Raw genomic sequence first — 55,976 nt, forward strand, 5'->3', positions numbered from 1 at the left:
CGCACGAACGGTACGCTGGCAGCATGGCCCGCACCGACCTCGACCCGCTCGCCCTCGACCGACAGCTCTGCTTCGCGCTCGCGGCGACCAGCCGCAGCGTCATCGGGCTGTACCGCGACCTGCTCGAGCCGATGGGCCTGACGCACCCGCAGTACCTCGTGATGCTCGCACTCTGGGAGCACGACCCGCGCTCGGTCCGCGAGATCGCCAGCGAGCTGCGGCTGGACTCGGCGACGCTCAGCCCGCTGCTCAAGCGACTGGAAGCCTCCGGGTACGTGCGGCGGACGCGCAGCACCGCCGACGAACGGCAGCTCGAGGTGACGCTCACGACGGCAGGACGTGCCCTCCGGGACCGCGCCCGCACGGTGCCGGTGACGATCGCCGAGCGCCTCGGGTGGCCGCTGTCGCGCCTCGAGGCCCTGAAGGACGAGCTCACCGCGCTGCTGGAACTCGTCGACACGGTGTGACTCGTTCGTGCGACAATGGTGAGTGCACGAACGAAAAGGAGAACCGTGGGACGCTTCAGCCGGTGGTACGAGCGGTGGAACACGACGCTGATCGAGAAGATGGGGCCGTCGCAGATCGGTGCCGGGCACGCCGAGGGCCTCGACGACCGCACGGTCGACCGCGGTTGCCCGATCTGCCACCGGCCGCTGTCGCTGCACCAGGTGATCCGACCCGAGGGACAGGTGCGCTCCTCGACGCTGGTCTGCCCGCGCGACTGACCGGTCTCCGCACACACGGAATTGCACGCCGCAACGGTGCGTTCGCCCTGAGGTGAAGCTCTTCGAACCCACCTCCCTCGGCGCCCTGCAGCTGTCGAACCGCATCGTCATGGCCCCGCTCACCCGCACCCGCGCCGGCGAGCACGGCATCCCGAACGACCTGCTCGTCGAGCACTACCGCCAGCGCGCGGGGCTCGGCATGATCATCACCGAGGGCACCTGGCCCGTCCAGGAAGGCCGCTCCTACCCCGGCCAGCCCGGCATCGAGACGGACGAACAGATCGCCGGCTGGCGCCGCGTCGCCGACGCCGTGCACGCCGAGGGCGGCACCATCGTCATGCAGCTCATGCACGGTGGCCGCGTGTCGCACACGTCGATCTCCGCCACCCCGCGCATCGTCGGCCCGAGCGCCGTCGCCGCACCGGGACAGACCCACCTGGCCGATGGCTCGAAGGCGGACATGCCGGTCCCCCACGAGCTGACCACGGACGAGGTCGCCGAGGTCGTCCAGCAGTTCGCGCAGTCCGCACGCAACGCGATCGCCGCCGGGCTCGACGGGGTCGAGGTCCACGGTGCCAACGGGTACCTGGTACACGAGTTCATGTCCCCGGTGTCGAACACCCGCACCGACCAGTACGGCGGCTCCCCCGAGGCCCGCGCGCGCTTCGCCATCGAGGTCACGACCGCGGTCGCCGAGGCCGTCGGCGCGGACCGCACCGGCATCCGCCTGTCGCCGGAGCACGGCATCCAGGGCGTCATCGAGGACGACGCCGCAGACGTCCGCGCCACCTACACTGCCGTCGCCGAGGGTCTGGCACCGCTCGGCCTGGCGTTCATCGACGTCCTGCACGCCGAGCCGACCGGTGACCTCGTCCAGCACATCCGCCGCACCGCGGGCGCCCCGTTCGTCGTCAACTCGGGCTTCTCGTCGCTGACCACCCGCGACGAGGCCATCGCCCTGGTCGACGCCGACCAGGCGGACGCCGTGGCCGTCGGCCGGATGGCGATCGCCAACCCGGACCTCGCACACCGCTGGGAGCGCGACACGGAGCTCAACGAGCCCCGGCCGGAGCTGTTCTACGGGGCGAGCGCCGAGGGCTACACGGACTACCCGACGCTGGCCGAGGTGCGCGCGACAGCCTAGGACCACCGCCCACACGAGCGGGAGGCGCGATGCCGGCTGGCACCGCGCCTCCTGTCTGTCTGTCCGTCTCCTGCCCGCGGCCGACACCGCCCCTGACCGTCGCGGTGCCTGACCGTCGCGGTGCCCGACCGTCGCGGCGGGAACGCGAAAGGCCCCGATGCGGTGTGCATCGGGGCCTTCAGCGGTTCGGTGTCAGTCCGTCGTCCTGAATCGACGGTACTGTGCGCTCGAAGGGACTCGAACCCCCAACCTTCTGATCCGTAGTCAGATGCTCTATCCATTGAGCTACGAGCGCATGGCTGCCGAAGCGGCCGTGGAAGACTCTACAACAGGTGCAGCACGGAGCGCCAATCGAGCCGGGGTCGACGCCGCGGTCGGCGTGTCGCCCGGCTCGACGGGCGGTCAGACGGTGGCGAGCTCCTCGCCGAACACCTCGGCGAGGAACACCTCGAGCGCCTGCCACGAGCGGCGGTCGGCCCGGGCCTGGTACTGCGCGCCGTGGTCGGGTGCGTCCGTCTCCGGCACCGCGAAGGCGTGCATCGCCCCGGCGTACGTCACGACCTGCCAGTCGAGGTCGGGGACGGCGCGCATCTCGTCCTCCCACGCCTGGACCGCGTCATCGGGCACGACCGGGTCGACGGCACCGGTCATCACGAGCAGCTTCGCCCGGATCGCCGACGCGTCGGACGGGTCGTGGGCGATCAGCCCGCCGTGGAAGGACACCGCCCCGGCGAGGTCGGCACCGGTCCGGGCGAGTTCGAGCGCCGCGGAGCCGCCGAAGCAGTAGCCCATCACCACGATCCGGGAGTGGTCGACGTCGGGGTCGGCGCGGAGCCGGTCGAGGCCCGCCTGCACCCGGGCACGCATGAGCGGCAGGTCCTGGTAGTACGAGCCGGCGACCTGGCCGGCGGTGTCGTCGCCAGGTCGGACGCCCTCGCCGTACACGTCGGCGCCGAACGCCACGTACCCCAGGCGCGCGAGCATCGTCACGCGGGCCTCGACGTGCTCGTTCACGCCGTGCCAGTCGTGGATGACGAGCACGCCGGGCCGCGGACCCGACACGGCGGCGTCCTTGGCGAGGACCCCGAGGAGCGCGGTCCCGTCGTGGTCGTAGCGGACGGGCTCGACACGGATGTCGGCTCCGGCGGGTTCGGGGACGGTCTGCAGGACGTCGTCGATCGTGGTCATGTCCCGGACGCTACGCCCGCCGCCCCGGCCGTTGCCGGGGACGACGGGCCGGTGGCTCCGCAGGCACTCAGCAGTCGATGTTGTCCCAGCCGTCGGGCCCCTCGGACCCGGCGGCGTAGTCGTCCAGGTCGACCTTGCCGGCCTTCCACGCGGTCAGGAACGGCTCGACGACCTTCCAGCCCTGCACGGCGCTGTCCCCGCGGACCGAGAGCGTGGCGTCGCCTTCGAGCACGCCGGCCAGGACCTCGCCGTACGCGCTGAGCCGGCCGGGGTTGAACGTGGTCTCGAGCACGGTGTGGTCGATCGTGTAGGGGTCGCCCGGGCCGTTGACGTTGAGCTCGAGGTCCATCTTGTCCGGCGCGATCCAGATCCGGAGCCGGTCGGGACGCTGCACGCCGGTGAGCCCGTCGGGCACGTGCGGCGAGTCCTTGAACGTGATGACGATCTCGCGCCGCTGGGCACCGAGGGCCTTGCCGGACCGCAGCGTGAACGGCACGCCCGCCCAGCGCCAGTTCGCGATCTCGAGCTGGATCTGCGCCAGGGTCTCGGTGCCGATCGACGGGTCGACCCCGTCCTCGTCGACGTAGGAGGGCATCGAGCGGTCACCGACCGTGCCGGCGGTGTAGCGCGCACGCTTGCCGGCGGTGAGCGGGTCGCCGCCCCACGGCCGCACGGCGCGGAGCACGAGTTCCTTCTGGGTGCGCAGGTCGTCGGCGTCGATCGACGCGGGAGCTTCCATGGCGACGACGGCCATCACCTGCAGCAGGTGGCTCTGGATCATGTCGACCAGGGCGCCGGCCTTGTCGTAGTAGCGCGCACGGCCCTCGAGCCCGAGGGTCTCGTCGTAGACGATGTCGACGCGCTCGACGTGCGCGGACGACAGCAGCGGCTCGATGATGCGGTTCGCGAAGCGCAGCCCGAGCAGGTTGAGGACGGTGGCGCGGCCGAGGAAGTGGTCGACGCGGTGGATGCGCTCCTCGGGCAGGAACGACAGGAGCAGGGCGTTGAGGTGCTCGGCGCTGGCGACGTCGGTGCCGAAGGGCTTCTCGAGCGCCAGGCGGGTGCCGGTCGGCAGGTCCAGGTCCTTGAGGACGGCGCAGCTCTTCTCGGTGACGGCGGGCGGCAGCGCGAAGTACACGGCGGGGTCGTGGTGGCAGTCGGCCAGGAGTGCCCGCAGGTCGTCGGCGCTCGTGACGTCGGCCTTGCGGTACGACGAGGCGTCGATGACGTCCTGCAGGCGCTTCGGCAGCGGCTTCGACCCGGAGGCACCCTCGTCCTCTTCGTTCTTGGAGGCCTGTGCGTTCTCGAACGAGTCGTGAACCAGTTGCTTCCAGTCGGCGTCCGAGATGTCCTCGACGCCGGCACCGACGAGCTGGATGTCCCAGTCCTCCTTCACCTCCAGCAGGGTCGCGAGGCCCGGCAGCAGCAGGCGCTTGGAGAGGTCGCCGCTGGCGCCGAGGATGAGCAGGGTGGTCTGGAGGCTCGCCATGCCCCCGACCGTACCCACCGGTTCCGGTGCACGGACGGGTGGTTCCAATACTGTGGAGACCTGCACCGGCGCGAGGGAGCACCATGGCGACTGAGGACACCGGACGACGACTGCGCGTGGTCGTGGTCGGCACGGGGATGATCGCGGCCGTGCACGTGCGCGCCGCGAAGGCGGCCGGGGCCGATGTGCTCGGGGTGCTCGGCCGGAACGCGGCGCGCTCGACCCAGGTCGCCGCGCAGCTCGACGTCCCGCGTGGCTACGCCTCGCTGGACGAGGTCATCGCCGACGCGCCGGACGTCGTGCACGTCTGCACGCCGAACGACCAGCACCACCCGCAGGCGCTCGCCGTCATCCGCGCGGGCATCAACGTGGTGTGCGAGAAGCCCCTCGCGGTGTCGAGCGCACAGGCCCTCGAGCTCGAGCGCGCCGCCGCGGAGGCCGGTGTCGTCGCGACCGTGCCGTTCGTCTACCGCTTCCACCCGATGGTGCGCGAGGTCCGCGCGAAGATCGCCGACGGCGACCTCGGTCGGGTCCTCGCGGTCCACGGCCACTACCTGCAGGACTGGATGCTCGACGAGGACTCGTCGTCCTGGCGGGTCGACGCCGGCTCCGGCGGACTGTCCCGCGCCTTCGCGGACATCGGGTCGCACTGGTGCGACCTGGTCGAGTTCGTCACCGGCGAGCGCTTCGCGACCGTCAGTGCTGCGACCGACATCGTCTACCCGACACGACCAGCAGCATCGGGTCCGTCGTTCTCCGGGTCGCCGGACCCGGACCCGATCGCCGACGCAGGCACCCGCGCCGAGGTGACGACCGAGGACACCGCGGTCGCGACCTTCCGCACCGGGAGCGGTCGCATCGGCAACGTCGTCATCTCGCAGGTCGCCGCGGGTCGCAAGAACCGGCTGTGGTTCGAGGTCGACGGCACACGGGGGTCCGCCGCGTTCGACCAGGAGCAGCCCGAGTCCGCGTGGTTCGGCACCGAGACCGGGGCGCAGATCCTGGTCCGCGACCCGTCGCAGGGCTCCCCCGACCAGCGCCGCCTGGCGATCGTGCCGTCCGGGCACCCACAGGGGTACCTCGACGCCTTCGCGGCCTTCGTCGCCGACACCTACACCGCGGTCCGGACCGGGGTGGCGCCCGACGGCCTGCCGACCTTCGCCGACGGCGCCCGCTCCGCGCAGGTGATCGACGCCGTCGTCGCCAGCGCGGCCGACGGCCGCTGGGGCGCGATCGGCTGACACCGGTGTCACGGCCGGCGGTGGGCACCAGCCAGGAGGCCCGGCTCGGGTGACCGACGTCGGTCACGTCTGCCGGGCCTCCAGTCCGGACATGTGAACAGCGTGTGACGTTCGCCCCGCGAGCCTGGCGGGTTGTCTGTGGATCCTCGTAGGTTCGACGCCGATGAACACGAAACCGACCTCCCGACGGCGCGGCATCGCAGCCGGTACAGCCCTGGCCACCGCCGGCGTCCTCGTCGCCCTGTCCGTCCCCTCCGCCGCCGTCGCGGCCCCGGGCGACACGACGATCGACATCTACGACGTCAACGACTTCCACGGGCGCATCGCCCAGTCCCTCAGCACGCCGACGCCGCGCGCCGGGGACGCCGCGGGCGCAGCGGTGCTCGCCGGGGCGCTCGACCAACTGCGCGGTGACGACCCCTCGACCTCGGCGTTCGTCAGCGCCGGCGACAACATCGGCGCCTCGACGTTCGAGTCCTTCATCCAGCAGGACCAGCCCACGATCGACGTCCTCAACCAGATGGACCTGTCCGTCAGCGCGATCGGCAACCACGAGCTCGACCGCGGCCGCGCCGACCTGCAGGACCGGGTGATCGGGCCGGACGACGCCCGCAACGCGCAGTGGGACTACGTCTCCGCCAACGTCATCGACGCGACGACGGGCCAGCCCGCGTTCGACCCGTACTCGATCCAGCAGATCAGCGGCAAGCGCGTCGGCTTCATCGGCGCGACGGTGGACCTGACCGGGCTCGTCAGCCCCGACGGCATCTCCACGCTCCGCATGGCGGACATCACCACCTCGGTCAACGCGGTCGCCGCGGACCTGCAGGACGGGGACGAGTCGAACGGCGAGGCCGACGTGCTCGTGCTGCTCGTGCACGACGGCGCCGAGACCTCGGCCCCGAGTGACCTCGACAACGACACCGCGTTCGCGAAGGCCGTGCACGGGGTGACCCCGAAGGTGTCCGCGATCCTGTCCGGCCACACCCACCAGACCTACGTGCACAACGTCGTTCCCGATGGTGGCACGGTCCCCCGCCCGGTGGTCCAGACCGGGTCGTACGGCTTCAACCTCGGTCACCTGCAGCTCACGGTGGCAGCGGACGGCACGGTCGGCGCGACCGCCGAGAACATCTCGCTGGTCGACGGCACCTTCGCGCCGGACGCCCAGGTCGCCGCGACGGTCTCCGCCGCGGTCGCCGAGGCCGACGTGCGCGGAGCGAAGGTGATCGGCGAGACCGACGTCGACATGCGCCGCGCGGTGCAGACCGACGGCAGCGAGAACCGCGGTGGCGAGTCCACGCTCGGCAACTTCGTCGCCGAGGTGCAGCGCAGCGCGACCGAGGAGCGCCAGGGTGCGCAGATCGCGTTCATGAACCCGGGCGGTCTGCGTGCGGACCTGGCCGGCGGCGACGTGACCTACAAGGAAGCCGCGGTCGTCCAGCCCTTCGCCAACACCCTGGTCGTGCTCGACCTGACCGGGGCCCAGGTCAAGCAGGCGCTCGAGCAGCAGTGGCAGCCGTCCACGGCGAGCCGGCCGTTCCTGAAGCTCGGCGTCTCCGAGGGCTTCTCGTACGCCTACGACCCGGAGGCCGCTGCCGGTTCGCGGATCACGTCCATGACGCTCGACGGCACCCCGATCGACCCCGGCACGACGTACAAGGTCACCGTCAACTCCTTCCTGGCGTCGGGCGGCGACAACTTCACCGCGTTCGCCGGTGCGGCAGCCAAGCAGGACAGCGGCAAGGTCGACCTCGAGGCCCAGGTCGAGTACTTCGAGGCGAACCCGGACGTCACCGTCGCCGACGACCAGCGCTCGATCGGCGTCACGGTCACGCCCACGCCCGAGGGCGGCTTCCAGCCCAGCGACGACGTCGCCCTGCAGCTGTCGTCGCTCGTCTTCAGCAGCGCACCCGACCAGCCCACCACGGTGTCGGTCAGCGCCGGCGACCAGGTGCTCGCCACGGGGGACATCGACCCGACGGTCGTCGACACGACCGACGAACAGGGCACGGCCTCGCTGGCGTTCACCGTCCCCACCGCCGCGGACGCTCCGACGAGCCGTGCGGCGACCACCGACGAGCCCCTCGTCATCACCGTGGGCGCGACGCGGATCGTCCTCCCCGTGACCGTCCCGCTCGCCGCGGCGGTCGACCCGGGCACCGACCCGACGGACCCGTCCGACCCCGGCACCGACCCGGGCACCGATCCCGTCGCGGGTGACGGCGGCACCGGAACGGGCTCAGGCACCGGCAGCGTCGTCGGCGCGGGCACGGGCGGCTCGGCCGTCCGCGGCTCCGGCGACCTGGCGTACACGGGTGCCGAACTGGCTGCTCCGGCCGTCATCGCCGGGCTGCTCCTGCTCGCCGGGATCACGGCGATGGTGGCGGCTCGTCGCAGGCGCACGCGGGCCTGACGGCCTGATCCGCGCGCCGGACGCCCCCGAGTCATGCGGCACGGGGGCGTCCGTCATGTCCGGGAACCTGGACGTCCGCTCCGGGCGTAGCCAGTCGGCGTCGATCGCCTGTCGTTCCCCGGGAACGGCGGGTAACCTCAGGCCTGTCGCCCCGCGACGCGCCACGCTGGGTCGCCTCTCTTCGCGAGCGGTGGTTCCGTTTCGCGTGACTCCGTGGCGCGGGTGTCCTCCGTCTCCAGGGAAACGGCGGAGGACACCCACCTCAGGGCCCTGCTCGAGCATGCCCCGCCCGAGAACCCTGCCCCGCCCGAGGTTCCGAAATTCTGGCATCTCGAGCGTCTACTCCGGTGAACTGCGGTACCTCGACGAACCTGAGCGGACTGTCGCGCAACCAGGGCGGAGCCGTGCAGTACAGCTTTCCGGACGTCCGCCGCCGGCACGGAGGCCGCGGGCACGACCTGCACCGAGCCTCCAGTCCGCCCTGCATCCAGCCACGACCCCTCACAGGTGACCCACCTGAGTCTTCGGAGTTCCGTAATTCCGGCATCTGACGGCTGCGGACCGGACGCTCGCCGCAGCTCGACGAACCTGAGCGGCGAGTTGTGCGACCTCGACGCACCGGTCGACGCCGACACTGCGCCGGTCGCCGCAGGCTCGTCGCCGATCGGCGCCAGCACGTTGCCGATCGCCCGGTCGCCCGCGCGGAGCGCCCCGCCAGCGCGCTACCGGAAGAGCTGCTCGCCGATGTAGGAGCCCGCGCGGGGCGCCGGCGGCACGGCGAACACCGCCGACCCGATGTGGGCGATGTACTCGTTGAGCCGGTCGACCGCACCCAGGCGCCGCTGGATCCGGGTGAAGTGCTCCGGGTCGGTCATGTACGCGGCGAAGAACAGCCCCGCGTCGAGCTGCCCGTACTGGTTCAGCCCGTCCGTGTAGTTGTACCCGCGCCGCAGGATCTTCACGCCGCCGTTGTTCTCGTGCGCGGCGAGGGCCACGTGCGAGCGCGCGTCGATCGCCGTGCCGCCGTCCGACTCCCCGGAACCTGCCGCCGCGCGGGCGTGGAAGTCGGGCGTCGTGTGCTCCGACCCGCCGGAGAGCGGCGCGCCCTCGACCTTCGTCCGGCCGAACACCCGCTGCTGGTCGCTAACGACGTCGGCGTCCCAGATCTCGATGTTCATCTGGACCTTCCGCACCACCTGGTACGTCCCGCCGGCCATCCACCCGGCGTCGTCCCCGAGCCAGACGAACCGGTCGTAGTCCTCGTCCGTCGTGATGTTGCGCGTGCCGTCCTTGAAGCCCATCAGGTTGCGCGGTGTCGTCTGCGACGGGCCGGCCGACGCCCGGCCGAACCCGAGCACGGTCCACCGCACGGTCGCGGTGCCCCGGGCGATGCGGGCCAGGTCGCGCACCGCGTGGTACGCCACCTGGGGGTCGTCGGCGCACGCCTGCAGGGACAGGTCCCCGCCGGTCAGGCCGTCCTGCAGCCGGTCACTCGGCAGCGCGGGGATGTCCTGCAGCTGCGCCGGTCGGTGCGCAGCCAGGCCGAAGCGCTCGTCGAACACCCCGGGGCCGAGGCCGACCGTGACGGTGAGCGAGGCCGGGCCGAGGTCGAGCGCCTCGCCGGTGTCCGCACCGACGCCGTTGCCGTGCGCGGGTTCGACGGAACCGACGGTCTTGCCGGCCTGCAGCTGTGCGATCGACGCCGACCACCGCGCGAGCAGCACCTGCAGGTCGCTCGTCACCGAGGACGACAGGTCGAAGGTCATGAACACGCAGTACCGCTGCGGCTCGGTGCGGATCCCGCCCTGCGGCTGCCGTGCGGCGGTCGCGTAGAACGGGTGGCTCAGCGACAGGTCGATGGACTCGTCGCCGTTGGCAGCGGCGGTGAACGGGTCGACCCCGGTGGCCGCGGTGGCTCCGGCGACGCCCGCGACCGCGCCGACGCCGGCACCGGCCGCCGCGAGCCCTGCGCCGAGCAGACCGCGCCTGGAGACCCCGGTCACGCGGTCGCGACCTTCTCGGCCAGGCGCGACAGCGGGTCCTGCAGTGCCTGCACGCGCTGGGAGATCTCGTTGGCGTGCGCGGACTTGGTGGCGTCGGTCCAGCTGTCGAAGCCGCCCAGGTCGCTGGCGTTCCGGAAGCCGTCCATCATCGTGTTCGTCTGGTCGAACTGCGTGCTGATCTGCTTCGTCAGGGTCGGGTCGAGCTTCGTCAGGCCCGGCTTGAGGTAGGCGAAGGCCTGGCGGGCGCCCTCGACGTTCGCGGCCAGGTCGACCAGGTCGATGTGGCTGTAGGCCTCTTCCTCGCCCGAGATCTTGTTCGACTGCACCTCTTCGAGCAGCCCGGCGGCGCCGTTCGCCAGGTCCTCGGGCTGGTAGTCGAGCGTCGGGACGAGCTTCGCGAGCAGCTCCACGTTCGTCGTCAGGTCCGAGGCGGTCTTCTTCGTGTCGTCCGTGATCGCCCCGTTGGCGAACAGGTCCCGCTCGACGGCGTGGAACCCGCTCCACCCGACGGCCGGGTCGAGGTTCGACGCGCGCATGTCGATCAGGTAGTCGAGGTTGCCGGCGTTGTCCGTTGCCTTGTGGCCCTTCTTGACGAACCCGTCGACGTCGCTCTCGACGTGCTCGTAGTAGGGGCGGGCCTCGGCGTAGTCCTGCTTCGCCGCGTCGAGGTCCCCCGCCTCGACGTGGGTCTGCAGCTGCTTGACCGCGGTCACCATGTCGCTGACCTGGGCGTCGACGTAGTCCGCGTACCCGGTGGCGCCCTGCTTCAGGAGGGTCGCGGCGCTGCTGTTCGCGGTCGAGGCGACCTTGCCGGTCACGGTGAAGTCGGTGAGCTCGGTGTCGGCGCCGGGGCAGTACACCTGGTACTTGCCGCCGCCGAGGGTGCTGGTGAACGAGACCGCGGCCAGGCCCGGTGCGAGGTTCTCCTTCTCGCCGAAGATCCGCTGGTCCTGCAGCAGCTCGACCTCGGTGATCGCGGTCGAGGACTCGTTCTTGACCGTGAAGGTGACGGGGCCGGCCGGGACCTTCGTGGTGGACACGGCGCACTTGTCCGAGCCGTCGTTCGTCAGCGTGATCGCGACGCGGGCGACCTTGCCCGAGGCCGACGGGTCGTCCGTCGCCGAGGACGGGTTCGCGGCGCAGCCGGTCAGGGCCAGCGCGGTCACGACGCCGATCGCGCCCAGGATGGTGAGGGGTCGGACGGTCTGCTCAACGAACGGCATGGGCGGTGCTCCTTGTCGGGTCCCCGGCGGGTGGTCCGCGGGCGGGGACGGGTACGGGGTCGTGGTGCGCGGGTGCCGCCAGACGGCGACGGTCGCGCAGGGCGAGGCCGAGCTGCGCCGCTGCAGCGACACCCAGGGCGATCGGCAGCCAGGCGCTCCAGAGCGCGAGTTCGGCGGAGCGGGTCTCGGCTGCGGCCACCGCGGTGGCCGTGCGCTGCACGCGGGCGGTTGGCACCGCGAAGGCGGTGCGGTCGATCGACGTGGTGCGTGCGGACGGGAGGCCCCCACCACGCAGCGTCAGCACCGAGCGCTGGGTGCTGGTCGCGTCCAGGACCCCGCCATCGACCGACCAGAGGGTGGTGGTCGTCGAGACGGACCAGGTGGCCCGGAACGGGCCGGGGTTCGTGGAGGGCGAGATGCCGACGGGCACGCGGCCGAAGACCCCGACCAGGTCGTCGAGCGTCAGCGAGGCTGGCTGGCCGTCGGCCCCGTCGTCGGTGGTGGACCGCCACCGGTCCGCGGTGACCCCGGCGCGCGTGACGGACCGGTGGGTCGACGCCGGGAAGTCGACACGGGCCTCCCGTCCGTGTCCGCGGGTGCGGAGGATCGCAGCCTGCCCGTGCACCTCGGCCGACACCGAGGTCTGGTCACCGGTCGCCGACACGGTCGACGGGACGTGGACGCCGCCTGTCGGGACGGCGAGCGCCAGCACGGCTGCTGCGACGGCGAGGACGGCTGCGATGCTCCCGCGGACCACGGGGACGCGTGCCGGAGCCGGTCGCCAGGCTCGGGGCCAGAGCGAGATCGCCAGGACGGGCACGACGTAGAGGACCCAGCCGAGGACCTCGATCACGCGGGGGTCCGGCGGGATGCCGAGCACGCCGGTGACCAGGGCGCCCTGCACCGAGCCGTTCGGGGCGAGCCAGCTCAGGTCGACGGTGCGCTGCTGGCCGATGACGACCCAGCCGGCCTCGTGGGCGCGGCGGAGGACGGTCAGGACCAGGCCGCCGGCGACGAAGACCAGGAAGACGCCGGTCCCGGTGAAGAACTTCGCCAGGTTCATCCGCACGCCACCGGTGTAGATGCCGTACCCGACGGCGACCGCGGCGGCGATGCCCACGACGGCGCCGAGGGCCGCGAGCCCGGTGTCGCTCGACGCCTGGAACGTGGCGAGCAGGAAGACCGAGGTCTCGAAGCCCTCCTTGAGCACCGCCAGGAACGCCATCCCCGCCAGGGCCCAGGCGGTCCCGCGGCCGAGCGCCTCGGTCGCACTCGCCTCGAGCTCCTTCGTCAGGTGCCGCGCGTGCGTGCGCATCCAGACGATCATGCCCGTGACGAAGACGACCGCGACGATGCCGATGACCGCCTCCATGCCCTCCTGCTGCGCCTGGGGCAGGGCCTGTTCGACGACCTGCAGGCCGAAGCCGACCGCGATGCTCAGCGCGACCGCGATGCCGACCCCGAGCCACATCGGCGCGAGCGGGACACGGTTGCGGCGCAGGAACGCGGCGATGATGCCGACGATGAGCGTGGCTTCAAGGCCTTCACGGAGACCGATGACGAGGGTGGCGAGCATGACGTAGGCAAGGCTAGCCTTACTTCCGGGCTCCCGTCGAGCACGGCGGCGTGGGGTTTGATGGTTCTCATGAACCTGCTCTCGGCGGACGGACTCGCCGCCGTCACGAACGTGCTCGATCTGGCCGGGGTCTTCGCGTCCGCGCTGCTCGGGGGCGCCGTGGCTCGGTCGATGGACTTCGACCTCTTCGGGTTCCTGGTCGTCGGGTTCGTCTCGGGGCTCGGCGGCGGGATGCTCCGCGACGTGCTGCTGCAGAACGGGCCGCCCGTCGCGCTGACCGATCCGCTGTACGTACCGGTCGCGGTCGCGGGAGCGCTCATCGCCTTCCTCGTGTCGTTCTCCGAGCGCGGCTGGGACCGCCTGTTCACGTTCCTCGACGCCGCCGTCATCGGGTTCTGGGCGGTGGTCGGGGTCCAGCGCACCTTCGACGCCGGGCTCGAGTGGCCCGCGGCGATCATCATGGGGACGATCACGGCCGTGGGCGGGGGTGTCGGCCGTGACCTGCTGCTCCGACGCGTCCCGGCGGTGTTCGGCGGCAACGCGCTCTACGCGTCGGTGGCCGTGGCCGCCTCGGCGGTGATGGTCATCGCATCCGCGCTCGGTTCGCCCACGATCGGGATCGTCGCCGCGGTGGTGCTCTCGCTCCTGCTGCGCTGGGGTGCCGTGCGGTGGGGCTGGGGCCTCCCGAACGGCCGCGAGTGGCAGCCGCAGTCGACGCTCGCCTCGCTGCTGCGACGGGGACGGGGACTGCGTCCGGACCCCGTCCGGCTGCTCCGACGCCCCGGACGTCGGCCCGGCACCCGCAGCGTGCACACCGACGACGACCACTGACGCGCCCGGACATTGTCCCGATCGCGTCGACCGGCTTCCCCGGGTCGGACGCGACGCCTATCATCGAGACCGCCGGGTATCGAGTACCCGGCGAACCTCATCCCGGCGTTGTCCCGCACGGCGTGTTCCGCACTCCGTGGGCCCGGCGCGACACCGACGCGACCCGAATGCGGCGGTACCGGTCGGAGCGACGCGGGATGTGCAGCCACCGGGGGCTCCACCGCTCCGCGCGGGGTCAGACGCGCGGTGCGGCAGGCCCCCGGGCCGCACCGCACTGACGACGAGTGGGACCAGCGCCCACCACACCTGCCCCACCGCTCGGCGGGGCACTCATCTGAACCAGGACCAGATGCGCGACGCCGATGTCCCCGACGACTGCCCGATGACCGAGGCGGACCCGTCCGGTGCGGGCTCGTCCGGTGCGGGCTCGTCCGGTGCGGGCTCGTCCGGTGCGGGCTCGGCCCCGTCCGGGTCGACTGTGACGGGCCCCACCCGGACGCCGCGTGCCGAGGTCCGGGAGCGGCTGCTGAGCGCTGGCGCCGCGGTCTTCGCCGAACACGGTGTGCACGAGGCCCGCCTCGACGACGTCGCCGCGCACGCGGGCTTCAGCAAGGGTGCGGTCTACTCGAACTTCTCGTCGAAGGAGGACCTCCTCGCGCAGGTCATGCAGCGCGCGACGAACCTGGTGCTCGGCTCGCTCGACGACCTGGTCAGCGAGGACGTCGCCGCGACCGAGATCGGTGACGTCGTCCGCACGGCGTTCGGGCGGCACGACCAGAGCGAGCAGTTCGCCCTGCTGTCCGAGTTCCGCGGGTACGCCATCCGGCACCCGGAGTTCCTGCCCGAGTTCGTCCGGCAGCGTCGCGTGCTGCAAGACGGCGTCGCGCGGCTCGTGCACCTGTGGTTCGGCGCGCACCCCGAGGTCGATCCGGGCATGCCGCTCGACGTGCTCTCGGAGGCGCTCATCGCTGCGAACGTCGGTCTCGTGTTCGATGCGCCCGCGCTCGACGGGACGGACCCGGGCGAGGTCGTCGCCACCCTGGTCGAGGCGGTCATCCGCCGACGCTGACGCGCGGGCGCTGCCGCTGCGGGCGCTGGCGCCGCGGGCGCTCGGTGCGAGGTTGACCGCCCCGTGAGGGGCATCAGCCTCGCACCACCCGGTCAGCGGCGCACGGACGTGCTCCCTCGCACGGTGCTCCCTCGCACCGTGCTTGCCCGACGCGCTACGACCGCGCGGGACGGCGGCGGCCCTCGTGGGACCACGCCGACGACGGCGTCAGACTCGGCGGCAGCAGCCGGGAACGCAGGCGCACCGGCAGGGCGACGGACGCGTCGAGCGCGGCCCGGGCGTCGCGCAGGACCACCACCAGCCGATCACCGTCGACGGAACCCACCGCGGCGTAGCGCTCCTGGTCGATCGCGTCGACGACGGCCTCGAGGTGCCCGATCACCGTCGGGGGCACCGACACCCGGAGCCGCCCGAGGACGGCCCGTGCCGTCCGGGCCACCGCAGCCGCGTCACCCGGTGGTGCGAGTCCCGGCGCGTACCCGTGGTCGGCCACGTCGTCGAGCAGCTCCCGCCACGCGGTGACCGCCGGCGAGCGACCCGCCGCGACGGCCGTCAGTCGTGCCCGGCGTCGGACGGCCCGCACGAGCCCGGGGGCGAGGAGCACCCCGATCGCGACGAGGATCCCGACGAGCAGCCCCCACGGGCCGTTGCCACCACCGGTCGTCGTCGCCGCGCCGGCCTCGGCGGATGCCGACGGGGTCGGGGTGGCCGTGGTCGAGGGGGTGGCCTGGTCCGGGGCGGGCAGGGGCGTCTCGGGATCGGCGGCGGACGGGCTCGCCGACGTCTGCGGCTCCGTGGTCGCGGCCTCGTCCGAGTCCGGCGTCGGCTCGAACGCCACCCAGCCGGCGCCCTTGATGTAGAGCTCCGGCCACGAGTGCAGCTGCCGGTTCGACACGGTGTACTCGCCGTCCTCGGCGGTGCCGCCGGCGCGGTACCCGACGGCGATCCGGGAGGGGATGCCGAGCGTACGGGCCATCACGGCCATGGCGGACGAGAAGTGCACGCAGTACCCCTCGCGCACCTGCAGGAACTTGGCGACGACGTCCATGCTGTCCCCGTCGTAGCCCTGCTCCACCGGCGCCGTCTCGGAGTACGTGAACAGGTCGCTGCGGAACCACTGCTCGAGCGAGCGGGCCTGCTCGTACTCGGTCGCCGCGCTGCCGGCGACCCGCTGTGCCGTGGCCGCGATGCTCTTCGGCAGGTCCTTCGGCAGCTGTCGGTCGGTCCGGAGCTCGGCTGTGGAGGGGGTCGGGTAGCCGCGGCCGTCGAAGTCCGCGAGGCGGCCGGACGCGTCGACGGCGTCGAGGTACGCGTTCGCGAAGGTCGACGCGCCGTACACCTGGTACGTGGCGCCCCGGCGGGTGGCGGGTCCGGTGGAGCGCACGGTGTTCGAGTTGGCCATCCACCGCCACTGGTCGAGCTCGAGGTTCGTCGACTGGGACTCGATCGACACCGCTCCCGCGGGCACCGGCAGGTAGTTGCTCGACAGTCCGGTGATGCGGATCGTCACGTCGCCGCGGCTGGCCAGGCGCGGGTTGATCCCGACCGCCCACTGCTGCTGGTCAGCCGTCGGGGCGTTGCTGGCATCCGTGACGGTCGGGACCCAGTCGCCGGAACCGAAGTCGTCGAGATCGGCGAGCTTCAGGTACTCGGGCTGCCCGTCGGACGTGCGGTAGCGGAACACCTCGAGCTCGTTCGGCCGGCGGAGGTCCTGGCCGAGGTTGAGCAGCGTGCCAGGACGACCGGGCTGGATGGGCGACTGGATGGCACCGGTCACCCCGGAGAGCCAGCTCGCGTTCAACGGCACGATCGACGGCAGTCCCACGGCGACGACCAGCGCGACGGCGCCGACGACCGTCGCCGGCAGGGCGCGTTGCACGGGTCTGACCGACAGCCAGAGGATCGCGAGGAAGGCCAGGCCGGTGACGACCACGAGCCCCGTGCTCGCCGGGGTTCCGGTGACGACGCCCGGGACGATGAGGATCACGAGCGCCGGGGCCGCGGCGAGCGCTGCGGCCGGGGCGACCGTCGCCAGGAAGATCGACGCCGCGGCGACCCAGGCGATCGCGACCGTCACGACCAGTCGGATCGCGTCGGTCTGCGGCAGCGGGGCGGGGTTCAGCCGGATCGCGGCGATCGTCTGCCCGAGTGCCCCGTCCCCGTCGATCCACCCGAGCGGCTGGATGTCGTTGACGAGTGCCGCGGCGCACGAGCTGGCGATGAGCGTCGCGACGAGGGCGATGAAACGGACGCCCGGTGGTCGCTGGCGGACGGCCAGCACGACGCCGACCAGCACGACGACGATCGCGACCGCCGAGGTCCACCAGGCGATGCCCTGCACGAGGGGGCGGAACGCGAGCGCCGCGATGAGCACGGGAACCGGGGCGAGTGCCACGACCCAGGCGGACGGGCCGCGGACGGGTTCGTCGCGCTCGAGGATCTCGCGCACGTCCGCCCGACGACGGTCACCTCCGGCGCGGGCCGACGGCCCGCCGGCCGCGCCACCGCGCCTGCCGGCCGCGCCACCGCGCCCGCCAGCCCCGCCACCGCGTCCGCCGCCGGCACCACCGCGCCCCGTGTCCTGCGTGGTCATCGTGTCGCTCCGGTCCCGGCGACGGGGACCACGAGGGTGCGCCAGCCGCCGCGGTCGAGGATCCCGCGCACCACGGGGTCCGGCGGCACGATCGTGGCCAGGATCCCGCGGCTGGAACCGTTGGTCGAGGAGACGAGCGCTGCGGCCTGTTCCGCCGTGCAGTTGCCCGTGACGACGGCGGTCATGCCGTGCACGTCCCGCCCCCGCACGTCGGGCAGGACGTCGGTGACGACGCGGGCGTCGCTGCGCAGGTGCACCTCGGCCAGCCCGACCAGCACGTCGGTCAGGCCGCCGGCGTCACCCGTGTGCCGCGTGGCGCCGTCGGCGTCGTCCGTGACCAGCACCACGCGCGACGTCCGTGCCGCCAGTGCCCGTGCGACGCTCGCGGCGACCACGACGGCGTGCTCGAACGCCGCGTCGCCGCCGAGGTCGCTCAGCTCGGCGAGGTCGTCCCGACCCAGCTGCTGGTACGACTCGCGCCGCACGTCGAGCGCGATGACGGCCTCGGGCGGCTGCGCCTGGGTCGTCTGCCGGACGTGCAGCTCACCGCGGCGGGCGCTCTGCGCCCAGTGCACGCGACGGATCGGATCCCCCGGTCGGTAGGGACGGAGTTCGCTGTCGTCGGCGGAGCCACCCTGCCCGACGCGGCCTTCGTCGGCGGAGACCGCCCCGGCGAGCGCGCCCGTGTCCACCGCCGACAGCGGGGTCGAGGACGGCACGACCACGACCTCGTCCGGCGCGACGACGGGGCGGTCGATGCGGAGCAGCCCGAAGGGGTCCTCGACGCGGATGGTCACCGGGCCGACGGTCGCGCGCCCGCGGTGCATCGCCAGGGCCTCGACGTCGAACACGGCCGGCGGCACGGACGGGCCGACCTCGACGTACGCCTCGGCCTCGGCCACGCTGGCGAACGCGTCGTCGAGCTGTTCCCGCACGAGCAGGGTCGACCGCGGTCCGAGCGCCATCGTGGCACCACGCAGCGTGACCCGTTCGCGGTAGACCTCACCCACCTGCACCATCGCCCGCGGAGCGACACGGGACCCGCGCAGCGGCGCCGCGACGAGGAACGCCATCACGAACCCCAGGACGACGAGCACCAGGAGCAGCAGTCCGGCCGACACGGCGACGCTCGTGGTGGCGACCAACCCGCCGCCGACCAGGCCGATGCCGACCGCGATGACGGTCCAGCCGCGGGCCGTCGGCCGCGGGAACGGCGTCCGTCGCAGTGCCGCGGTCCCCCGGCGGGTCCACCGCGACAGCGCCGAGCGGGCGGCACCCGCTCGGCGCAGCAACGGCGGGGCCACCGGCGACCGGGCCATCAGGAGCGGACGGGCGCGGCGGTGAAGGGCACGGCCGTCTCGGCGACGACGCGCACGACGATCTCGCGCGCCGTGTCCTCGGCGGAACCACCGAGCCCACGGGCGACCGGCACCAGGCGGTGCGCCAGGACGATCGGCGCCAGTTCGGCGACGTCGTCCGGCGTGACGAAGGGCCGACCGAGCAACGCCGCGTGCGCCCGGGTCGCCTGGGCGAGGTGCAGGGTGGCGCGCGGGCTGGCGCCCAGCAGCAGGTCCGGGTGGGTGCGCGTGGCGCGGACGATCGCGATGACGTAGGCCTCGACGTCGGGCGCGATGTGGACCTGGTGGACGGCCTGCATCATCGCCCGGAGCGTCTGGACGTCGACGACCGGGCGGACGGACTCGAGCGGGTCGCGGGTGCCGCGGGCCGTGAGCATGCGGCGCTCGGCCTCGACGCTCGGGTACCCCATGGCGATGCGGGCCATGAAGCGGTCGCGCTGTGCCTCGGGCAGCGGGTACGTGCCCTCCATGTCGACCGGGTTCTGCGTCGCGACGATCATGAACGGCTGCTCGAGCGGCCGGGTGACGCCGTCCACGGTGACCTGCGACTCGGCCATCGCCTCGAGCAGCGCGGACTGGGTCTTCGGGCTGGTGCGGTTGATCTCGTCGCCGATGACGACGTTCGCGAAGACCGGGCCGGGCGAGAACCGGAAGGTGCCCGAGGACTGGTCGAAGATGTTCACGCCGGTGACGTCGGACGGCAGCATGTCCGAGGTGAACTGGATGCGGTTCACCGACCCGCCCACCGAGGCACCGAGGGCCTTCGCCAGCACGGTCTTGCCGACGCCGGGCACGTCCTCGACGAGCAGGTGCCCCTCGGCGAGCATCACCGTCAGCGCCGTGCGGATGGCGTCGGTCTTGCCGTCCACCACCGTCGCGACTGCGGACATGATCGCCGCACCGGCGTCACGGACCCGGTCGATGGGGAAGGCGAAGTCGGGGGCTTCCGGCACGCAGGTCTCCTCGGTTCGATGTCCGCGCATGCTACATCGGGCCGGTGACAGCACCCGGAGGATGTGTCACCGATGTGCCGTCGGCACCACGGCAGTGGACGGGAGGCGCGGTGCAGGTGCGCAGATCGGCTCACCGGCACCGGGCCTCCCGTCCGTGTCTGGTGGCGGGACCGCGCGTCAGACGCGCCCGCCGTGCGGTGCCAGGGCCGCGTCCGCGGCCAGCAGCACGCGCGCAGCCACGGCGACGCCCTCGTCGCGGCCGAGCTCGGTGTCCTCGTGCTCGATGTTCACCCACATGTCGGGGTCGACCTCGTGCAGGGTCCGCAGGAACTCGGTCCAGTACGCCTGGTCGTGGCCCTTGCCGAGCGCGACGAAGTCCCAGGCGGACGGCTTCGGCCACGCGTTGGCCCACTCGTCGCCGCCCAGGTTCGTCCGCGGCTCGTCCGGCGACAGCCGCCGGAACCCGTTGTCGAGCACGCCGTTGATCGCGGCGTGCGGGTTGATCCGGACGTCCTTCGCGGCGGCGTGGACGACGAGCGGACCGAGGTCACGGACGACGGCCACCGGGTCCATCTGCTGCCAGAACAGGTGCGACGCGTCCAGCTCGACCCCGACGTTGGTCAGTCCGCCGCGCGACACGAGCTCGCGGACCGTGGCCGGGTTGAACACCAGGTTCTGGGGGTGCAGTTCGAGTGCGACCTTGACGTCGTGCTCGCGGGCGAGGGCGTCGATCTCCTGCCAGAACGGCACGGCGATGCTCCACTGGTGCTCGAGCACGTCGAGGGCCGCGGAGTTCCAGGCGTTGACGACCCAGTTCGGCCGGGTACCGCCGGGCTCCCCCGCCGGCAGGCCCGACATCGTCACGACGCGGTCCTGTCCCAGTCGCGCGGCCAGACGGATGCTGCGTCGGACGTCCTCGGCGTGCGCGGGGCCGATCGCGGGGTCCGGGTGCAGCGGGTTGCCGTTGCAGTTGAGGCCCGCGACGGCGACCCCCGTCCCGTCGAACTGCGCCAGGAAGGCGTCCCGTGCTGCGTCGTCCGTGAGGACCGCGTCCATGTCCGGCACGTGCACCGCGGGCAGGAAGCCGCCCGTGTTCAGCTCGATGCCGATGAGGCCGTTGTCCCGGACGGCACGGATCGCGTCGGCGAGGGGGCGGTCGTGGAAGACCGCGTCGTAGAGGCCGAGCTTCATGCGTGCTGCTCCTGTCCCGTGCTCGTGCTCGTGCTCGTGCTCGTGCTCGTGTCGATGGTCTGGGTCGCTCCCCCGGCTGCGGCGGACCGCGCGACCGCGTCGAGGACCTCCATGTTGTGGACGCCCTCCGCGAAGGTGGCGTTGGGCGGCAGCGCGTCATCGGCACCCACGACCTCGTCGAGGAACGCCCGTGCCTGCACCTCGAACATCTGGTTCTGCCCCCAGCCCACCCCGGGTGCGTCCATGGCCATGCCACCGGCGACGTACGGGTGGTCCGGTCCGAGCACCACCTGCCGGTACCCGCCGAGCCGCGAGCCGTCCGACTGCAGGGCGAGGCCGATCTCCGACGGACGCTCCTGGTCCCAGCGGGCGGCACCGTGTTCGCAGAAGACCTCGACGACCAGGCCGTTCGGGTGACCGCACGCCACGCGGGACACCTCGAGCGAGCCGACCGCCGAGCCGTCACCGAAGCGCGCCCCGAACGTGGCGTAGTCGTCGTTCTCGACGGGCGCGGTCTCGCCCGTGACCTGGGCCTGCTGCCCGCGCAGGACGTGTCCCGCGGCGACGGGTCGCTCGGTGATCGTGGTGCTGAAGAGCCCGCCGCGCACGCTCCGGACGTCCCCGGCGAGGAACTCGGCGACGTACGTCAGGTGGGACCCGACGTCGGCGAGCGCCCCCGTGCCCGGTGCCCCGGCGAAGCGCCACGAGAACGGGACGTCCGGCGACGAGCCGTAGTCCGTCCAGTACCGTCCGGACACGTGCAGGACCCGGCCGAGGGTGCCGTCCTCGACGAGCTGTCGGATCGCGGCGAGCCCCGGTGCCCGGCGGTACGTGAAGCCGAGTCGTGCGACCTGGCCTCGCCCGGCAGCAGCGTCCGCGGCCACGACCATGGCGCGGGCGTCCTCGAGCGAGTCCGCCAACGGCTTCTCGCACAGCACGTGCTTGCCGGCGGCCAGCAGCCCCTCGACGATCTCGCGGTGCAACCGGTTGGCGACGACGACGCTCACCACGTCGACGTCGTCGGCCGCGGCGATCGCGCGCCAGTCGGTGTCGTGTCGGGCGTACCCGAAGCGTGCCGCCGTCTCGGCGGCGAGCGGCTCGAAGACGTCGCCGACGGACACCAGCCGCACGGGCGGCAGCGTGGAGCCGAACAGGGACGGGGCGTTCCGCCAGGCTGCCATGTGGGCCTTGCCCGCCATGCCGGCGCCGATGACGGCCACGCCGATGGGGTCGTTGTCGTTGGTGCGCACGAGTGCTCCGTTCACGTCGTCGTGCCGTTGTGCTCTGGAACGTTCCAGAGCATGTGACAGACTGTAGCTCCCAGCCCCCATGTCCTGTCAAGGAGCACGCGTGACGAACCGCAGACCGCCGACGATCATCGACGTCGCCGCGCAGGCCGGGGTCTCGAAGTCGCTGGTCTCGATGGTCATGCGCGACGACCCGGGGGTCTCCGAGCCCCGACGTGCCGCGGTCCTCGCCGCCGCTGCGGACCTGGGGTACCGGCCGAACCGCGCCGCCGCGATCCTGGCCGGCACCCGCACCAGGACGATCGGGGTGGTCATCGACGACTTCCGCAACCCCTGGTACGTGCCGATGCTCGACGGCATCCGCGGCGCGCTCGAACCGCACGGGTTGCGACTGACCCTGGCGGACACGACGGCCAACGCCCACCTGCCGTCCTCGCCGTTCGACGACCTGGTGTCGCTGCGGGTCGACGGCGTGGTGCTCGCCGCCGAGAGCTCCCCCGACCTCGAGGTCCCCGCCGACACCCCGGTCGTCGTCGCCGGCGTCCGGGCGCTGGCGCCCGCCGACGTCGACGTGGTCGCCTCCGACGAGGCCGCCGGCGCCCGCCTGGCGACGGACCACCTGGTCACGCTGGGCCACCGGTCGATCGCGCACCTGAGCGGGACGGGAGGCTCCGCGGCCGCCCGCCGCACGGCCACCGTCGAGCGGATGGTGGCGTCCGGCATCGCGCCGGTGGTCGTCGGCGACGGTGCCACCTCCGAGCAGGCCGGCTACCAGGCGGCACGCTCGGCGCTGACTGAGCACCCCGGGCTGACCGCGGTGTTCGCGGCGAACGACGTCATGGCGATGGGCGCGATGGCGGCGGCGCGCTCCATGGGCCTCCGGGTGCCGGAGGACCTGTCGGTCGTCGGGCACGACGAGACCCCGTTCGCGGGCTCCGGACTGGTCGACCTGACGACGGTGGACCCGCACAACGCCGAGGTCGGTCGGCTCGCCGCCGAACGGCTCGTCGCGCTGATCGGCACGGGCGCCCACCCGACGCCGGACACGACCCTGGTGCCGCCCACGCTCGTGGTCCGGGGGACGACGGCGCCGCCGCGGCAGTGACCGGCGGCGCGTCGACCGCGTGTCGCTGCGCCGCGCGCCGCCCGGCCAGCCATCCCCCCGGGCGCGCGCATCGCGCCCCCGTGCAGACATCGCGCCCCGTTGACCGCGGGCGCGATGTCCGCGCGGGGGCGCGACATCGGCCTCAGTGCGGGCGCGACATCGGCGTCAGTGCGGGAGCGGCATCGTGTCGAGCGACCAGAGCGCGACCCCGTGCAGGCCGAGCTCCGTGGCGAGCGCGGTCCGGACCCGGTACGACCGCGCATCCGACCAGTGCAGCTCGCGCCCGTCGCCGAGCGTGGCCGACCACTCACCGTCCCGCCGCGACCAGGTCGCCGCATCCCCGGCAGCCGAGCGTGCCGCCGCTGGTGAGAGCAGCCGGTCCGCGCCCCCGCCCCACACGTACCCGTAGCCGGCGATGCCGAGGTCGATCCGGTCCGTGGTGAGCCCCTGCCGCTGGGCCGCCCGGACCACCCGTTCGGTCCACGGCAGCGACCCGACCGTGCCGGGGCTGCTCCAGGGCCCGTGCTGGTCGTAGGTCATGAGGACGAACCGGTCGACGTGCTCCATGAGCGCACGGAGGTCGTAGCCCGTGTCGCGGTAGCCCGCGCCGTCCGTCGAGGCCATCACCGCCATCGACACCGTCGCGTCGGGTCCGATGCGGTCGTGCACCGCGGTGCGGACAGCGGCGGCGAAGGAGACGAGGCCGGCTCGGTCCCGGGCGCGCAGGGACTCGAGGTCGATCTGCACGCCGCGCATCCCGGACCGCTCGGCCGCCGTCGCGAGCTGCCGGGCGACCCGCTCGCGGTTCGTCGCCGAGGACAGCAGCGCCGTACCGACCCGCGGTGAGAAGTCCCCGAGCTCCTCGGCGTAGTTGCTCACCAGGAGCTCCGCTGCGGCGCCCCCGCCGTTCGCGGTCGCGGCCAGGGTGTCGAGTCCACCCGGCGGCGTCTCGAGCGTCGCCCCGTCGGACGCGACCGTCATGCCGTCGATGCCGATGGTGCTGGCGAGCGGGACCGCGTCGCGCACCCGGTGCACCGCTCGGCCGCCGGGTTCGACGTAGGCCTCGACCTGCAACCCGGCGGGACCTGCGCACCCGGTCAGCAGCGACGCGGCGACGAGCGCTCCGAGGACGACGAGCGCTGCGCGACGGGACACGTCGACACCGTATCGCGCTGTCGGCGTGCACCTGCGGACCGTCCGAGGGACCCGGGCGACGCGCAGCCGCTCGGACTACTGTCCACGTCAGGTGACCCAGACCCCCGGCCGCTGGAACGATCTCTCGTCCGAAGCCGACCGGAAGTCCTCATGCAAGCACCACCTGTCCGACTCCCTCATGGTCCGGGGTGTCCTCGATGACGCTCCTCGACGGCATCCTCTGGGTCGAGGTCGATGACCGCCACTGGGAGGGCTCGTCGGGGCAGGTGCTCGTCGGGATCGTGTCGTGGGAGGACGGCTACGCGGTGCGGTCCACCGGCGGCGAGGTCCGTGGCACCCACAGCACGCTCGACAGTGCGAAGGCGCAGCTTGAGGGGTGGATCCGGTGGCTCGACTCGAACAGCACTCGCTGAACCCGGACGGCCGCCGCTGACGAGCGGGTGCCCGCGACGACGAAAGCCCCGCTGGACAGCAGCGGGGCTTTCGTGTGTGGCTCGTGTGCGGAGACGGAGGGATTTGAACCCTCGGTCCCCTAAAGGGGACTCCACCTTAGCAGGGTGGTGCACTCGGCCGGACTATGCGACGTCTCCGTGCGCCCTCGCGGACGCAGGCACCACCATACAGGAGGACGCGGGGACTCTCGACTCACCCGCGCTGCGGTGTTCAGCGGCCGGTCCCCCGAAGTGGGGACACGCCGGGGTTGTCCGCTCGTACCCCGAGCCGTAGGGTCATCGGGACGCGGCGATCACGTTCCGGGGCTCGTCCCCGTTGTCGCGACACAGCACCCAGCGTCGCTCCCAGGCCTGGGCCCGGCTCGCCCGATGACCGGCGTCCGCCGAGGAGCGACTCCGCGGGGGCGTGGCCGCGGCCACGCCCCCGCTTCTGCGTCGCGGGGTCGGCCCACGAGCCGAAGGCCTACGAGCCGAACGCCTTCGAACAGGTCTCCTGTGCCGCGGACTGCCCCTGCAGGCCGTCGATCGTGTCCGACGTCGCTGGCGCGGACGGGGCGGCGGTCTCGCCCGACGACGACGGCGACGACGCCGCGGACGACGGGGGCGCGGACGACGGGGGCACCGCCTGTCCGGTCGGAGCGGTGGCGTCCGAGGACGGCGCGGCATCCGACGACGGCGCGTCCGGTGCGGCCTCGGACCCGATGCCTGTGCTGCCCTCGCCCAGCGAGAACGACTGGTCCGCCTTGATCTTGGCGAACAGCTCGTCCGCCAGGGACTGCGTCGGCTGCACCTTCCCCGCGTACACACCCGTCCCGCCGGTGTCGCCCGGGTACTGCACGAAGTTCACCTGGTCGAGCGGCAGGTCCTGCAGCGCCCGGCCCATCTGCACCATCGTCCCGACGTCGTTCAGACTCTGCGACAACTGCATGTTCGAGGCCGCCGCCCGCGCCAGCTTGTACAGAGTGGCGGGCGAGGTCAGGGTCTCGTTCGACTTGACGGTCCGCAGCAACGAGGACAGGAACACCTGCTGACTCGAGATCCGCCCGAGGTCCGACCCGTCACCGACTCCGTGCCGGGTCCGCAGGAACTCGAGCGCCTGCGACCCCTGCAGCGTCGTCGTCCCCGCCGGCAGGTCGAGTCCGGTGTAGCGGTCCTTGATCGGCGACGCGACGCACACGGGCACGCCGCCGATCGCGTTCGACATCTCGATCACGCCGTTGAACGACACCGCCGCGGAGTACTGCACGTCGAGCCCCGTCAGTCCCTGCACCGTCTGCACGACGCAGTTCAGGCCGCCCTCGCCCCAGGCGTCGTTGATCGGCTGCGCTGCCATCGCCGGCGTCGTGCCGGACCCGTCGGGCTTCTCGCAGGCGGGGATCGGCGTGACCAGGTCGCGCGGGATGCTCACCGCCGTCGCGTTCGTGTGGTCGGCTGACACGTGCAGCAGGATGTTGACGTCGTTGAGCGTCGCGTCCCGCTCCCCGTACTGGGTGCCCTGCGCGGGGTCGTTGTCGGTGCCGACGACGAGCATGTTGAAGCCGCCCTGGTACGCACTGAGGGACTCCCCCTCCGCTGCGACCGAGGGCTGCCCCTGGATCTGCACGCCGTCGCCGAGGTCGTCCGTGACCTGCTTCGCCGCGATCGCCGCCACCGAGAACGAACTCACCAGGGCGACGGCGACCACGCCGGACAGCACCTTGGCGACGGTCCCGAAGGGTCGGTGCCGTGGCAGTCGTCCGTGCCGAGCGATCCCGGATGCGCGGTTCAGGCGGTGGGATCGATCACGGACGTCTTCCACGGGCACTCCTGTCGTCGGCGGACACGATGACGGGGGCGGTCCTGCACGCCTCCGTCGGGTCCCGCGCGCGGTCCGGTCGGGTCACGCCGCGGGAACGGCAACCGGACAAGGCTGCCACAGGTCCGCCTGGCGGTTCCGTGTGGATCCCGGGAGCGTCGGGGGCAGCCCGGAGCGTCGGGGTCAGCCAGCGGCGACGGCGCAGGTCTTCTGCTTGGCCGTCTGCCCCGTCACGCCGGACATCTCCTGGGCGGTCGCCGACGAGGTCGGATCCGACGACGCCGGTGGGTCGGTGTCCGGACGGGAGGCCCCCGCCGGCTCGTCCGCGCCGGTCGCGCTGGTCGTGCCCTCGCCCGGGGAGTCGCTGGTCGCGTCCGTCGCACCGCGTCCGGTCGCGCCCGCGTCGAGCCGGAACGGACGGTCGCTACGGACGGCACGCATGAGCTTGCCGGCTGTCGCCCGGTCGGGGACGACCTTGCCCGGGAACGCCGGGTCGGTGACGCTGCCCGGGTACTGCACGAAGGTGACGCGGTCCAGGCCGATGCCGTCGAGTGCCCCGGCCATGTCCACCATCGTCGCCGGGCTCGCGAGCGAGGTCGACAGGGTGATGTTCCTCGACGCGGACCTGGCCAGGCCGTAGAGCTTCGTGGGGTCGCTGAGCGTGCCCTCGCTCTTGACCTTGCGCAGGAGCGACGACAGGAACTGCTGCAGGCTCGAGATCCGCGACAGGTCACTGCCGTCCCCGACGCCGTGTCGGTCCCGCAGGAACGCGAGCGCCGTCGCCCCGGACACCGTGTGCTCGCCGGCGGACAGCTTGAGTCCCGTGTACGGGTCGTCGACCGCGTCCGTGACACAGACCGGCACCCCACCCACGGCGTCCGACATCCGGATGACCCCGGCGAAGCTGACCTGCGCCGCGTAAGGAACGTCCATGCCCGACAGGTGCTCGATCGTCGAGACGACACAGTCCATCCCACCGCGGCCGTACGCCTGGTTGAGCGGGGTGTCGGTCACGGCGGGTGCGCTGCCGCACGCCGGCTGGTCGACGATGAGGTCTCGGGGGAAGCTCACCGCGACGGCCTGGGTGTGGTCGGCGGAGACGTGGAACAGGACGTTCGAGTCGTTGAGCGTGACCCCGCGGTCCCCGTAGGCCTGGCCCTGGGCCGGGTCGTTGTCGGCCCCGATCGCCAGCACGTTGAAGGCACCGTCGGTCGAGGCGCCGTCCCCGATGTCCACGGCACGCTGCTGGAAACCGTGCCCGACGTCGTAGGCGGCATAGGCGGAGAGCGACGTGGCACTCGCGACGGCCACCGCGGCCACGATCCCCACACCGGTCGCCAGGCGCCTCGCCCCGAGCGGACCACGCCCACGACCGTGGCGCGCCCCGCTCACGCGGTACCCCGGGCCGGAGACGACCGACGGCCGACGGCGTGCGTCGAGCAGGTCGTCGAACGCTCCTCCGGTCGCAGTGCCGGTGGACGTCGGGCCGGTGGACGTCGAGCCGCCCGACGACGGGCTGGACGGCGACGAACTGGTCGGCGACGGGCCGGACGGCGACGGACTGGACGGCGACGGACTGGACGGTGACGTGGCGCGGTCTCGGTACGGACCGTCGGGATCGGTCACGGGCGGACTCCCTCCGAGCGGCCTGCGGGCCGGCCACTCGCGGGGGGACGATACCCGAGACCGTGCGAGCGGCCCGGCAACCCGATCGGCTCGGCGTGCCCTGTTCGGGGGCCAGCGATCGGATCACCCCCTGCTCACGCCGACTCCGCCGATCGGAACCGGTCGGGCAGCGCGCTCAGGCAGGTGCCGAGCTGACGCACGAGCTGCCCGCACAGCACCAGGTCGTCCCGCTCGGCGGCGGCGCGGGCACGGTCGAGCAGCCGGAGCCGCTGTCGGCGATCGACGTCCGCGTCGATGCCGTTCGCCAGGGCCACGTCGTCCGTGTAGAAGACGTCGAGCACCGGACGCTGCGCCGCGAGCAGGTCCGCGCTGACCGAGGCCCCGGCCCGTCGCAGCAACCACGCCGCGATCTCGACGAAGGCCCCAGCTTCGGACAGGCAGTCGCGGGTCCAGGCGGGGTCGAAGGACTCGTCCGTGGCGCCCGTGGTGGCCGGGGGCTCGGCGAGCATGGCGCATCCGAGACGGATCCGTTCCTGCATCTGCTCGACCGACCACGGTGCGATGACGACGCCCACGTACCGCTGCACCGACACCAGGCGGAGCGCTTCGAGCGGCACGAGGGCTTCGCGGACAGGGGTGCGCGACACACGCATGTCGTCGGCCAGCGCTTCGAGCCGGAGCCGCTGCCCTCGTCGGTACTCGCCCCGGAGGATCCGCTCCAGCAGCCGGAGGAACACCGCGTCGCGCAGCAGGCTGCGCGGGACGCCCAGCCCGTCGCGCTCCCGCTGCCCGAGCACAGCGGACGCTGTCGTCTCCCCGAACCCCATGGCACCAGCGTCACGCATGGCACCCGCGGCGCCCCCGGTGGTCGACCGATCCGTGGACGCCCGCGCGTCGCGCTGCCCTGTGGAGGACCGGACACCCGTCGACCGCACGTCGCCCGGAGGGCCCCGCGATCACCCCGTCTCGCATCACTGCACTCCCGCTGTCGTGACCCCCGGCGGAGGTCGATGGAGTCAGCGTTGCAGGCCGGGACCCTCACTGCTAAACATTCGGTATTCCGGATGTCAGCGCTTCGCGTCTTCCTTCTTCACGATGACCGAGAGCGGCTGCGTGACGTCCTCCAGCCCCTTCCGCGCGGCGTCGACACCGAAGATCAGCGCCACGACCCCGCCGACGATCATGATGCCGGCACCGAGCAGGTAGCCCCAGAAGAGCGGCTCACGCGAGGACCCGTCGCCGATGAGCGCGCCGTAGATGAGCGGTGCGATCGCGCCGAAGATCTGGGCCAGCGCGAAGAAGTACGAGATCGCCTGCGACCGCAGCTCGAGCGGGAAGATCTCGCTCACGGTCAGGTAGGCGCTCGACGCCCCCGCCGAGGCGAAGAAGAACGAGATGCACCAGAAGACGACCTGCACGGTGGCGGTGATGGCGTCGGCCTGGAACAGGAACGCCGAGACAGCGAGCACCAGTCCGGAGATCAGGTAGGTGCTGAAGATCATCTGTCGACGGCCCCACGTGTCGAACAACCGCCCGAGCAGGATCGGCCCGAGCAGGTTGCCGATCGCGAACGGGAAGAAGTACACGGCGGTCTCCGAGGTCTTGAGCCCGAAGAAGTTCGTGAGCACGAGTGCGTACGTGAAGAAGATCGCGTTGTACAGGAACGCCTGCGTGATCATCATCGTGGCGCCGACCAGCGTGCGCGTCGGGTACTGCTGGAACAGCACCTTGACGATCGTGGTGAAGCGCACGTTGTCCATCGGGGTGACGGTCATCGCCTTGGAGTCGTCGACCTTCTCGAGCGGCTTGCCGGACTCCCGCTCGACCTCGGCCTCGATGCGCGAGACCGTGGCGTCGGCCTCTTCCTCGCGGCCGTGCGTCATGAGCCACCGCGGACTCTCGGGGATGTGCCGCCGCAGGAAGATGATCGCGATGCCGAGCACCGGGCCGAGGAAGAACCCGATCCGCCACCCGATGTTCTCCGCGAAGTGCGCGGTGTCGAGCAGGTAGATGTTCGCGAAGGCGCCGAGCGCGGCACCGCCCCAGTAGGTGCCGTTGATGGCGATGTCGACGTGCCCGCGGTACTTCGCCGGGATCAGCTCGTCGATCGCCGAGTTGATCGCGGCGTACTCGCCGCCGATGCCCAGGCCCGCGATGAAGCGGAACACGGCGAGGAACCAGTAGTCCTGCGCGAACCCCGCGATGCCCGAACCGATGAGGTAGATGGCCAGCGTCAGGATGAAGAGCTTGCGGCGCCCGAGCCGGTCGGACAACCGCCCGAAGACGACGGCACCGATGACCTGTCCGAACAGGTAGACCGTGCCGAGCGACGTCACCTGCTGCGTCGACAGGTTCAGGTCCGCCTGGAACCCGGCGTTCGAGACGATCTGGATCTCGAGCCCGTCCAGGATCCACGAGATGCCGAGTCCCACCACGACACTCCAGTGGAACCGCGTCCACGGCAGCCGGTCCATCCTCGCCGGCACCAGGCTCCTGACCTGTCCGTCCTGCAACCCGTTCGCGGTCGTCATCGCGTCCTGCTCCTCACCCGCCGGAGCTCCGACGCCCGGCACAGATGGAGAACGTACGCCCGGATCGCCGCGGTCGTTCCCGGGCGGAACGAGACGGGCCGGACACGGCGGCCGGTGGACCGGCGCGGAGCCGGATCCCCCTATCCAGATCCGGCTCCGTCGCCGGTGGCGGGCCGACGGCGTGCTGCTCGTCCGGTCGGACCCTGTCCAGCATCATCGCGGCTGCCAGGGCCAGAGACAAGTGTCACGGTGGAACGACACGGGACCGTGACCAGTACCGTGGCAGCGTGCCGATCCAGAGTCCGACCGACCGCATCCTGACGACCCACACCGGCTCGCTCCCCCGGACCCCCGAGCTCAGCGCGCTGCTGGTGGCCCGCGACCAGGGCAAGCCGTACGACCACGACGCCCTGCGCGAGGAGACGGCGGCGGTCCTGGCCCGCACGGTCGACGCGCAGCTCGACGCCGGAATCGACGTGGTGAACGACGGCGAGGTCCCGCGGGTCGGCTTCTCGACCTACATCCGCGAACGCCTGACCGGCTTCGGCGGTGTCGGGCACCGCAAGCCGACCCTGGACTCGCTGAAGTTCCCGGACTACGCGGCCTTCCAGGCGAAGCAAATCGACGAGGGCGCCGAGTTCGCCCGGGTCTGGGACACCCCGGTCGCGCAGGGGCTGCTGCAGTACGACCAGGAGCGGGCCGGCATCCGCGAGGACCTCGACGGCTTCGCGCGCGAACTCGACCGCAACGCCGCCGCGGGCCGCACCCCCGCCGGCACCTTCATCTCGGCAGCGACACCGGGCATCGTCGCCACGACGCTGCTCCTCGACGACGCCAACCCGCACTACGCCGACCACCGCGAGTACGTCTTCGCGCTCGCCGAGCAGCTCCGCGTCGAGTACGAGGAGATCGTCGCGCGCGGGCACGTGCTGCAGCTCGACGCCCCGGACCTGGCGATGGAGCGCGTGATCCACTTCGGCGACGCGAGCCTCGACGAGTTCCTGGCCGCGGTCGACCTGCACGTCGACGCGCTCAACCACGCGTTGCGGAACATCCCGAAGGAGCAGACCCGCCTGCACGTCTGCTACGGCAACTGGCAGGGCCCGCACCAGGACGACGTGCCGGTCGACGTGCTGCTGCCGCACCTGTACCGCGCCGAGGTCGGTGCCTTCAGCATCCCGTTCGGCAACCCCCGGCACGCACACGAGTTCCCGGCGTTCCGCGACCTGCCGCTGCCGGACGGCGCCGTGCTCGTCCCCGGAGTCATCGACGTGACGACGAACTACCTGGAGCACCCGCAGCTCGTCGCGAACCGCATCGTCGAAGCGGCCGAAGCAGTCGGCGACCCGACCCGCGTCGTGGCCGGCACCGACTGCGGGCTCGCGACGTTCGCGAGCTACGAGTTCGTCGCGACGGACGTCGCGTGGGCGAAGCTCCGCGCGCTCACCGAGGGCGCGGAGATCGCGAGCAAGCGCCTGTTCGGCTGACGCCGGCCTCTCGGCGAGACACCCGCGAGTGGTCGAGACGCCGCCGTCCTCGGCGGCGTCTCGACGGATCCGCGGTGTCCGGAGCAACGGACGGGAGGCCCGGTGCCAGCTGGCACCGATCCTCCCGTCCGCGCTGTCGGTGCGCAGGCGTAGCGTCGGAGACGTGACCCGACCAACCATCCGAACGGTCGGCGAGCTCCGCACCTCTGGTCACGTCCAGAAGACGGTCCGCGCCGAGATCCGCGACAACCTGCTGACCGCCCTGCGAGCGGGCACCGACCCCTGGCCCGGCCTGCACGGCTTCGAGACCACGGTGATCCCCCAGCTCGAACGAGCCCTGATCGCCGGCCACGACGTGGTCCTGCTCGGCGAACGCGGCCAGGGCAAGACCCGCCTGCTCCGCACCCTGCAGGGTCTGCTCGACGAGTGGACCCCCGTGATCGCCGGCTCCGAACTCGGCGAGCACCCCTTCGAGCCCATCACCACGGCCAGCATCCGGCGGGCGCAGGAACTCGGCGACGCGATGCCGGTCGAGTGGTGGCACCGCGACGGCCGCTACGTCGAGAAGCTCGCGACCCCGGACACCAGCGTCGCGGACCTGATCGGCGACGTCGACCCGATGAAGGTCGCCGAGGGGCGCAGCCTGGGTGACCCCGAGACCATCCACTTCGGGCTGATCCCCCGCGCGCACCGCGGCATCGTCGCGATCAACGAGCTCCCGGACCTGGCCGAACGCATCCAGGTCGCGATGCTCAACGTGATGGAAGAGCGTGACGTGCAGATCCGCGGCTACGTGCTGCGGCTGCCGCTCGACGTGCTCGTCGTGGCCAGCGCCAACCCCGAGGACTACACCAACCGCGGCCGGATCATCACGCCGCTCAAGGACCGCTTCGGCGCCGAGATCCGCACGCACTACCCGATCGAGCTCGAGGACGAGATCGCCGTCATCCGGCAAGAGGCACAGCTCACGGCGGACGTCCCGGACGCCCTGGTCGAGATCCTCGCCCGCTTCACCCGGGCACTGCGCGAGTCCAGCGCGGTCGACCAGCGCAGCGGCGTCAGCGCACGCTTCTCGATCGCCGGCGCCGAGACCGTCTCCGCCGCCGCCGTGCACCGTGCGGCGCGGCAGGGCGAGTCCGAAGCGGTCGCCCGGCCGATCGACCTCGAGACCGCGGTCGACGTCCTCGGCGGCAAGATCGAGTTCGAGTCCGGCGAAGAGGACCGGGCCGACGAGGTCCTCGAGCACCTGCTCCGCACCGCCACGGCCGAGACGGTCCGTTCCCGGCTCCGGGGGCTCGACCTCGCGCAGCTCATCGAGGCCCTCGACGGCGGCACGATGGTCACCACGGGCGAGCAGGTCTCCGCGCGGGCGTTCCTCGAGGGCCTGCCGTCGCTCGGCGAGTCCGACCTGTACGACCGGATCTGCGAACGACTCGGCGCCACGAACGACGGCGAGCGGGCCGGCGCGATCGAGCTCGCGCTCGAAGGGCTGTTCCTCGCGCGCAAGATCAGCAAGGAGTCCGGCGGGGGCGAAGCCGTCTATGGCTAGTCGGCAGAACCGACGCCTGTCGCGGGACACCCGCTACGGCCGCTACGCGGGCGGGCCGGACCCGCTCGCCCCGCCCGCCGACCTGTCCGAGGCGCTCGACGCCATCGGACAGGACGTCATGGCGGGGTACTCCCCCGAACGCGCGATGCGGGAGTTCCTGCGCCGCGGCGGTCGTGACCAGCGCGGACTCGACGACCTGGCGCGCCGGGTCGCCGAGAAGCGCCGTGAGCTCACGGCGAAGAACAACCTCGACGGCACCCTGCAGCAGGTCAAGCAGCTGCTCGACGAGGCTCTGCTCGCCGAACGCGGTCAGCTCGCGCGTGACACCGAGATCGAGGACGGCGACCGAGCCCTGGCCGAACTGCAGCTCGACAGCCTGCCCCCGTCGCCTGCCGCCGCGGTGAGCGAACTCGGCAGCTACGACTGGAAGAGCCCCACGGCGCGCCAGAAGTACGACGAGATCAAGGACCTGCTCGGCCGCGAGATGCTCGACCAGCGGTTCGCGGGGATGAAGCAGGCGCTCGAGAACGCCGATGACGACGACCGCGCCGACGTCCAGGCGATGATGCAGGACCTCAACCAGCTGCTCGAGGACCACCGCGCCGGCACCGACTCGCAGGAGCAGTTCGACGAGTTCATGGCCAAGCACGGCGAGTACTTCCCGTCGGACCCGAAGAACGTCGACGAGCTCCTCGACGACCTGGCCGCACGGTCGGCCGCCGCCCAGCGGATGCGCAACTCGATGACGCCCGAGCAGCGCGACGAGCTCGACGCCCTGGCGCAGCAGGCGTTCGGCTCCCCCGACCTGATGGGTGCGCTGTCCCAGCTCGACGGCAACCTCCGCGCGCTGCGCCCCGGTGAGGACTGGGGCGGTTCCGAGCGGATGGAGGGCGAGCAGGGGCTCGGGCTGGGCGACGGCACCGGCGTGTTCCAGGACATCGCGGACCTCGACTCCCTCGCCGAGCAACTGGCGCAGTCGGGTCCGGGGTCGGACATCGACGACCTCGACCTCGACTCCCTCGCCCGGCAGCTCGGCGCGGACGCGGCCGTCGACGCCCGCACCCTGCAGCAGCTCGAGAAGGCACTGCAGAACTCCGGCACGATGCGCCGCGGTGCCGACGGGCAGTTCAGGCTCACCCCGAAGGCGATGCGGCAGCTCGGCAAGAACCTGCTCAAGGACGTCGCGCAGAAGATGTCCGGCCGTCAGGGCGCGCGCGACCTGCGCCGGTCGGGTGCCGCGGGCGAGGCGTCCGGCGCGACACGTCAGTGGGCGTTCGGCGACACCGAGCCGTGGGACATCCCCCGGACGATCACGAACGCCGTGACCCGCACCGCCTCGACCGGCCGCACCGGCGCGGGCGTGCGGCTGACGATCGACGACGTCGAGGTGCAGGAGACCGAGGCCCGCACCCAGGCCGTGGTCGCGCTGCTCGTCGACACGTCGTTCTCGATGGCGATGGAGGACCGCTGGGTCCCCATGAAGCGCACGGCCCTGGCCCTGCACACGCTCATCTCCACCCGATTCCGCGGGGACGACCTGCAGCTCATCGCCTTCGGCCGCGAAGCCGAGGTGATGGACGTCGAACACCTCGTCGGGCTCGACGCGATGTGGGACAAGGGCACGAACCTGCACCACGCCCTGCTGCTGGCGAACCGGCACTTCCGCAAGCACCCGACGGCCCAGCCCGTGCTGCTCATCGTCACGGACGGCGAACCGACCTCGCACCTCGAGCCGAACGGGCAGGTGTTCTTCAGCTACCCGCCCGACCCGATGACCATCGCGCTGAGCGTCCGCGAGCTCGAGAACGCCCACCGGCTCGGCGCCCAGACGACGTTCTTCCGGCTCGGCGACGACCCGGGGCTCGCCCGGTTCATCGACGGCATGGCCCGGCGCGTGGACGGCACCGTCACCGCGCCCGAGAACGACGACCTCGGCGTCGCGGTGGTGGGCTCGTACCTCGGCTCGCGTCGCGGCGGCGGGCTGTTCCGCGACGACGACTGGGGCGGTTTCGGTGGTGCGTTCGGTCGATCCGGCTGACCCGGCCGGATGACGGACAGGAGGCCCGTGGCGGGACCGCCACGGGCCTCCTGTCCGTTCTGGACCGGCGTCAGAACAGCGGCCAGGGAACCGCCGAGCCGTACCCGGCCGGCGGCGGGAAGCTGCCGACGGCCGACAGGGCGGCGCAGCGCGCTTCGAGGTTGTCGATCTCGTCGACGGTCAGGTGCTCGGTGAGCGCCTCGCCCAGGTCACCGTGGAGTGCCGCGGTGACGCGGTCGATGCCGGCGAGCTCGTCCTCGGTGAGCGCCTCGCCGACCCAGCCCCACAGCACCGTGCGGAGCTTGTGTTCGACGTGGAAGGTGAGACCGTGGTCGACGCCGTACCGGTGGCCGTCGGGCATGGCCAGCACGTGGCCGCCCTTGCGGTCGGCGTTGTTGACGACGACGTCGAAGACCGCCATCCGCCGGAGGGCTGCCGTGTCCTCGTGCACCAGGGTGACGGGTCGGTCGTGTTCGTCGATCGCCTCGAGGACGGTCTTGACGCCGGGCTGCTCCGCCTGGTCGGCGGGGACGACGTCGACGGCGTCCTGATCGGGATCGACGTCCTGCCAGCGCTGCACCATGCCGCGTCCGAGCGGTCCGTCGCCCAACCAGGTGGGCGGGACGACGTGCCAGCCGAACGCCTCGGAGACCAGGAACGCCGAGACCTCGCGGCCGGCGAGGGTGCCGTCCGGGAAGTCCCACAGCGGCTTCTCGCCGGCGACGGGCTTGTAGACGACCTCGTTGCCGTCGAGCTCGGCCAGGAAGGTGGCGTTCGAGGCCTCACGGATGCGCGCGACGAGCTCCATGCCGCTCGTGTCTGCGGCTCCGCTCATGCCAGTCCGGGTGGTCGCCCGGCGGCCACCACCTCGCGCGTGCGTTCAACGAAGGCCCGGGCGGTACCGACAGGGATCTTCACCTGCAGCAGCTCGGCCGGTTCCGGGATCTCCACGACGGCCTCGACCTCGCCGTCGGTGTCGGTCTCCTCGGCCACGATCTCGACCTCGTCGTCGATCGGGTACGCCTCGATGACGACCTGTGCGGTCGCCGGGTCGAAGCCCAGGCTGAGGGCTCCCGCGCGGAACTCGGGTTCGACGGGCTGGTCGAGCGGGTCGACGTCGTACAGCTCACGCGGCACCGTCGGGGGGACGCTGAACCGGTTGTCCTCGACCGTCGCGACCTCGTCGAGCAGTTCGTCGAGCTTCTCCGCCAGCACGGCGGACTGTTCCTTCTCGAGCGCGACGCTCACGACGCGGCGGCCGTCACGGGCCTGCAGGTAGAAGGACCGCTCGCCCGGGTTCCCGATGGTGCCGACGACGAGACGGTCCGGCCAGTCGAAGCCGTGGACGATGGTGGGCATACCCGCATTGTAGGAGCGGGCGGCTGCGTCCGTTCAGGGTCTGGGGTCCCGCTCAGGGTTGCGGTGCGTCGTCCGGCTCGGCGTCGCTGCCGTCGTCGGGCACCGGGTTGCCGGCGCCGCCGCCGACGGCCGCGTCACCGGTCGGGGCCGGGGCCTTCGCGAGCCAGGACAGGTCGCCGGACTCGGTGTTCGTGGACACCACCTCGGGACGGTGCTCGCCGTAGCGCACGACGGACACCGACGCCGGACCGACCGTGATCCGCTGGAACAGGTCGAGGTGCATGCCGAGGGCGTCGGCCAGGACCGCCTTGATGATGTCGCCGTGGCTCACCGCGACCCAGACCGCGTTCGCGCCGTGTTCGGCCTCGATCTGCGCGTCGATCCTGCGGATGGCCGCGACGGCCCGTGACTGCATCGTCTGCATCGACTCGCCGCCCGGGAACACCACCGCGCTCGGGTTCGACTGCACCACGCGCCAGAGCGGCTCCTTCGCCAGGTCGCTGAGCTTCCGGTTCTGCCAGTCGCCGTAGTCGGCCTCGGTGATCGCCCGTTCGATCCGCTGCTCGGGCTCACCCGGCTGGAACGCGGTGATCGCGCGCGCCGTCTGCCGGCAGCGCTCGAGCGGACTCGACACCACCGCGACCAGCGGCACCTCGGCGATGCGTTCCGCCGTCCGTGCTGCCTGCTGCTTGCCGACGCTGTCGAGGGCGACACCGGCGGTGCGGCCCGCCAGCAGCCCCGTCGCGTTCGCGGTGGTGCGTCCGTGCCGGACGAGGAGGACGGTCGCCATGGGTCGATCCTATTCACGCGCGGCCACCACGGATTCGTCGGGCGCCCAGGCCGGTCTGCATACTGGAGGTGATGGATGCCGTGTTCCGCTTGTTCCGCCGCTACCCCTCGGCGGGTCGGTTCCTCGTCGTCGGCGGCATCGGCTTCCTCATCACGATGGTCATCAACTACGGGTTGAAGCTGTTCGTGATCCCCCAGCACCCCGTGACCGCGCTGATCGTGGGCACCGTCGTCGCGACGGTCGTCTCCTACTGGCTCAACAAGAAGTGGTCCTTCGGCGACCGCGGCGGTCGGCACACCGGGCTCGAGATGCTGTACTTCGTGATCGTCAGCGCGATCGGGATCGGCCTGAACTCCGCGCCGCTGTGGCTCTCGCGCTACGCCTTCGGCCTCGAGGTCCCGAACGTCACCCTGGCCACGCAGGAGATCGCGGACTTCGTCAGCGGCCCGGTGATCGGCACGATGATCGCGATGGTCTTCCGCTACTGGGCGATGAGTCGCTGGGTGTTCGTCCGCCGCGCCGAGGCCTGAGCCGGTGACCGACGAGCCGGCACTCGTCCCCGAGCTGCTGGTGACCGATCTCGACGTCAGCCTGCGGTTCTGGGTCGACCGGTGCGGGTTCACGATCCGGTACGCCCGTCCGGACGAGCGCTTCGCGTACCTCGTGCTCGGGTCCGCGCACCTGATGCTCGAGCAGGCAGGGGTCGGACGGAACTGGGTCGCCGGACCGCTCGACCCGCCGCTCGGGCGGGGCGTGAACCTGCAGATCGCTGTGCCCGACAGCGACAGCGTGGCGGAGGCGCTGCGGCAGGCCGATGTCCCGCTCTTCATGGCGCCGGAGACGAAGTGGTACCCGACGGGCGACACCGAGGTCGGCGTCCGACAGTTCCTGGTGGCCGATCCGGACGGGTACCTCATCCGGTTCCAGTCACGGGTTGCTCACTGACCGCCCTGATCCGGCAGGATGGACGGGTGCTGGTCTCGATCGTCTACATGAGCCGCGCGGTCGCCGACTTCGACGACGCCGCGATGGCCGAACTCCTGCACGGGTCGCGGCTCCGCAACGAAGCGCTGGGCGTGTCCGGGCTGCTCGTGGCGAAGGGCGGCCGGTTCATGCAGCTGCTCGAGGGTCCCGCATGGAGCGTCGACGACCGGTACGCCGCGATCGCCCGTGACCCGAAGCACACCGACCTGACCTCGCTCATCCGCGAGGAGATCCCGGAGCGGCGCTTCGACGGGTGGTCGATGGCCTTCCACAGCCTGGACGACCACGACCTGGCGTCCGAGGACGGCTTCAGTCCGTTCCTGCGCGGTGGGATGGACTTCCCGCCGTCGTTCGACCGCACCAGCGCGGCGTGGCTGCTCCGGTGGTTCCGCGACCGTGAACTCCGCGACGTCTGAGCACACAGCTCAGGCGATGAAGGTCTCCTCGACGACGCGGAGCAGTCGTCGGCGGTGGGTCCGCTCGGCGACCCCGTGCACCAGCACCTGCCACATCGTCGACACCGCGGGCAGCAGGTCCGCTCGTCCCGACCGCACGTTCGACACGAGCTGCACACCGGTGAAGTACGGCACGAGCGTCGCGCCGAGTGCCTCCGGTGCCACGTCGGAGCGCACCTCGCCGCTCGCGACCGCGAGTCGGAAGACGTCGACCACGCCGGCGATCCACTGCTCGTAGAAGCTCGCCGTCTGCTGCGCCAGGACACCGTGCTCGAGCGAGATGCGGATGCCTGCCCGGACGACCACGTCGGTCATCAGCAGGTCGGCGACCCCTCGCGACGCGCGGATCAGCGTGACGAGTGGCGAGGGGTCGACGGACTGCAGCGCATGGAAGGTCCGGGCGTTCTGCTCGTCGATGACGGCGAGCGCCAGCGCGTGCTTGGTCGGGAACCACCGGTGCAGGGTCCCCTGGGAGACCCCGGCCGCACGAGCGATCCCGGCGATGCTCGCCGTGGCGTATCCGTCGCGGTCGAACGCGACCGCGGCCGCCTCGACGAGCAGTGCGCGCCGGCCCTGGTCTGGCTGCATCCGACCGGTCAGGCCTGGTCGGCGCGGAGGAAGTCGGCGATCGGGGTGCTGCCGCTGTTGAAGCGGTAGGTGCTGCCCGCGGTGCCGCTCGACTCGAGCACGTCGGCGACCACGTGCGCGACGTCCGCACGGGAGACCTTCGCTCCCTTGCCATCCCAGTCGACCGCGCCGGTGGGCTCGTCGTCCGTCAGGGTGCTCGGTGCGACGATCGTCCACTCGAGGCCGGAGTCACGGACCACCGCGTCGGCGATCATCTTCGACTGGGCGTAGGCAAAGAAGTCGTCGTCCTGCGGCACCCCGTGGTCGAGCTCGGAGCCGGACCAGGAGACCATCACGTAGCGCTCGACGCCGGCGCGAGCGGTGGCCTGCACCGACAGCACGGCCGCGTCGCGGTCGATCGCCCAGGTGCGGTCGACCGATCCCCCGCCGGCGCCCGCGGACCACAGGACCGCGTCCTTGCCACGGACCAGGTCCTCGAAGCCCGACAGCGTCAGCTGCTGGATGTCGGCGACGGTCGCCTCGCCGCCGTGCTGGGCGATCTCGTCGGCCTGTTCGGGCTTGCGGATGACGGACGTGACGGTGTGACCGCGCTCGCTGAGGATGCGCGTCGCGAGGAGTGCGACCTTGCCGTGGCCGCCGAAGATGATGATGTCGCTCATTGCAACGACGCTACGCGGGGCGCCTCAACAGTCGGTGACCGGAGTTCCGCTCGATGCTCGATCCGTTGTTGCTTCGAATTCGCAGCAGTGATACGGTTCTGCCCAGTGCTTCGAACTCGAAGCACTGGGCAGAGGAGAGAACCATGCAGGCAGTGCAGTTCCACGAAGTCGGCGGACCCGAGGTCCTCCACCTGGTCGACATCGACCGGCCCACCCCCGGCACCGGCCAGGTGCGCATCCGTGTCGCCGCATCGGCCTACAACGCCGCGGACGGCGGCATGCGCGGCGGGTTCCTGCCGATCCCCGTCCAGCTTCCGCACGTCCCCGGGTACGACGTGTCCGGCACGGTGGACGCGCTCGGCGACGGGGTCGACGGACTGTCGATCGGCGACGCGGCGATCGGCTTCCTGCCGATGGAGCTCGACGGCGGCGCAGCTGAGTACGTCGTCGCCCCCGCCGCGTCGCTCGTCCCCGCGCCGACGAGCATCCCCCTGACGGACGCCGCGGCCCTGCCCTCGGTGGCGCTCACCGCGTGGCAGGCACTGTTCGACGACGGGCACCTCACGGCGGGTCAGCGCGTGCTGGTCGTCGGGGCCGGCGGGGTCGTCGGCGGGTACGCGATCCAGCTCGCCAAGCGCGCCGGGGTCACCGTCGTCGCGACGGCCAGCCCCCGCAGCGTCGCTGCCGTCCGTGCCGCCGGCGCCGACCAGGTGATCGACCACACCACGACCGAACCGCTCGACGCCCTCGACGGTCAGGTCGACGTGCTGCTCAACCTCGCGCCGATCGACCCCGAGCAGTTCGCTGCCGACGTGGCCGCCGTCCGCGACGGTGGCACGGTCGTCAGCACGACCGCGTTCATGGCCACACCCGGTGACGAGGAGCGCGGCGTCGCGGCGACGACGGTGTTCGTCCGGCCGGACCGCGAGCGGCTGGCGGAACTGGTGTCCCTCGTCGACGCCGGGCAGCTGACCGTCCAGGTCGACCGGCGCATCCCGCTGGCCGAGCTGCCGGCGCTGCACGCCGAAGCCGAGGCCGGCCGGGTCGCCGGCAAGGTCATCGTGCTGCCCTGACCGGGCCGGTGCCCGTCCCGATCGGCACCGTGGCGGAGGGTGTGGGATTCGAACCCACGAGACATCGCTGCCCACCTGTTTTCAAGACAGGCTCCATCGGCCACTCGGACAACCCTCCAGGTGACACGGCCACGTGGCGAGACGTGACCGCGTCCCGGAAAGTGTACCGGGCCTCCACACCGGGCAGGGCGACCACCCGGGGGACGCGACGGAGGACTACCGGGGCAGCGTGTCGAGCGCGGCCGCCAGGCCGTCGTCCGTGACCCCGCCCGTGATCTCGCTCGCGGCGTCGACCACGTCGGACGGCGCCTGCCCCATCGCGACGCCGCGGCCGGACGTCGATGCCCACCGCAGCATGTCGATGTCGTTGCGGCCGTCACCCGCTGCGAACACCCGCGATCGCGGGATGTCGAACCACTCGCGCACGCGCTCCATCGCCGTGGCCTTGGTGACGCCCTCGGGAGCGATGTCGAGCCATGCGGTCCAGCCGACGTTGTACGACACCTTGTGCAGGCCCATGCGGTCGACGATCTGCAGGAACTCCTCGAGGCCGTGCTCCGGGGAGATCACCACGACGCGGGTCGCCTGCACGCCGAGCAGCTGCTCGAACGGCACGTGTGAGCCGTGCTTCGTCATGGCGTCGTCCGGGAACTCCCCGGACAGCAGGTAGGCGCCGTCGGGCGACTCGACACCGTAGGCGGCGTTCGACAGCGCGCCGCGGATGGTCTGCAGCACGTCGGTCGGGTCGAAGGTCTCGACGTGCACGCGCACGTACCCGTTGATGGCTGTCGGAGCGGTGGAGCGTCGCAGGGTGACGGCCCCGTTCGCGCAGACGAGGTACTCGGGCTGCAGGCCGATCTTGTCGAGCACGGGGACGGTCATCCCTTCGCTGCGACCCGTGGAGAGCATGACCTCGTGCCCCGCGGCCGCCGCGGCGTGGATCGCGTCGACGGTGGCCTGCGTGACGACGCCGTCCTCACGCATGACGGTGCCGTCGATGTCGAGCGCGACGAGCCAGCGCTTCACGCGGGTCGTGGCGGCGGTGCCGTGTGCGTCGTTCATCGGGGTTCGATCACCTCGACGCCGCCCAGGAAGGGCCGCAGCACCTCGGGCACCACGACCGACCCGTCGGCCTGCTGGTGGGTCTCGAGGATCGCGACGAGCCAGCGGGTGGTCGCGAGCGTGCCGTTGAGCGTGGCGACCGGGGCCGTCTTGCCGCTCTCGGTGCGGTAGCGGATGTCCAGGCGCCGGGCCTGGAACGTGGTGCAGTTCGACGTCGAGGTCAGCTCGCGGAACGTGCCCTGGGTCGGGACCCAGGCCTCGAGGTCGTACTTGCGCGCCGCGCTCGTGCCGAGGTCGCCCGCGGCGGTCTCGATCACGCGGTAGTGCAGCCCGAGGTCCTGCAGCATCGACTCCTGGTACGCCATGAGCCGCTGGTGTTCGGCGTCGGCCAGGTCCGGGTGCACGTACGAGAACATCTCGAGCTTGTTGAACTGGTGCACGCGGAGGATGCCGCGGTTGTCCTTGCCCGCCGAGCCGGCCTCGCGCCGGTAGCAGGTCGACCAGCCGGCGTACCGCAGTGCCGGGTCGTCGGCCGGGAACGACAGGATCTCGTCGGCGTGGTAGCCGGCCAGGGCGACCTCGCTGGTGCCGGTCAGGTACAGGTCGTCGGCCTCGAGTCGGTAGACCTCGGCCGCGTGCTCCCCGAGGAAGCCCGTGCCCGCCATCGTCTCGGGGCGCACGAGCGTCGGCGTGATCAGCGGCGTGAACCCGTGCTGCACGGCGCGGTCGAGCCCGAGCGACATGAGCGCGATCTCGAGCCGGGCTCCGAGGCCCTTGAGGAAGTAGAAGCGCGAGCCGGACACCTTCACCCCGCGCGGGATGTCGATGATGTCGAGCAGCTCACCGAGGTCGGCGTGGTCGCGCGGCGCGAAGTCGAACGACGGCTTCGTGCCGACCGTCTTGAGCGTGACGAAGTCGTCCTCGCCGCCCGCTGGCACACCCGGCAGGACGGTGTTCGGGATCGCGCGGACGACCTGGTTGAACGTGTCCTCGGCCGCGGAGACGGTTGCCTGCGCGTCCTTCACCTGGGCGGCGAGCGCCTGGGCCTGCTGCACGAGCGCGGCCTTCTCGTCCTTCGGCGCCTTGGCCACGGTCTTGCCGAAGGCGTTCTGCTCAGCACGCAGGGCCTCGAACGACGAGATCGCGCTGCGGCGCGCGGCGTCCGCCGCGACGGCCCGGTCGACGACCTCGACGGAGGCGCCGCGCGCAGCCTGTGAGGCCTTGATGACATCGGGATCGTCGCGCAGCAGCTGTGGGTCAATCACCGTTTCATCCTAGCCAGAGCCAGGTGACCAGCAGATGGACGGGAGGCCCGGTGCGGGCGCCGCCACGATCCTCCCGTCCGGCCGTGGCCGGGTCCCGCCCCGGTGCGCGCTCCCCAGCCGCCGTCGGTACGGTCGAGGGCATGTCATCGCCCTCGGAGACCGCGCCCGCGCAGCCGGACGCCCTCGCCTCAGAGCAGCACACCGCCGCCGTCGTCTACAACCCCGTCAAGGTGGACCTCCCCACCCTCAAGCGGACGGTCGAGCGGTACCAGCGCGAAGCCGGCTGGAACGAGACCCTGTGGTTCGAGACGTCGGAAGCGGACCCGGGCGGCGGGATGGCACGCGAGGCCATCGCGGCCGGGGTCGACGTCGTCGCCGCTGCCGGCGGTGACGGCACCGTCCGCGCGGTCGCCGAGGTCGTGTGGGAGTCGGACGCGGCACTCGCGCTGCTGCCGAGCGGCACGGGCAACCTGCTCGCCCGGAACATCCCGTCCCCGATCGACGACATGGCGGCCAGCGTCCACACGATCTTCCGCGGTGAGGACCGACCCATCGACATCGGCACGGTCGGCGTCGAGCGCGAGGACGGGTCGCGCGAGCAGTTCGGCTTCCTGGTGATGGCCGGTCTCGGGCTGGACGCCCGCATGCTCGCGAACACGAAGCCCGAGCTGAAGAAGAAGGTCGGGTGGCTCGCCTACGTGGACTCGCTGATCCGGTCCCTCCGCGATGCCGACGCCTTCGAGTTCCGGTACCGCCTGGACGGCGAGGGCAACCGCTCGGTGCGCGCGCACTCGCTCATCGTCGGCAACTGCGGCACGCTGCAGGCCGGCGCGACGCTGCTGCCCGACGCCGAGATCGACGACGGCGTGTTCGACGTGGTCGTGATGCGTCCGCGAGGGTTCTTCGGGTGGGTCCGGATCGCCGCGCGCATGCTCTGGGAGAACGCGATCCTGCGGTCCGTCCGCCGATCTGCCCTCGGACACACCGCGATCGGCAAGCGCATCACCACGCTCGCCCGCGAGGAGCGTCCGCTGCGGTACCTGCGCGGCGAGGAGTTCACGGCGCGGCTCGAACAGCCCGACGAGTTCGAGATCGACGGGGACCCGGTGGGCAAGATCACGGCGTTCAAGGCGCAGATCCACGGGGGCGCCCTGCGGGTGCGGGTCGCGGGGCCGCGCGACCAGACTCGGGCCACGCGGCAGGTCCGGGCGCACCGCCACTGAGGCGGGCTGGCGGGCGGGCAGGCCGGGCCGGCGCACGGTGCGAGGTTCCCACTCGGTGCGAGGTTGACGGGCCCGTGCAGGGCAACAAGCTCGCACGGGGCGGTCAAAGTTGCACCCGGGCGCAACCGCGCACCGTGCGGGGCGGGCGCGCGGGCCGAGCGGGCCGTGCGGACCGGGCTACGCCCCCGGCTCGCCGGCGACGATCGCACGCAGCCAGTCCCGCGCCTCGACGAACGCCTCGTCCGAGTAGCGCAGCGGCACCTCGGACTCCAGCCGGTCGGCGCGCGGGTACGACCCGAGGAACGTCACGCGCGGGCTGAACCGCCGCAAGCCGAGCAGCGCGTCGGCGACCCGCTCGTCGAGCACGTGCCCGTCCAGGTCGATGACGAACCGGTAGCGACCGAGCTCGTCGCCGATCGGCCGCGAGGACAGCAGCCCCATGTTGATGCCCCGGGTCGCGAACTGCTCGAGCATGTCGACCAGGGCCCCCGGGTGGTCGGCGGGCAGCTCGACGATGACGCTGGTCTTGTCCGATCCGGTGCGCTCGGGGATCGCCAGGGTCTTCGAGACGAGCACGAACCGGGTGACGGCACTGGCGTTGTCACCGATGGAGTCGGCCAGCACCGCCAGGTCGTAGTGGTCGGTGATGCCGGGGGGCGCCACGGCGGCGTCGGCGGTCGGCTGGTCGTCGAGCAGCGCGGCCGCGGCGGCGACGTTCGACGACGCGGGGATGTGGCCGTGGCCGCGCACGTTCGCCTCGAGCCAGTGGTGCGTCTGGGCATAGGCCACCGGGTGCGCGTTCACGGTCCGCACGTCGGCGAGCGCGGTGCCGGGCCGGGCGACGAGCACGAAGTCGACGGGGACCAGGTACTCCCCCACGATGCGCACGCCGGGGATGCGCGCGAGGGCATCCTGCGTCGCGCTGACCCCGCCGTCGACGCTGTTCTCGATCGCGATGACGGCCCCGACGGACCGGCCGGACATGACGTCGTCCAGGGCCTCGCCGACGTTGTTCACACTGCGCCAGGGCTTGCCGGCCGCCGCGTCGACGAGCTTGAGGGCCGCCTCGGTGAAGGTGCCGGCGGGTCCGAGGTAGCTGTACGTGTCGGGCTCGACGTCGGGCTGGCTCATGCGGCCGAGCCTATTGCAAGCACCAACAGCCCCCGGCGCCGCCGCCACAGCGGGGCTGAAGCACCCGGCGCCGACACCATCCCGGCGCTCAGTCCGTCGCCGTCCCCGTCAGCCGCGCCTCGCAGATCGCGGTGTCGTCCTCGTCCCGCGGGTAGGTCACCGCCGCGAAGCGTCCCTCGGGATCGAGCCGTGCCAGCAGCGAGCGGGTGATGCCGTCGAGGGCCTCGACCTGGTCGTCGGTCAGCGCGTCGATCACGAACTGCCGTGCCGTGCGGACGTGGTCCGGGGCCGCGTCGACGATGGTCGCGTAGCCGGCGTCGGTGAGCCGCACGTCGGTGGCACGTCGGTCGTCCGCCGAGGGGCACCGCGACACCAGCCCGCGCTTCTCGAGCCGGGAGACCACGTGCGACAACCGGGGCAGCGAGGCGTTCGTCGCCGAGGCCAGGGCCGACATCCGCAGCGTGCGCCCCTCGGTCTCGGACAGCATCGCGACGACCATGTAGTCGAAGTGCGTCAGGTCGGCGTCACGCTGCAGCTGCTGGTCGAGCGCCGCCGGCAGCAGCTCCATGACGGCGACGAGCTTCATCCAGGCGCGCAGTTGTCCGCGCGTCAGCCAGGGCACCTCGTCGGTCATGACCCCATCCTACGAAATGGTTGTCGTTTCAACCACCCTGGGAGTCGAGCTCCGCCGCGCGGTCACCCAGCCCACGACGAGCACGGCAACGACGACGACCAGCAGCGCGCCCTCGACCAGGAGCAGCCGGGTCGTGTAGTCGAACGGCACCACGGTCGGGTTCTTCGCCCCGTGCGCCTTCGCCGCGATCTCGGGAAGCACCACGAGCGCGAGCACGCTGCCGAGCACGACCGCGGTCTGCACCACGACGAGCACCCACGTCCGGAGTGCCCGTCCGGCGCGTCGGAGACCGAGCCCGACGAGCACCACGAACGGGGACAGGATCGCGTCGTGCAGGACCACCGCGGCGATCAGCCAGGTCGCGAGTCCGCCGATCCGGTTCGGCCGGACGGTCTCGACCATCGTGTACGCACCGAACGCCAGCACGAGCACACCGAGGACGACGAGCACGATCCGTGTGGCCCTCATGACCGCACCTCGATCCGCTCGATCCACTTGGTCTGCAGCACGCCGGGTCGTCCGGGGGCGATGATCCGCGCCGGGAACCCGTGGTCCAGGTCGAGCGTCGAGCCGTTGAGCTCGAGCGCGACCAGGGTCGTCGGGTCCGAGGCGTACTCGGGCCCCATGTCCATGATCCGGTAGCCGCCGTGGCGCTCGAGGCTGGTCACCCGGACGCTCGACCCCGGGTCCGCCTGCACCGCGGCCAGCAGGTCGCGCATCCGCACTCCCTTCCACGTCGCCATCTGACTCCACCCCTCGACGCACGAGATCGGCAGCTCGACCTGAGCCATCCCCAGCGCGACGAGCTCGGCGCGCGAGAACGTCCGCGTCACCGCAGGCCCCGCGACCGTGAGCGTCCAGTCGGCCGCCGTCGCCGTCGCCAGCACCCCGGCGGCACGCGCCGTCCGGTTCACCGGCAAGGCGTTCGGCCCGATGTGGCGCCGGCGCGGTGCGAAGACGTTGAACGGCTCACCGAGCTCGGACGACTGCCCCACGGTCAGGACGACGACACCGGCCGTCGCGGCCGCGACACCGGCGAAGAAGCCGCGGCGCGCGATGCGCTCGCGCCGGACCGGACGGGAGGCTCGGGGCGACTCCGCCCCGTCGGTCGCGCTGGCAGCGGGGGAACCGTCCGCCCAGCGCATCACGCGACCCGTGATCCCCCGCGGGTAGGTGGCGGACCCGCCCCGGGCCTCCGCGGCGTACTCGGGCAGCTCGCTGCCCACCGCACCGTCGTACACGAACCGGCCCTCGGCGTCGTAGGCGTCCCGCTTCCGCCAGTAGCGGGCGATGATCCGCAGCTTCGCGGCGATGTGGATGGCGAGCGAGCCGATGAGCACGTACGACAGCGCGTAGTGGACCTGGCGGAACGGGAACGGCCACGGGTACCACTGGTAGGTGTTCACGAGCCCGGTGCCGACCTGCACGACGGCCGCGGAGACGAAGACCGCGATCGACACGCGCTCGAGCAGGTGCAGCACGCCGCGCACCGGCGGGTCCTGCGCGAGCGCGGGCATCACCGTGTTGAGCTTGGCGAACAGCAGCGGGATGATCGCGATCCCCGCGGTGATGTGGAGCCCCTGCGTGAACTGGTAGAGCTGCGTCGGCCGCGTGGGGAACCGCATCCAGGGCAGCGGGTCCTGCAGGAAGTGGCTGTAGACGCCGGTGCCGAAGCAGATCAGGAACGCGATGCCGAGCAGCCGGCCGAGCACGACCGCGGTCCGGGCGTTGCGGTTCGGGGACGCCATCGCGGACCGGGCGTCGTGCAGTGAGCGACGCACGATCGTCGGTAGCCTCGACGCACCATGCGACTGCGACTCGGCCATCCCCTGTCCACCGTGATCGCCGTCGTCGGCGTGCTGGCCCTGGCGGGCGTCATCGCCGTCGGCATCACGCATCTGGGGTTCCTCCGGTCCGGTCATCGAACACCATTCGTCACGTGGACCCTGATCGCTTGGGCGGTGTTCGTCATCGCGGTCCTGGCGCTGCGGTCCGTCCCGGCACGACTGGTGACCATCATCGTCCTCGGCGGGGCGCTCGTGGTGGGACTCGCCGCACTCGTCGGCCCGCCGAACACGAGCACGGACTCCGCGCGGTACGCCTGGGACGGCATCGTGCAGAACGCCGGGGTCTCGCCGTACGCGCACACGCCGCAGTCCGAGGTCCTGGCACACCTGCGCCCGGACTGGCTGTTCCCGGACAAGGTGAACGGCACGTGCGACAACCTGAAGCCGCGGCTGCACGGGCTCGGCGACGGGGCGGACGGGCACTGCGTCGCGATCAACCGCGTGGACGTGCCGACGATCTACCCGCCGCTCGCCGAGATGTGGTTCGCACTCGTGCGGCTGGTCGTGCCGACGTCCGCGCAGTACATGCCGTTCCAGGTGGCGGGCCTGCTCGTCTCCCTCGGGGTGACCGTCGGGCTGCTCGTCGTCCTGCGCCGCCTCGGTCGCCCGGCGTGGTGGGCGGCACTGTGGGCCTGGTCGCCGCTCGTCGCGTCCGAGGCCGTGACCAACTCGCACGTCGACGTGCTGGGAGCCGCGCTGGCCACGGCGGGCGCGGTGCTCGTGGCGTTCGGCCGGCCGATCTGGGGCGGGATCGCGCTCGGGGCCGCGACCGCCGCCAAGCTCATCCCGGCGATCGTCTACCCACCGCTGCTCGGGCGGTGGCGGCACTGGTGGGCGATCCCGGTCGGCATCGCCGTGTTCGGGCTGCTCTACGTGCCCTACGTCGTCACGACGGGCGCGAAGGTGCTCGGGTACCTGCCGGGCTACTTGACCGAGGAGGGCTACGAGGACGGCTCCCGCTTCGCGCTCGTGTCGCTGGTGACGGAGGGCGACGCCGGCACCGTGCTCGTCGGGCTGCTCGTGCTGGCCGCGGCCGTGGTCGCGTGGCGGCTCTCGGACCCTGCACGCCCGTGGTCCGGCGAGGTCCTGATGATCGGCGTGACCTTCCTGGCCGTCACCCCGCGCTACCCCTGGTACGCGCTCCTGCTCATCCCGTTCGTGGTGCTGTCCGGCCGGTGGGAGTGGCTGTCGATCGCGCTCGCCATCGCCCTGCGCGGCGTGTGGCCCTCGGTCGACGCGTACCGGTGGTGGCTCGGCGCGGCGGTCCTCGTGATCGTCGTCGTCACGCTCGTCCGGACCGACCGCGACGACTGGCTCCGGTGGCGGGACCGACTCGTGCCGTCCCGCATGCGCCGTCCGCGACCGGCACCGATGTCGCGCGACGTATCATCGCAGCCATGACCGCCGTCGCACTCCCGGCCACCGGGCTGCTCCGTCGGGTCCGAGCCGAGTCCGCCGTCCCGCCCCGACCGGACGGCGACACCGGGCTCGTCGACCGCTTCGGCCGTCGCGCGGTGGACCTGCGCGTGTCGCTGACCGAGCGCTGCAACCTCCGCTGCACGTACTGCATGCCGGCCGAGGGGCTGCCCGTCATCCCCACCGATGCGCTGATGACCGCGGCCGAGATCGAACGCCTCGTGCGGCTCGGCTCGGAGCACCTCGGCATCCGCAAGGTCCGGTTCACGGGCGGTGAGCCGCTGCTGCGCGCCGACCTGGTCGACGTCATCACGCGCTGCGCCGCACTGCCCGTCGAGCTCTCCCTCACCACGAACGCGATCGGGCTCGCCGCTCGCGCCCAGGCTCTGCATGACGCCGGGCTCACGCGCGTCAACGTGTCGCTCGACACCGTCGACCCGGACGTGTTCGCCACGGTGACCCGCCGGCCGTTCCTGGCGCGGGTCCTCGACGGCATCGCCGCGGCGGCGGACGCCGGGCTCGGGGTGAAGGTCAACGCGGTCCTGCTGCGGGGCGTGAACGACCACCTGGCGGTCGACCTGCTGACGTGGTGCCTCGAGCGCGGCCATGAGCTGCGGTTCATCGAGCAGATGCCGCTCGACCCCGGACACGCCTGGGACGGCACGTCCATGGTGACCGCTGCCGAGACCCGCGCGATGCTCGGCGAGCACCACGTCCTGACCCCCGACGACGCGCCCCGCGACGGCGCACCGGCCGAGCGCTTCCGGGTGGCGTCCCGCGCGACCGGCGAGGAGCTGGGCACGGTCGGCGTCATCGCCAGCGTGACCGAGTCGTTCTGCGCCGACTGCACCCGCACCCGCCTGACCGCCGAGGGACACGTCCGCAGCTGCCTGTTCTCGGACGAGGAGTCGGACCTGCTGACCCTCATGCGCGACGGTGCCTCGGACGACCAGGTGCTCGACCGCTGGCGCCTGGCGATGTGGGCGAAGCCGCGCGACCACGGCGACGACGCGGACGGCATGGTGCACCCGTCCCGCGGCATGAGCGCGATCGGCGGATGACGATGACCACGATGCGGTTCTTCGCCGCCGCGCGTGCCGCGGTCGGCGTGGACGAGACCACGGTCGACGCCGACACGCTCGACGACGCGCTGCGCGGGGTGGACGCCGCCGACGCGGACCGCTGGCGCACGCTGCAGGAGCGCTGCTCGTACCTGGTCGACGGGCTCAGCACCCGCGACCGGTCGACGCCGCTCGACGGTGTCGCACTCGTCGACGTGATGCCGCCCTTCGCCGGCGGCTGACGCCCGCACGTGCGCGGTTGCGCCGTGGTGCGCGCTTGCGCACGGTGCGCGGTTGCGCCGCGGTGCGAGGTTGATCGCTGGGTGCCCGGAAAGAACCTCGCACGGAGCGGTCATCCGCGCACGTGTTGGACGTCAGCGGGCCGGCGCATAGACGTCGAGCTCGTCGGGCTCGACGGCGATGCGGACGAGGTCGCCGCGGGTCAGGCCCAGGCGGGACGCCGTGGCGATCGTCACGTCCGCGACGAGTTCGCCGGCGCGGACCCGGACCAGTCCGTCACGCGGCTCCAGACCGAGCACCGTGCGCTCCGGCCCGGCACCGTCCCGCGTCACGACGGCGGCCGTCGGGTGGTACGCGGCCAGGACGACACGACCGGGAGGCTCGGTGTGCGCCCGCGACGTCAGCTCGCCGCCGCCCTGCAGCAGGACGCCCCGGCCTGTGGCCGTCCCGGAGACCAGGGCCAGTCCCGAGAACGCGGCACCGAACGCACTGGTCGGGCGTCCGAGCACCCGGGCGGTCGGCCCCTGCTCGACGACACGACCGCGCTCGACGACCACGATGCGGGACGCCAGGGCGACGACCTCGATCGGGTCGTGGGTCACGATGACGCTCGGCCGACCGGCGACGGCGATGCGCAGGGCGGCCCGGACGTCGTCGCGGGCCTCGACGTCGAGCGCCGAGGTCGGCTCGTCGAGCAGCAGCACCGCGGGGTCCGCGGCCAGGGCCCGGGCGATCGCGACGCGCTGGGCCTGTCCCCCCGACAGCGTCGCCGGCGCTCGGTCGGCCAACGCGAGCGCGTCGACGGCGGTCAGCGCCCGGTCGGAGCGGAGCCGGGCCTCCCGTCCGCCCGTGCCGGCTGCGCGCGGACCGTAGCCGACGTTGCGGGCGACCGACTGGTCCGGGAACAGCTCCGGGCGCTGCGTGACCAGACCGACCCGACGGCGGTGGGACGGCACGGAGCGGTGCCCGTCGTCGACGGACCGGCCGGCGACCTCGATGCCGCCGGCGTCGATGCGCAGGAGCCCGGCGACGGCCTCGACGACCGAGGACTTGCCGGCGCCGTTCGGTCCGACCAGCGCCACGCACTCGTCGGTACCGACCACCAGGTCGACGTCGACGTCACGGTCGCGCAGGACGACGTGGGCGTGCATGCCGGTCACGTCGTCACCGTCCGCGCTCCGCGGATCGACGTCGCGCCGATGACGACGACCGCCACCACGACCAGCACGAGTGCCAGCGCGACCGCGGTGTCCGGATCGATCTCCCGCTGCAGGTAGATCTCCAGCGGCAGGGTGCGCGTGACGCCCTGCAGGCTGCCCGCGAAGGTCAGGGTCGCGCCGAACTCACCGAGCGCCCGGGCGAAGCACAGCACGACGCCGGACGCGATGCCGGGGAGCGCGCGCGGGATCGTGACCGTGACGAGCACCCGCGTGGGGCTCGCGCCGAGCGTCCCGGCGACCCGTTCGAGCCGGTCGCCACCGACGCGCAGCGAACCCTCGACGGATGACACCAGGAACGGCATCGCGACGAACGTCTGCGCCATCACGACCGCGACGGTGGTGAAGGCGATCCGGATCCCGTGGTCGGCCAGGAACCCGCCGACCGGGCCGATGCGCCCGAACGCGGCCAGCAGCGCGAGCCCGCCCACGACGGGCGGCAGCACCAGGGGCAGCAGGACGAGCGCCCGTGCGACGCCGATCCAGCGCGACCGGACGCGGGAGAACAGCACCGCGAGGGGCAGGCCGAGCACCAGTGCGATGCCCGTGGCAGCGGCCGCCGTGCCGAGGCTGAGTCCCAGGGCGGTGAGCGAGGCGGGTGCGGTGACCAGGGTGACGAAGGACGACCAGTCGACACGGCCGACCATCGCCAGGACAGGCACGACGACGAACAGGCCGCCCACGACGGCCGGGACCGGCAGCCACCAGGGCGTGGCGGTGCGGCTGTGCGTGCGGGTCACGGCTTCCCGAAGCCCGCTCCCCGCAGCACCTGCTCGCCCGCACTCGAACGGACGTACGCGCTGAAGGACGCGGCGAGCGCGGCGTGCTCCGAGCCCGTGACGACGCCGATCGGGTAGGTGTTGACGGCCTTGGCCGCGGCGTCGAAGTCGACCCCGTCGACCTTGCCGTCGGCGCCCGTGACGTCGGTGACGTAGACCAGCCCGGCGTCGGCCTGTCCGGACTCGACCTTGCCGAGCACGTCGGTGACGGACTGTTCCTCGCTGACGGGCTGCAGCGTGACCCCGCTGGCCTGTTCGACGGTCTGGGTCGCCGCGCCGCAGGGCACGGGCGCCGCGCACGTCACGACCTGCAGTCCGGGTGCGGTCAGGTCCCGCAGGTCGAGGATGCCCTTCGGGTTGCCGGGGGCGACCGCGATCTGCAGGGTGTTCGTCGCGAAGGCCGGGGTGCCGCCGGTGATGAGTCCGGCGTCGGTGAGCTTGGTCATGTTCGCCTCGTCCGCGCTGGCGAACACGTCGGCGGGGGCGCCGTTCTGGATCTGCGACACCAGGTCGCTCGAGCCCGCGAACGAGAAGATCACGGTGGCGCCCGGGTGGGACGCCTCGTAGTCCTTGCCGAGCGTGGTGAACGTCTGCTGCAGGGACGCCGCGGCGAAGACGGTGATCGCGCCGGTGGGGGTCGCACTGGCGCCCGGCGTGGTGCTCGCACCGCCGCTGTTGTCCGTCCCGCCCTGGGTGCGGCACCCGGACAGGAGCGCGGCGGCGACGACCGCCGTGACGATCGCGCTGGTCCTGCGCATGTCCGATCCCCTCTGAGCCGCATCTGCGACTACTCCACCCGATCCTAGGCGCATCTGCTCCGCGGGACGGGTCAGACGACCGGGCGGCCCTCCCGCTGCCAGGCCTGCATGCCACCGTCGAGGACCACGGCGGGGCGGCCTGCGGCCGACGCCCACGCGACGGCACGGGGGCCACGTGCGCAGACGACCACGAGCGCCGATCCGCTGTCCTGACCGTCGGTCGCGAGCTCGTCCGGGGTCACGGCACCCGGGATGACCCCCTCGGCCCGCTCCTCCGGCGTCCGCACGTCGACCACGACCAGCGGGTCGGCCGGGTCGGCGAGCCGCGCCGCGAGCGCCGCGGGGGCGATCCGGTCGGGTTCCGCTACCGGAGCCGGGGGCCGGCGCGAGTCGGGCCCCCGTCGCAGCGGGCTCTCGGTCCAGCGCCAGCGTCGGGCGTCGACGCTGAGCACCCGGCCGACCAGCGGGTCCCCGAGTCCGGCCACGATCGCCGTCACCTGCGCCGCCATCACCGACCCGACCGCCCCACACAGGGCGGGGAGCACGCCGTCGACCGCGCACGACCCCTCGTCCGGGTGCACGTCGGGGTGCAGGTCGTGGAAGTCCACCGGGGTGCCGGTCACCGTTCCCGCGTCGTCGAAGACCGACACCTGCCCGTCGTAGCCGAGCACGGTCCCCCAGACGAACGGCACCCCCGCTGCGGCGCAGGCGTCGGACACCTCGCGGGTGACCACGACCGAGTCCGCGGCGTCGACCACCACGTCGTGCCCGGTGACCACCGCGGCTGCGAACCGCTCGACACGGGCGTCGACGACGGCCTCGGGGTCGACCGCCCGCGCGTGCTCGGCGGCGACCTGCGCCTTCGGCCGGCCGAGGTCCGCCGTCGTGAAGAGCGTCTGCCGAGCCAGATTCGACGGGTCGACGGTGTCCGGGTCGACGATGGTCAGCCGGGCGATCCCACTGCCGGCCAGGTAGGACACGACCGGGGCGCCGAGACCGCCGGCTCCGACGACCAGGACCCGTGCGCCCGCCAGGCGTTCCAGGGTGCGGTCTCCGCCGGCGTCGAGGGCGGCGGTGCGGGACCCCAGCCGGCGTCGGGCGGGGCTCAGCGGGTCACTCGTCGTCACGGGGCGCCTCCACGGTGACCATCGTCGCCTTGACCGATGCCGTCGCGACGGACCCGACCTCGAGCCCGAGCTCGCGGACGGCCTCGGCGCTCATCAGGGACACGACGCGGTGCGGGCCGCACTGCAGTTCGACCTGGGCCATCACGGTGTCGACGACGACGTCGGTCACGATGCCGACGAACCGGTTCCGTGCCGAGCTCCGTCCGACGGCGGGGTCGGGCAGCGCGGCACTCTGGGCCTTCGCGTGCACGGCCAGTTCGTGCCCGTCGACGACCGCGCGGCCGGTGTCGTCCGAAAAACGTGTGAACGTCCCCGCATCCACC

At 72.3% G+C, this 55,976-nt stretch carries 51 protein-coding genes and 3 tRNA genes (1 of these 54 running past the window's edge); 20 read left to right on the forward strand and 34 right to left on the reverse strand.

The window, feature by feature from the left end; translation table 11 throughout:
* The first annotated feature begins 23 nt into the window (after positions 1-23).
* Genes ASG04_RS02165 through ASG04_RS02175 form a run of 3 tightly spaced genes read left to right on the forward strand, consistent with a single transcriptional unit; the run spans position 24 to position 1,869 of the window.
* Positions 24-467 (forward strand): MarR family winged helix-turn-helix transcriptional regulator, encoded by a 444-nt coding sequence (locus ASG04_RS02165; RefSeq protein ID WP_056120215.1) that lies wholly within the window; start codon positions 24-26, stop codon positions 465-467.
* A 45-nt stretch (positions 468-512) separates the two neighbouring features.
* Positions 513-725, forward strand: coding sequence for a hypothetical protein (locus ASG04_RS02170; RefSeq protein ID WP_181436922.1), 213 nt, complete (start codon positions 513-515; stop codon positions 723-725).
* 52 nt (positions 726-777) lie between these two features.
* Positions 778-1,869 (forward strand): alkene reductase, encoded by a 1,092-nt coding sequence (locus ASG04_RS02175; protein WP_056119530.1) that lies wholly within the window; start codon positions 778-780, stop codon positions 1,867-1,869.
* Between the two features lie 222 nt (positions 1,870-2,091).
* Here the strand turns inward: ASG04_RS02175 and ASG04_RS02180 are convergent.
* From ASG04_RS02180 to ASG04_RS02190, 3 genes are all read right to left on the reverse strand, one after another.
* Positions 2,092-2,164, reverse strand: a tRNA-Arg gene (locus tag ASG04_RS02180).
* A 107-nt stretch (positions 2,165-2,271) separates the two neighbouring features.
* Positions 2,272-3,057 (reverse strand): dienelactone hydrolase family protein, encoded by a 786-nt coding sequence (locus tag ASG04_RS02185; protein ID WP_056119533.1) that lies wholly within the window; start codon positions 3,055-3,057, stop codon positions 2,272-2,274.
* A 67-nt stretch (positions 3,058-3,124) separates the two neighbouring features.
* Entirely contained in the window at positions 3,125-4,546 is a 1,422-nt protein-coding gene (locus ASG04_RS02190; protein ID WP_056119536.1) for a glucose-6-phosphate dehydrogenase, read from the reverse strand.
* Positions 4,547-4,629: 83 nt separating this feature from the next.
* Between ASG04_RS02190 and ASG04_RS02195 the strand changes: the two genes are divergently transcribed.
* Positions 4,630-5,787, forward strand: a complete 1,158-nt coding sequence (locus tag ASG04_RS02195; protein WP_056119539.1) for a Gfo/Idh/MocA family protein — start codon at positions 4,630-4,632, stop codon at positions 5,785-5,787.
* Positions 5,788-5,950: 163 nt separating this feature from the next.
* Entirely contained in the window at positions 5,951-8,203 is a 2,253-nt protein-coding gene (locus ASG04_RS02200) for a bifunctional metallophosphatase/5'-nucleotidase (RefSeq protein WP_056119541.1), read from the forward strand.
* Between the two features lie 722 nt (positions 8,204-8,925).
* Here the strand turns inward: ASG04_RS02200 and ASG04_RS02205 are convergent.
* Genes ASG04_RS02205 through efeU form a run of 3 tightly spaced genes read right to left on the reverse strand, consistent with a single transcriptional unit; the run spans position 8,926 to position 13,005 of the window.
* Positions 8,926-10,206, reverse strand: coding sequence for a Dyp-type peroxidase (locus ASG04_RS02205; RefSeq protein ID WP_056119544.1), 1,281 nt, complete (start codon positions 10,204-10,206; stop codon positions 8,926-8,928).
* Positions 10,203-11,429, reverse strand: coding sequence for an iron uptake system protein EfeO (gene efeO, locus ASG04_RS02210; RefSeq protein WP_056119547.1), 1,227 nt, complete (start codon positions 11,427-11,429; stop codon positions 10,203-10,205). Before efeO ends, ASG04_RS02205 begins: the two co-directional genes overlap by 4 nt.
* Complete coding sequence (gene efeU, locus ASG04_RS02215; protein WP_056119549.1) at positions 11,416-13,005, reverse strand: iron uptake transporter permease EfeU; 1,590 nt, start codon at positions 13,003-13,005, stop codon at positions 11,416-11,418. The genes efeO and efeU overlap by 14 nt, the downstream gene beginning before the upstream one ends.
* A gap of 69 nt (positions 13,006-13,074) precedes the next feature.
* Here efeU and ASG04_RS02220 point away from each other — a divergent pair, with 69 nt between their 5' ends.
* On the forward strand, positions 13,075-13,836 hold the full coding sequence (locus ASG04_RS02220; protein ID WP_056119552.1) for a trimeric intracellular cation channel family protein: 762 nt from the start codon (positions 13,075-13,077) through the stop codon (positions 13,834-13,836).
* A gap of 349 nt (positions 13,837-14,185) precedes the next feature.
* The gene (locus ASG04_RS02225) at positions 14,186-14,905 is read left to right on the forward strand and encodes a TetR/AcrR family transcriptional regulator (RefSeq protein WP_056119555.1); all 720 of its coding nucleotides are present in this window, start codon (positions 14,186-14,188) and stop codon (positions 14,903-14,905) included.
* 154 nt (positions 14,906-15,059) lie between these two features.
* On the opposite strand, the gene ASG04_RS02230 is transcribed toward ASG04_RS02225, so the two are convergent.
* The 5 genes from ASG04_RS02230 to ASG04_RS02250 all read right to left on the reverse strand — a co-directional run bounded on the left by ASG04_RS02230 (position 15,060) and on the right by ASG04_RS02250 (position 22,250).
* Entirely contained in the window at positions 15,060-17,498 is a 2,439-nt protein-coding gene (locus ASG04_RS02230) for a transglutaminaseTgpA domain-containing protein (protein WP_056119557.1), read from the reverse strand.
* The gene (locus ASG04_RS02235; protein ID WP_056119562.1) at positions 17,495-18,817 is read right to left on the reverse strand and encodes a DUF58 domain-containing protein; all 1,323 of its coding nucleotides are present in this window, start codon (positions 18,815-18,817) and stop codon (positions 17,495-17,497) included. The genes ASG04_RS02230 and ASG04_RS02235 overlap by 4 nt, the downstream gene beginning before the upstream one ends.
* The gene (locus ASG04_RS02240; RefSeq protein ID WP_056119565.1) at positions 18,817-19,839 is read right to left on the reverse strand and encodes an AAA family ATPase; all 1,023 of its coding nucleotides are present in this window, start codon (positions 19,837-19,839) and stop codon (positions 18,817-18,819) included. Before ASG04_RS02240 ends, ASG04_RS02235 begins: the two co-directional genes overlap by 1 nt.
* A gap of 147 nt (positions 19,840-19,986) precedes the next feature.
* The gene (locus ASG04_RS02245) at positions 19,987-21,000 is read right to left on the reverse strand and encodes a sugar phosphate isomerase/epimerase family protein (RefSeq protein WP_056119568.1); all 1,014 of its coding nucleotides are present in this window, start codon (positions 20,998-21,000) and stop codon (positions 19,987-19,989) included.
* Positions 20,997-22,250, reverse strand: a complete 1,254-nt coding sequence (locus ASG04_RS02250; RefSeq protein WP_268750881.1) for a Gfo/Idh/MocA family protein — start codon at positions 22,248-22,250, stop codon at positions 20,997-20,999. The genes ASG04_RS02245 and ASG04_RS02250 overlap by 4 nt, the downstream gene beginning before the upstream one ends.
* A 100-nt stretch (positions 22,251-22,350) precedes the next feature.
* Between ASG04_RS02250 and ASG04_RS02255 the strand changes: the two genes are divergently transcribed.
* Complete coding sequence (locus tag ASG04_RS02255; protein WP_235515402.1) at positions 22,351-23,352, forward strand: LacI family DNA-binding transcriptional regulator; 1,002 nt, start codon at positions 22,351-22,353, stop codon at positions 23,350-23,352.
* 165 nt (positions 23,353-23,517) lie between these two features.
* On the opposite strand, the gene ASG04_RS02260 is transcribed toward ASG04_RS02255, so the two are convergent.
* Positions 23,518-24,507, reverse strand: coding sequence for a glycosyl hydrolase family 18 protein (locus ASG04_RS02260; RefSeq protein WP_056119574.1), 990 nt, complete (start codon positions 24,505-24,507; stop codon positions 23,518-23,520).
* 197 nt (positions 24,508-24,704) lie between these two features.
* Here ASG04_RS02260 and ASG04_RS02265 point away from each other — a divergent pair, with 197 nt between their 5' ends.
* Positions 24,705-24,920 carry a hypothetical protein gene (locus ASG04_RS02265; RefSeq protein WP_146245154.1) on the forward strand — a complete coding sequence of 72 codons (216 nt, stop codon included), beginning with the start codon at positions 24,705-24,707 and terminating at the stop codon, positions 24,918-24,920.
* An 88-nt stretch (positions 24,921-25,008) separates the two neighbouring features.
* Here the strand turns inward: ASG04_RS02265 and ASG04_RS02270 are convergent.
* The 5 genes from ASG04_RS02270 to ASG04_RS02290 all read right to left on the reverse strand — a co-directional run bounded on the left by ASG04_RS02270 (position 25,009) and on the right by ASG04_RS02290 (position 30,911).
* Positions 25,009-25,097: transfer RNA gene (locus ASG04_RS02270), tRNA-Ser, on the reverse strand.
* 325 nt (positions 25,098-25,422) lie between these two features.
* Positions 25,423-26,655, reverse strand: a complete 1,233-nt coding sequence (locus ASG04_RS02275) for an LCP family protein (RefSeq protein ID WP_235515403.1) — start codon at positions 26,653-26,655, stop codon at positions 25,423-25,425.
* 282 nt (positions 26,656-26,937) lie between these two features.
* Positions 26,938-28,065: an LCP family protein gene (locus ASG04_RS02280; RefSeq protein ID WP_156463484.1), complete on the reverse strand. Its 1,128-nt coding sequence runs from the start codon at positions 28,063-28,065 to the stop codon at positions 26,938-26,940.
* Between the two features lie 449 nt (positions 28,066-28,514).
* Positions 28,515-29,207 carry a GntR family transcriptional regulator gene (locus ASG04_RS02285; protein WP_162241681.1) on the reverse strand — a complete coding sequence of 231 codons (693 nt, stop codon included), beginning with the start codon at positions 29,205-29,207 and terminating at the stop codon, positions 28,515-28,517.
* Positions 29,208-29,447: 240 nt separating this feature from the next.
* On the reverse strand, positions 29,448-30,911 hold the full coding sequence (locus tag ASG04_RS02290) for an MFS transporter (protein ID WP_056120221.1): 1,464 nt from the start codon (positions 30,909-30,911) through the stop codon (positions 29,448-29,450).
* Positions 30,912-31,198: 287 nt separating this feature from the next.
* Here ASG04_RS02290 and ASG04_RS02295 point away from each other — a divergent pair, with 287 nt between their 5' ends.
* From ASG04_RS02295 to ASG04_RS02305, 3 genes are all read left to right on the forward strand, one after another.
* Positions 31,199-32,398, forward strand: coding sequence for a cobalamin-independent methionine synthase II family protein (locus ASG04_RS02295; RefSeq protein WP_235515404.1), 1,200 nt, complete (start codon positions 31,199-31,201; stop codon positions 32,396-32,398).
* 163 nt (positions 32,399-32,561) lie between these two features.
* Positions 32,562-33,947, forward strand: a complete 1,386-nt coding sequence (locus tag ASG04_RS02300; RefSeq protein ID WP_056119594.1) for a sigma 54-interacting transcriptional regulator — start codon at positions 32,562-32,564, stop codon at positions 33,945-33,947.
* On the forward strand, positions 33,940-35,985 hold the full coding sequence (locus tag ASG04_RS02305; RefSeq protein ID WP_056119597.1) for a vWA domain-containing protein: 2,046 nt from the start codon (positions 33,940-33,942) through the stop codon (positions 35,983-35,985). The genes ASG04_RS02300 and ASG04_RS02305 overlap by 8 nt, the downstream gene beginning before the upstream one ends.
* A gap of 70 nt (positions 35,986-36,055) precedes the next feature.
* Here the strand turns inward: ASG04_RS02305 and ASG04_RS02310 are convergent, their stop codons facing one another.
* The 3 genes from ASG04_RS02310 to ASG04_RS02320 are packed head-to-tail and all read right to left on the reverse strand — an operon-like array spanning position 36,056 to position 38,134.
* Positions 36,056-36,820: an SCO1664 family protein gene (locus ASG04_RS02310; protein WP_056119599.1), complete on the reverse strand. Its 765-nt coding sequence runs from the start codon at positions 36,818-36,820 to the stop codon at positions 36,056-36,058.
* Positions 36,817-37,344, reverse strand: coding sequence for a DUF3090 domain-containing protein (locus ASG04_RS02315; protein WP_056119601.1), 528 nt, complete (start codon positions 37,342-37,344; stop codon positions 36,817-36,819). The genes ASG04_RS02310 and ASG04_RS02315 overlap by 4 nt, the downstream gene beginning before the upstream one ends.
* A 52-nt stretch (positions 37,345-37,396) precedes the next feature.
* Complete coding sequence (locus ASG04_RS02320; protein WP_056119604.1) at positions 37,397-38,134, reverse strand: histidine phosphatase family protein; 738 nt, start codon at positions 38,132-38,134, stop codon at positions 37,397-37,399.
* 71 nt (positions 38,135-38,205) lie between these two features.
* On the opposite strand from ASG04_RS02320, the gene ASG04_RS02325 reads away from it, so the two are divergent.
* Genes ASG04_RS02325 through ASG04_RS02335 form a run of 3 tightly spaced genes read left to right on the forward strand, consistent with a single transcriptional unit; the run spans position 38,206 to position 39,534 of the window.
* Complete coding sequence (locus tag ASG04_RS02325) at positions 38,206-38,664, forward strand: GtrA family protein (protein WP_056119607.1); 459 nt, start codon at positions 38,206-38,208, stop codon at positions 38,662-38,664.
* A 4-nt stretch (positions 38,665-38,668) separates the two neighbouring features.
* A complete protein-coding gene (locus ASG04_RS02330) occupies positions 38,669-39,079 on the forward strand; it encodes a bleomycin resistance protein (RefSeq protein WP_056119609.1) in 411 nt (136 codons plus the stop codon).
* A 26-nt stretch (positions 39,080-39,105) separates the two neighbouring features.
* On the forward strand, positions 39,106-39,534 hold the full coding sequence (locus ASG04_RS02335) for a BLUF domain-containing protein (RefSeq protein WP_056119612.1): 429 nt from the start codon (positions 39,106-39,108) through the stop codon (positions 39,532-39,534).
* Positions 39,535-39,543: 9 nt separating this feature from the next.
* Here ASG04_RS02335 and ASG04_RS02340 read toward each other — a convergent pair whose 3' ends face one another.
* Together ASG04_RS02340 and ASG04_RS02345 are read right to left on the reverse strand one after the other, a co-directional pair.
* Positions 39,544-40,161: a TetR/AcrR family transcriptional regulator gene (locus ASG04_RS02340; RefSeq protein ID WP_056119615.1), complete on the reverse strand. Its 618-nt coding sequence runs from the start codon at positions 40,159-40,161 to the stop codon at positions 39,544-39,546.
* A gap of 8 nt (positions 40,162-40,169) precedes the next feature.
* On the reverse strand, positions 40,170-40,820 hold the full coding sequence (locus ASG04_RS02345) for an SDR family oxidoreductase (protein WP_056119618.1): 651 nt from the start codon (positions 40,818-40,820) through the stop codon (positions 40,170-40,172).
* Positions 40,821-40,963: 143 nt separating this feature from the next.
* Here ASG04_RS02345 and ASG04_RS02350 point away from each other — a divergent pair, with 143 nt between their 5' ends.
* Positions 40,964-41,893 (forward strand): NADP-dependent oxidoreductase, encoded by a 930-nt coding sequence (locus ASG04_RS02350; protein WP_056119620.1) that lies wholly within the window; start codon positions 40,964-40,966, stop codon positions 41,891-41,893.
* A gap of 30 nt (positions 41,894-41,923) precedes the next feature.
* On the opposite strand, the gene ASG04_RS02355 is transcribed toward ASG04_RS02350, so the two are convergent.
* From ASG04_RS02355 to serS, 3 genes are all read right to left on the reverse strand, one after another.
* Positions 41,924-42,011 (reverse strand) — tRNA-Ser (locus ASG04_RS02355).
* Positions 42,012-42,109: 98 nt separating this feature from the next.
* Positions 42,110-42,955, reverse strand: a complete 846-nt coding sequence (locus tag ASG04_RS02360) for an HAD family hydrolase (protein ID WP_056119623.1) — start codon at positions 42,953-42,955, stop codon at positions 42,110-42,112.
* Positions 42,952-44,220, reverse strand: a complete 1,269-nt coding sequence (gene serS, locus ASG04_RS02365) for a serine--tRNA ligase (RefSeq protein WP_056119626.1) — start codon at positions 44,218-44,220, stop codon at positions 42,952-42,954. The genes ASG04_RS02360 and serS overlap by 4 nt, the downstream gene beginning before the upstream one ends.
* A 140-nt stretch (positions 44,221-44,360) precedes the next feature.
* Between serS and ASG04_RS02370 the strand changes: the two genes are divergently transcribed.
* Entirely contained in the window at positions 44,361-45,443 is a 1,083-nt protein-coding gene (locus ASG04_RS02370; protein WP_056120228.1) for a diacylglycerol/lipid kinase family protein, read from the forward strand.
* Between the two features lie 177 nt (positions 45,444-45,620).
* Here ASG04_RS02370 and pheA read toward each other — a convergent pair whose 3' ends face one another.
* The 4 genes from pheA to ASG04_RS02390 form a co-directional block, all read right to left on the reverse strand.
* Positions 45,621-46,574, reverse strand: coding sequence for a prephenate dehydratase (gene pheA, locus ASG04_RS02375; RefSeq protein WP_056119629.1), 954 nt, complete (start codon positions 46,572-46,574; stop codon positions 45,621-45,623).
* 88 nt (positions 46,575-46,662) lie between these two features.
* A complete protein-coding gene (locus ASG04_RS02380; RefSeq protein WP_056119632.1) occupies positions 46,663-47,208 on the reverse strand; it encodes a MarR family winged helix-turn-helix transcriptional regulator in 546 nt (181 codons plus the stop codon).
* A 9-nt stretch (positions 47,209-47,217) separates the two neighbouring features.
* Positions 47,218-47,676: a hypothetical protein gene (locus ASG04_RS02385; RefSeq protein ID WP_146245155.1), complete on the reverse strand. Its 459-nt coding sequence runs from the start codon at positions 47,674-47,676 to the stop codon at positions 47,218-47,220.
* Entirely contained in the window at positions 47,673-48,989 is a 1,317-nt protein-coding gene (locus tag ASG04_RS02390) for a molybdopterin-dependent oxidoreductase (protein ID WP_056119637.1), read from the reverse strand. The genes ASG04_RS02385 and ASG04_RS02390 overlap by 4 nt, the downstream gene beginning before the upstream one ends.
* 24 nt (positions 48,990-49,013) lie before the next feature.
* Here ASG04_RS02390 and ASG04_RS02395 point away from each other — a divergent pair, with 24 nt between their 5' ends.
* From ASG04_RS02395 to ASG04_RS02405, 3 genes are read left to right on the forward strand one after another with little or no spacing between them, the layout of a single operon-like run.
* The gene (locus tag ASG04_RS02395) at positions 49,014-50,456 is read left to right on the forward strand and encodes a glycosyltransferase family 87 protein (RefSeq protein WP_056119639.1); all 1,443 of its coding nucleotides are present in this window, start codon (positions 49,014-49,016) and stop codon (positions 50,454-50,456) included.
* Entirely contained in the window at positions 50,453-51,532 is a 1,080-nt protein-coding gene (gene moaA / locus ASG04_RS02400) for a GTP 3',8-cyclase MoaA (RefSeq protein WP_056119642.1), read from the forward strand. The genes ASG04_RS02395 and moaA overlap by 4 nt, the downstream gene beginning before the upstream one ends.
* Positions 51,529-51,774: a MoaD/ThiS family protein gene (locus tag ASG04_RS02405; protein WP_056119645.1), complete on the forward strand. Its 246-nt coding sequence runs from the start codon at positions 51,529-51,531 to the stop codon at positions 51,772-51,774. The genes moaA and ASG04_RS02405 overlap by 4 nt, the downstream gene beginning before the upstream one ends.
* A 132-nt stretch (positions 51,775-51,906) precedes the next feature.
* On the opposite strand, the gene ASG04_RS02410 is transcribed toward ASG04_RS02405, so the two are convergent.
* The 5 genes from ASG04_RS02410 to ASG04_RS02430 form a co-directional block, all read right to left on the reverse strand.
* Positions 51,907-52,923: a sulfate/molybdate ABC transporter ATP-binding protein gene (locus tag ASG04_RS02410; protein WP_082517772.1), complete on the reverse strand. Its 1,017-nt coding sequence runs from the start codon at positions 52,921-52,923 to the stop codon at positions 51,907-51,909.
* Positions 52,924-52,928: 5 nt separating this feature from the next.
* Complete coding sequence (locus ASG04_RS02415; protein ID WP_056119650.1) at positions 52,929-53,729, reverse strand: ABC transporter permease; 801 nt, start codon at positions 53,727-53,729, stop codon at positions 52,929-52,931.
* The gene (gene modA, locus ASG04_RS02420; RefSeq protein WP_056119653.1) at positions 53,726-54,526 is read right to left on the reverse strand and encodes a molybdate ABC transporter substrate-binding protein; all 801 of its coding nucleotides are present in this window, start codon (positions 54,524-54,526) and stop codon (positions 53,726-53,728) included. The genes ASG04_RS02415 and modA overlap by 4 nt, the downstream gene beginning before the upstream one ends.
* A gap of 71 nt (positions 54,527-54,597) precedes the next feature.
* Entirely contained in the window at positions 54,598-55,653 is a 1,056-nt protein-coding gene (locus ASG04_RS02425) for a HesA/MoeB/ThiF family protein (RefSeq protein ID WP_056119655.1), read from the reverse strand.
* A protein-coding gene (locus tag ASG04_RS02430) for a TOBE domain-containing protein (protein ID WP_056119660.1) crosses the window boundary here: on the reverse strand, positions 55,640-55,976 show its 3' portion. Its footprint extends 68 nt past the window's final position; only the last 337 of its 405 coding nucleotides appear in the window; its start codon lies off the right edge, out of view — the gene reads right to left on this strand; its stop codon occupies positions 55,640-55,642. Before ASG04_RS02430 ends, ASG04_RS02425 begins: the two co-directional genes overlap by 14 nt.

Origin of the sequence: Curtobacterium sp. Leaf183, assembly GCF_001424385.1 — a bacterium.
Taxonomy (GTDB): Bacteria; Actinomycetota; Actinomycetes; order Actinomycetales; family Microbacteriaceae; genus Curtobacterium.

Excerpts from the sequence above, each read along its gene's own strand:
- ASG04_RS02380 (WP_056119632.1), bottom strand. The coding sequence starts at position 47,208 with ATGACCGACGAGGTGCCCTGGCTGACGCGCGGACAACTGCGCGCCTGG.
- efeO (WP_056119547.1), bottom strand. The coding sequence starts at position 11,429 with ATGCCGTTCGTTGAGCAGACCGTCCGACCCCTCACCATCCTGGGCGCG.
- ASG04_RS02165 (WP_056120215.1), top strand. The coding sequence starts at position 24 with ATGGCCCGCACCGACCTCGACCCGCTCGCCCTCGACCGACAGCTCTGC.
- ASG04_RS02395 (WP_056119639.1), top strand. The coding sequence starts at position 49,014 with ATGCGACTGCGACTCGGCCATCCCCTGTCCACCGTGATCGCCGTCGTC.
- ASG04_RS02285 (WP_162241681.1), bottom strand. The coding sequence starts at position 29,207 with ATGGGGTTCGGGGAGACGACAGCGTCCGCTGTGCTCGGGCAGCGGGAG.
- ASG04_RS02185 (WP_056119533.1), bottom strand. The coding sequence starts at position 3,057 with ATGACCACGATCGACGACGTCCTGCAGACCGTCCCCGAACCCGCCGGA.
- ASG04_RS02315 (WP_056119601.1), bottom strand. The coding sequence starts at position 37,344 with ATGCCCACCATCGTCCACGGCTTCGACTGGCCGGACCGTCTCGTCGTC.
- ASG04_RS02385 (WP_146245155.1), bottom strand. The coding sequence starts at position 47,676 with ATGAGGGCCACACGGATCGTGCTCGTCGTCCTCGGTGTGCTCGTGCTG.
- modA (WP_056119653.1), bottom strand. The coding sequence starts at position 54,526 with ATGCGCAGGACCAGCGCGATCGTCACGGCGGTCGTCGCCGCCGCGCTC.
- ASG04_RS02290 (WP_056120221.1), bottom strand. The coding sequence starts at position 30,911 with ATGACGACCGCGAACGGGTTGCAGGACGGACAGGTCAGGAGCCTGGTG.
- ASG04_RS02360 (WP_056119623.1), bottom strand. The coding sequence starts at position 42,955 with ATGAACGACGCACACGGCACCGCCGCCACGACCCGCGTGAAGCGCTGG.
- ASG04_RS02200 (WP_056119541.1), top strand. The coding sequence starts at position 5,951 with ATGAACACGAAACCGACCTCCCGACGGCGCGGCATCGCAGCCGGTACA.
- ASG04_RS02245 (WP_056119568.1), bottom strand. The coding sequence starts at position 21,000 with ATGAAGCTCGGCCTCTACGACGCGGTCTTCCACGACCGCCCCCTCGCC.
- ASG04_RS02350 (WP_056119620.1), top strand. The coding sequence starts at position 40,964 with ATGCAGGCAGTGCAGTTCCACGAAGTCGGCGGACCCGAGGTCCTCCAC.
- ASG04_RS02230 (WP_056119557.1), bottom strand. The coding sequence starts at position 17,498 with ATGACCACGCAGGACACGGGGCGCGGTGGTGCCGGCGGCGGACGCGGT.
- ASG04_RS02340 (WP_056119615.1), bottom strand. The coding sequence starts at position 40,161 with ATGCAGCCAGACCAGGGCCGGCGCGCACTGCTCGTCGAGGCGGCCGCG.
- ASG04_RS02265 (WP_146245154.1), top strand. The coding sequence starts at position 24,705 with ATGACGCTCCTCGACGGCATCCTCTGGGTCGAGGTCGATGACCGCCAC.
- moaA (WP_056119642.1), top strand. The coding sequence starts at position 50,453 with ATGACCGCCGTCGCACTCCCGGCCACCGGGCTGCTCCGTCGGGTCCGA.
- efeU (WP_056119549.1), bottom strand. The coding sequence starts at position 13,005 with ATGCTCGCCACCCTCGTCATCGGTCTCCGTGAAGGCCTTGAAGCCACG.
- ASG04_RS02410 (WP_082517772.1), bottom strand. The coding sequence starts at position 52,923 with ATGCACGCCCACGTCGTCCTGCGCGACCGTGACGTCGACGTCGACCTG.
- ASG04_RS02305 (WP_056119597.1), top strand. The coding sequence starts at position 33,940 with ATGGCTAGTCGGCAGAACCGACGCCTGTCGCGGGACACCCGCTACGGC.
- ASG04_RS02345 (WP_056119618.1), bottom strand. The coding sequence starts at position 40,820 with ATGAGCGACATCATCATCTTCGGCGGCCACGGCAAGGTCGCACTCCTC.
- ASG04_RS02240 (WP_056119565.1), bottom strand. The coding sequence starts at position 19,839 with ATGCGCGGACATCGAACCGAGGAGACCTGCGTGCCGGAAGCCCCCGAC.
- ASG04_RS02325 (WP_056119607.1), top strand. The coding sequence starts at position 38,206 with ATGGATGCCGTGTTCCGCTTGTTCCGCCGCTACCCCTCGGCGGGTCGG.
- ASG04_RS02320 (WP_056119604.1), bottom strand. The coding sequence starts at position 38,134 with ATGGCGACCGTCCTCCTCGTCCGGCACGGACGCACCACCGCGAACGCG.
- ASG04_RS02405 (WP_056119645.1), top strand. The coding sequence starts at position 51,529 with ATGACGATGACCACGATGCGGTTCTTCGCCGCCGCGCGTGCCGCGGTC.
- ASG04_RS02220 (WP_056119552.1), top strand. The coding sequence starts at position 13,075 with ATGAACCTGCTCTCGGCGGACGGACTCGCCGCCGTCACGAACGTGCTC.
- ASG04_RS02310 (WP_056119599.1), bottom strand. The coding sequence starts at position 36,820 with ATGAGCGGAGCCGCAGACACGAGCGGCATGGAGCTCGTCGCGCGCATC.
- ASG04_RS02370 (WP_056120228.1), top strand. The coding sequence starts at position 44,361 with ATGTCATCGCCCTCGGAGACCGCGCCCGCGCAGCCGGACGCCCTCGCC.
- ASG04_RS02225 (WP_056119555.1), top strand. The coding sequence starts at position 14,186 with ATGCGCGACGCCGATGTCCCCGACGACTGCCCGATGACCGAGGCGGAC.
- ASG04_RS02195 (WP_056119539.1), top strand. The coding sequence starts at position 4,630 with ATGGCGACTGAGGACACCGGACGACGACTGCGCGTGGTCGTGGTCGGC.
- pheA (WP_056119629.1), bottom strand. The coding sequence starts at position 46,574 with ATGAGCCAGCCCGACGTCGAGCCCGACACGTACAGCTACCTCGGACCC.
- ASG04_RS02190 (WP_056119536.1), bottom strand. The coding sequence starts at position 4,546 with ATGGCGAGCCTCCAGACCACCCTGCTCATCCTCGGCGCCAGCGGCGAC.
- ASG04_RS02235 (WP_056119562.1), bottom strand. The coding sequence starts at position 18,817 with ATGGCCCGGTCGCCGGTGGCCCCGCCGTTGCTGCGCCGAGCGGGTGCC.